The sequence below is a fragment of the Flavobacterium xinjiangense genome (genome assembly GCF_900142885.1).
Classification (GTDB): domain Bacteria; phylum Bacteroidota; class Bacteroidia; order Flavobacteriales; family Flavobacteriaceae; genus Flavobacterium; species Flavobacterium xinjiangense.
On record NZ_FRCL01000007.1, the window covers coordinates 173,015 to 230,685 of the forward strand.

Consider the following 57,671-nt stretch of genomic DNA (forward strand, 5'->3'; position numbering starts at 1 on the left):
TCTGCTTCTATTACAACTAGTGAAAAATAGTATGAATGTTAATAAAAACACCATTCGTTTAAAAAAACCACATATATGTTATCGTTTTTCGTATTATGAATTTTAATAGATTTATTAGCCCCGATAACATTGAAAATCCTTTTTTGAGGTTTTTACAGAAAAAAAGATTACTTCACTTTACTTTAATTTTAATAGGAGTTCAGTGAATTTCATTTGCAACGACTAGCGGGAAATAGCTCCTAAACAAACTTTCTGATTCCCATCATAACTCCGGTGTGAACGGCCTCGTGATAGATGTTAAAAGACATAGCGTCTTCGGCAGTTTTAATCGTAAAACCGGTCATGGTGGTGAATTCATGAAAATCCTGAAAGACTTTGTTCTCTAAATCAGCTTTGGTTTGATTGATTGTTTCAAAAAGCAACGATTGAATTTCATCTACGTCAGCCTGCGTTGCGTTTGGTTCCGGTTTAGTGCCTTTTTTATATTTTTCGACCATTTCATCTGAAATCATCATAGGCAAACCTGATAATTTATAAACCAACATTTGCTGAACCACCACAATATGCCCTATATTCCAAATTAAATTATTGTTGTAACCTTCAGGAATCACGTTTAGTTGCTCTAATGTATATCCTTCTAAAAACTTTGATAATGTATTTCTGCTTGTTTCGGTAATATTGAATGTTTGATGCATTTTTCTATTTTTTTGATAAAAATAATCATTTTCCGTGTCAAATGAATTTTCTTTGCATAAAGAAATCGCTATTTACATGGACATAATATACTACCTCGCTTCTTGCGACACCTGCAGAAAAATAATAAAATCATTACCTAAAGAACATGATTTTAAATTTCATGATATCAAACAAGATCCAATTACTGTTGCCGAAATAGAAAAAATGCGTGAGCTTTCCGGCAGTTACGAGGCGCTTTTCAGCAAAAAAGCACAATTGTACAAATCAATGGATTTAAAGAATAAATCATTAACCGAAGACGATTACAAAAAATACATTTTGGAACATTACACGTTTTTGAGTCGTCCAGTTTTTATCATCAAGGATAAAATTTACATCGGTAACACCCAGCAAAATATGTTGCAGGTAATGAAAGCGTTGGTATAATGTCCAAAAGAAATCTTGCACTAATTGGTGCCACAATTGTCTCCATAATTTACGGTGTCACGTTTACCATTGCCAAAGATGTCATGCCTTTTTACATTGACGCCTATGGTTTCATCTTGTTGCGCGTGGGCGGTTCGGTGATTTTGTTTTGGCTGGTTTGGCTTTTTATGCCAAAGGAGAAAATTGCACTCAATGATTTCCCTCGAATTATTGCGGCAGCTTTTTTTGGCGTGGCGTTTAATATGCTTACTTTTTTCAAAGGATTAAGCCTCACTTCTCCTATTAGTGCAGCAGTAATCATGGTTTCGACACCTATGATTGTGTTGACACTTTCGGCCCTTATCATGAAGGAACGTATGCAAAAACGAATGGTTTTTGGGATTATACTTGGTCTGATAGGAACTGCTTTTCTTATCCTGTATGGGAAATCCATTGGCAGCGCCACAAACGCCGGATTGGGAAATTTTCTGGTTTTGATCAATGCTATTTCCTATGGATTTTATCTAATTATCGTCAAGAAATTAATGGATAAATACAATGCGTTTACCTTTGTAAAATGGATTTATTTGTTCGGTTTTATTATGGTTTTGCCTTTTGGCTGGAGCCAATTTCAAACTGTGAACTGGGCTTTGGTTCCAATGGATATTTGCTGGAAAATCGGATTTGTAGTCGTTTTTTCGACTTTCCTGACGTATTTATTAAATTTGCTTTCGATGAAAGAATTAAAACCAACAACTGTTGCTGTTTTTATTTATTTACAACCGCTCTTTGCAACTATTTTTGCAATAAGCCTCGGGAAAGATGAATTGAGTTTGGTGAAAATTGGTTCCGCAGTTTTGATATTTGTGGGTGTTTATTTGGTGACACAGAAAAAGAGTATTCAGTAATCAGTGTTCAGTCATTAATTTAATCTTCTAATTTCAATCCATTTACAAGTCCAAACCCATTTATAAAAAAAGCACTAAATACTAAAAACGGACCACTGACCACTTTTTTATTATCTTTGACCTCTTTTAGAAAAATATATGATACAATCAATGACGGGTTTCGGTAAAGCCACTTTGCAATTACCAACCAAAAAAATCACGGTAGAAGTAAAATCCTTAAATAGTAAAGGTTTGGATTTGAATGTGAGAATGCCTTCGCTGTACCGCGAAATGGAATTGGGTTTACGCAACCAAATTGCACTTAAGCTGGAAAGAGGAAAAGTAGATTTTTCTATTTTTATTGAAAGCACTGCGGAACAAACTTCGACGAAAGTGAATGTGCCAATTGTAAAAGGTTATATTGATCAGTTGAGAGAAGTATACGCCGATGCTGATGAAACCGAATTGATGAAAATGGCGATTCGCATGCCGGATACCATGAAAATAGAACGTGATGAAATCGACGAAAACGACTGGGTACAAATCCAAACTGTTATCGAAGAAGCGTTACAAAACATCTTGACCTTTAGAAAAGATGAAGGAATGTCTTTAGAAAAAGAATTTCAATTGCGAATTGGCAATATTCGTCAATACATGACCGAAGCTTTGGCACTGGATCCAGAACGCGTTCAAGCGATAAAAGACCGTTTGCAAACTGCAATTGCTGAACTTAAAGTGAATGTAGACGAAAACCGTTTCGAGCAAGAATTGATTTATTATTTAGAGAAATTAGACATCACCGAGGAGAAAGTACGTTTGACTAATCACCTGGATTATTTCTTGGAAACCATCAACGGAACCGAAGCCAACGGTAGAAAGTTAGGTTTCATTACCCAAGAAATGGGACGCGAAATCAACACTATGGGTTCTAAATCGAATCACGCACAAATGCAAAAATTAGTCGTTCAGATGAAAGACGAATTGGAAAAAATCAAAGAACAGGTTTTAAACGTATTATAAGAAATAGTAAGTAAAGACGCGTGAATCGCGTCTTTTTGCATAAAAATTAGAAGTGATTGCGCGTCTAAAAAAAGAACAACAATGAGCACAGGAGGAAAATTAATAGTTTTTTCGGCACCTTCGGGATCTGGAAAAACGACCATCGTTAGACATTTATTAGGAAAAGAAGATCTGAATCTTGAATTTTCGATTTCGGCAGCTTCTCGTGAACCGCGAGGTGAAGAAGTAAACGGAAAAGATTATTATTTTATGTCTACCGAAGAATTTAAAAAACACATCAAGAACGAAGACTTTCTGGAATGGGAAGAAGTGTATCGTGATAATTTTTACGGAACTTTAAAAAGTGAAGTGGAACGCATCTGGGCCAAAGGAAAAAATGTCATTTTTGATATTGATGTCGCTGGCGGATTGCGAATTAAACATAAATTCCCAAATGAAACTTTGGCAGTTTTTGTAAAACCACCAAGCATTGACGAACTGAAAATCCGTTTGAAAAAACGCTCTACTGAAAGTGACGACAAAATCAATATGCGTATCGCCAAAGCTTCTGTAGAACTCGCTACTGCTCCACAATTTGATGTTGTTATAAAAAATTATGATTTAGACATTGCTTTGGAAGAAGCCTATCAATTGGTAAAGAATTTTGTTAAGGATTAAAAGATTGAAAAATTCAAAGTTATTTTTAATCTTTAAATCATTTAATTTTTAAATCTTTAAATTATATTAATGAAAATAGGATTGTATTTCGGAACGTTTAATCCCATTCATGTTGGGCATCTCATTATTGCCAATCACATGGCGGAGCATGCGGATTTAGACCAGATATGGATGGTGGTCACACCGCATAATCCTTTGAAGAAAAAAAATACTTTGCTTGATGATTATCATCGGTTGCAAATGGTGCATCTTGCCACAGAGGATTTTCCAAAAATCAAACCTTCGGATATTGAGTTCAAATTATCACAGCCTAATTATACGGTGAACACTTTGGTTCATTTACAGGAAAAATATCCCAATTACGAGTTCTCCCTAATAATGGGAGAAGACAATCTCAAGTCTTTGCACAAATGGAAAAATTACGAAGTGATTCTTGAAAATCATGAAATTTACGTTTACCCACGTATTTCTTCGGAAGCAGAAAATGCAACTTTCAAGAATCACCCAAAAATCCACATGATTGATGCTCCGGTTGTAGAAATATCATCAACATTTATTCGGGACAATATCAAGAAAGGGAAAAATGTGCAGCCGTTATTGCCTGCGAAAGTTTGGGAATATATTGACCATAACAACTTTTATAAGAAGTAATTTACCCCAAAACACTTTTTAATTCCAATTCAATTTTCTCAAAAATAACACTCAAATTATCATTTTTTCCCGATAATAAAAACACTTCTGTGCTAGGCATTTGTTTGCTATTCCACAACAATTGGATTCTTTTTTCTTCTATAAAATTCTTAGCGTTGATATTCCAGACAACAGCTATTCCGCTATTTTTAGAAAGCATCTCAATCATTTCATATTCGGATGGAATAATGTAGTTAGGAACCATAGAAGGTCTTTTTTTATTAAAAACATGCAACCAAAATAATTTGATATGCGGAATTTGAGCATTATGACTAAACCATTTATGGTCATTTAACCAATGTTCGACCGCATCTAAATCTTCAATCTTAATTTTTGATTTTAATTTGGAAGCATCGATAGTATTCGATCCAACAATCACTTGCTTAATTTCCCCGACCTTCTTCTGAATCGTGTCAAACGTGTCATATTGTTTGGTAACGATTGCAAAATCCAGCTTTTTAGAATCAACCAATTCAAAAAGTACATCATTTTCATGAAAGCTAAAATCAATGAATTCAAATTTTGAAAGTAGCGCACTTCCTAAGCTGCTCATCAAATGTTTAGAGATTCCTATAGAAATTAATCGATTGGCATTGAACGCTTTGGCACGAAAACCATTTTCCACATTTTCCAACCGATCTAGTGCTTCAATGATTAAATTATTAAGTAACTTAGCATATTCCGTTGGTTCCACGCCTTTAGACTTTCTATTGAAAAGTTTATAACCTACATGCGCCTCCAACATGGATATTTGCTGACTTACAGCCGGTTGACTAATAAATAATTCTTTGGCAGCAAGAGAAAAGTTTCCGTTTTTATAAACCGATTTAAAAGTTCTGTACCATTCCAGATTAACCATGATATAAATATATTTATCACAAACATAATTTAAATTATTTTTACTAATAGCATATTCGCCGTAAATTTGAACAAACAAAATTAGATATGAAGAAAATTGCATTATTTACCATTATAGCATTAACAGTGGGTTGCTTATCAGCAACGGCACAAAAAACAAAAAAAACTAAGATGAAAAAAGTATTATTCGTTCTAACTAGTCATGATAAACTAGGGAACACAGGAGAAAAAACAGGTTTTTGGATTGAAGAATTTGCTACTCCTTATTATGAGTTAGCAGATAAAGGAGTAATCATTACTATTGCATCACCTTTAGGAGGACAGCCACCAATTGATCCAAAAAGTTCAGATCCCTCTTCGGCTACTGAAGACACCAAAAGATTTGACAAAGATATTGAACTACAAGCTAAACTAAGTAAAACACACAAATTAGCTGACGTTAATCAAGCTGATTATGATGCCGTTTTTTATCCAGGAGGTCATGGACCGCTTTGGGATTTAGCCGAAGACAAAAAATCAATTGCTTTGATTGAAGCGTTTTATACCAATAAAAAACCAGTTGCTTTTGTATGTCATTCCCCTGGAGCGTTGAAAAATGTGAAAGTAAATGGCGAATATTTAGTAAAAGGTAAAAAAGTAACCGGATTCTCTAATGCCGAAGAAGAAGCTGTAGGTTTAACTAAAGTAGTTCCATTTTTATTGGAAGATGCATTACAAACAAACGGAGCAACTTATTCAAAAGTTGGTGACTGGCAACCTTACGCCGTTGAAGATGGTTTATTAATTACAGGTCAAAATCCAGCTTCATCTAAATTAGTTGCTGAAAAATTATTAAATCAATTGAATTCAAAAAAATAAAAGCATGTTAAATTTCGAATTATATAATCCTACCAATTTAGTTTTTGGGAAAGGACAGATTGAAAAATTATCAACATTAGTGCCACAAGGAGCGAAAATCCTTTTGGCATACGGTGGCGGAAGCATTTTTAAAAATGGAATCCATGAACAAGTAATTAACAATTTAAAAGGTTTTGAAATCGTGGAATTCAGCGGAATTGAAGCGAATCCTCATTTTGAAACATTAATGAAAGCCGTTGCGATTGTAAAAGAACAAAACATTGATTTTATTCTTGCTGTTGGTGGTGGATCAGTAATTGATGGTGTGAAATTTATTTCGGCGGCATCACATTTTGAAGGAAATCCAATTGATATACTTAAAAAGAGAATTTTATTTAAAGATGTAACTAAAGTAGTTCCTTTCGGGACCGTTTTAACTTTACCTGCCACAGGAACCGAAATGAATTCTGGTGCAGTAATTACAATTGAAGCTACTCAGGAAAAACTAGATTTTGGTGGAATGGCAATGTTTCCAAAATTCTCCATTTGTGATCCAACGGTGATTGCTTCTTTGCCGAAAAGACAATTGCAGAATGGCGTTGTAGATGCTTACACTCACGTTTTAGAGCAATATTTGACGTATCCGCATGAAGGGTATCTTCAAGACCGAATTGCAGAAGGAATATTACAAACTTTAATCCAAGTAGGCCCTGAAGTAGTAGAAAATCCTAAAGATTATGCGTTGGCTTCAAATTTTATGTGGAGCTGTACTATGGCTTTGAATGGATTAATCCAAAAAGGGGTTCCTTCAGATTGGGCAACACATATGATTGGCCATGAATTGACTGCATTGTACGGAATTGATCACGCCAGAACTTTGGCTGTTGTTGGTCCAAATTTATACCGAGTGATGTTTGAAACCAAAAAAGGAAAATTAGCACAGTACGGAAAACGTATATTTAATTTGACTGGAAGTGATGACGAAATTGCAAATGAAGCAATCAACAAAACAGTTGAATTCTTTCACACTATGGGAATGGACACCAAATTATCTGACTACACTAAAGACTACGAAAAAACTGCTGATTTTATTGTAAAACGTTTTGAAGAAAGAGAATGGAAAGCGTTAGGTGAAAAACAAAATATTACCTTAGAAAAAGTAAAAGAAATTGTTGAAATGAGTTATTAATTCACTTGATAAGAGGCTGATTTAGCAGCCAGAATACAAAAAATAAAAAAGGCGTTCTCATACTTGTTATGGGAGCGCCTTTTAAAATACTAAAACAAAACTAACTAATTCAATTCTCATTATATTTATTAAATAACCGATTTATAATTACTTATAACGCAAATAACATATGCATATTGTGTTAAATAATAAAAATAAAATGAATAATTGTAAATACTCATAATTCTCTATTATATAAACTACCGAAAATAGCGGTTTCTTGTTTCGATTTTATTTGTTTAATTAATAGATTTTTAAGTACTTTTGATTAAATTTAATAAAAAAGATGGCCGAAAGTATAAAATTCGCAGTGATTGGTGGTGGAAGTTGGGCGACAGCTATTGCAAAAATGTTATGTGTAAATCTTACTGAAATTTCTTGGTACATGCGTAATGACGCTGCTATCGAACACATTAAAACCTACAAACACAATCCAAATTACTTAAGTTCGGTTGAATTTGACACCAAAAAACTTAAGCTCACTAATGATATCAATGAGGCTATAGCCTATGCTGATTATATCATTTTTGCAATTCCATCTGCTTTCTTGGATGGTGAATTAGAAAAACTGACTGTTTCCCTAGAAAACAAAATCATTTTCTCCGCTATTAAAGGAATTGTTCCCGAAACAAGTTTGATTGTGGGCGAACATTTTCACGTAAAATACGATATTCCTTATTATAATATTGGTGTTATTACCGGGCCTTGCCACGCAGAAGAAGTAGCGATGGAACGATTATCTTATCTTACTATTGCTTGTGGTGATGAAGAAAAAGCAAAAGTTGTAGCAAAAAATCTATCTGGAAATTACATAAAAACTAAAATTACCGATGACATTATAGGAACTGAATATGCAGCTATGCTAAAAAACATTTATGCTATTGCAGCAGGAATGGCCCATGGATTAGGTTACGGAGATAATTTTCAGTCTGTTTTGATGAGTAACGGGATTAGAGAGATGAAAAAATTTATCAAAAAAGTCCATAAAATGAAACGTAACATCAATGATTCCGCTTATTTAGGCGATTTATTGGTTACCGGATACTCGGTATTTTCCAGAAATAGAATGTTTGGAAATATGATCGGCAAAGGCTATACCGTGAAAGCGGCAATGATGGAAATGAGTATGGTTGCCGAAGGATATTATGCCGTAAAAAGCGCTTATAAACTCAATCAGGGTTATGGTGCAAAAACACCAATTATAGATGCCGTTTACAACATTCTTTACGACGGACAAGACGCTAAGACTGTGTTCAAAAAACTAACAGACAAACTGGATTAACATAAGTAAATCATTTATAATTCCACAATAAAAAAGGCACTAATCTACATAAAGATAGTACCTTTTTTATAACATTATTTCTAATAATTTTGGTTTAAAACCAAAATTAATTTACCTCACAATAACTCCGTCAACAAATAAAATAGGCACTTCTTCTACAAAGTCCTCACTGATGGAATGCGATTTGAAAATGTACTTTTTATCGTATAATTTGTCTCCAATAAAGAAAGTCAACATGAATTCATTGTTGAGTGCCAAAACACTTTTTTCAATCATTTCGATTTTCATAACTGAAACGGCAGGCACCTCTACAAAAGCATGTCGTAAAAGTGATGTTTTTTTCATTTCGCCATCGATAGTGCCAAAAGCTTTGGAAACTACCATGACACTTTCTATTAAAAAATCACTGTCATTTACCAAGTAGGCATACCAAACTTTTTCCATAAAATCGTCGCTCCATTCTTGAACTGCAGCTAGGAAAACGTTTTCTACTTCGGGGATGATGATGTCTTTTTTCATACTTAGTCTTAAAGTTGAAAGTCTTAAAGTCTTAAAGTAAAAGTCTGATTGTACACAAAATGTGAGTCTCTTTAGACGTTGGACTTTAAGACTTTCGACTAATTTAAATGCTTGATTTGAATTGTTCTAAGAAACGAACGTCATTTTCGTAGAACATACGAATATCGCCAATTTGATACAACAACATGGCAATTCTTTCGATTCCCATCCCGAAGGCAAAACCGTTGTATTCGTCGGGATTGATTCCACAGTTTTTCAAAACATTTGGATCTACCATTCCACAACCCATGATTTCTAACCAACCGGTTCCTTTGGTGATTCTGTAATCGGTTTCTGTTTTCAGACCCCAATAAATATCAACCTCTGCACTTGGCTCCGTAAATGGAAAGTAAGACGGACGCAAACGGATTTTTGACTTCCCGAACATTTCCTTGGTGAAATAAAGTAAAGTTTGCTTTAAATCTGCAAAAGAAACGTCTTTATCGATGTACAGTCCTTCGACTTGGTGAAAAATACAATGTGAACGCGAAGAAACGGCTTCATTACGGAAAACTCTTCCCGGAGAAATCGTTCTAATAGGCGGTTTATTGTTTTCCATATAACGCACCTGCACTGATGAAGTGTGCGTACGCAACAAAATATCAGGATTAGTTTGAATAAAAAACGTGTCTTGCATATCACGTGCCGGATGATATTCCGGTAAGTTTAATGCGGTAAAATTATGCCAGTCATCTTCGATTTCGGGTCCTTCAGAAACATTGAAACCTATGTTTGAAAAGATATCTATAATTTGGTTTTTTACCAATGAAATAGGGTGACGGGAACCAATAGTAATCGGTTCAGAAGAACGCGTTAAATCGCCATAAAAACCTTTACTTTCTTCTTTACTTTCTAAAGATTCCTGTATGATTTTTACTTTTTCTTCGGCAGAAGTTTTTAACAGATTTATTACCTGTCCAAACTCTTTCTTCTGGTCGTTAGGAACATTCTTGAACTCCGCAAAAAGCTCTTTCAAAAGTCCTTTACTTCCTAAGAATTTTATTCTAAAGACTTCTAATTCTGCTGTATTTTGTGTTGAAAAAGCTTGTGCTTCGCCGATATATTCTTTTATCTTATCTATCATTTTCATTCAATAATTGAGAGTGCAAATTTAGGGAAAAGTTTTCAGTTTTCAGTCTCAGTTTTCAGTAGATTCGTTCTGAAAAGGGAGAGTGCGACTGCAAACTACGAAATTACTTCTCTTTCCAGGAAATAATTGACAATTGCTTCTTTCATTAAAACTGATTGCTCACCCGCTTTTAGTGGTGGCAATTCCTCTTTTACCTTATAATGTGGCCAACCGTCCTCGTCAAAAAATTCGAATTCATAGAACCCATAAGGTTCCAATAGCCTGCAAATTGCAATATGCATCAAGTTAAGTTTCTCGTCTTTTTTAAACTCATTGTGCACTTTTCCGAGTTCTTGCACCCCGATTAAGTAAATAATGGCGTCTAAATCTAAATCTTCTCCTTGAGAAAATTGATCGGAAAGTATCGTTACAAGCTGTTCCCAGCGTTCTTTTAGTTGTGTATCTCTTGACATTTTAATGAATTATGAATTATGAGTTATGAATTATTAAATCACCGATCATAAAATTAGTTGCGCAAAGATAAGAACTTGAAAATTGGCAATTGATAATCAACAATTCTTTTATATTTGTTCTTTCTTTTAATTATTGAATTGTTATGGGACTTTTGGATATTATTTTGGGTGTTTTATTGGCTTTCGCTTTGTATAAAGGAATTAGAAATGGTCTTTTTATTGAATTAGCATCGTTGATTTCGCTAATCCTCGGCATTTATGTTGCAATAAAATTTTCTTCATTTATGAAGGGAGTGCTCTCCGGATTTTTTCATTGGAATCCCAATACGATTCAGGTTGTTGCTTTTGTGCTAACTTTTATGTTAGTTGTTATTGGAATCTCGATATTGGCAAAAATTCTTACGCAAGTAAATGATTTAGCTTTTCTGGGCTGGCTCAACAAACTGGGAGGTGGATTATTTCGAGTGCTGAAAACCGTTCTGATAGTGAGTATTGTTTTTACCGTTTTCGAAAAAATAAACTACCATAACTACTTAGCCAAGAAAGAAACATTAGATAATTCCTTGTTTTATAATCCGATCCAAAAAACAGCCGGTTTCATTTTTCCTTCGATTAAGAATTGGTATCATGATTTGAAAAAAAAGTAATCTGTTGCACCAGGCAGTCAAAGTAGGAAGTCTGCAGATGAATAATAGAAAAATACTACAGATAAAAATCTGAAATCTGAATTATTTCACTTCCCTTATAAAGCTACCTTCTATCCAGCCTTCAGTACCATCTGATAACTGTACTTTTTTCCAATTATCTACTTTTTCCTGCACATAGACTTTTGTCCCCTCATGCAGTACTATAACCGCAGCACTCGCCTTTTGTGGCTCAGCTCTTACCTCCGCAATTTCGGCAAAAACAATCGCTGGCTTTTCCTTATCAAAATGGCTTTTTTCGAAAATAGCCGATGAAACACTGACAAGAATTAGAAAAATAAGGACAAACATTCCAAAAAAGAAAATTCTTTTTGACACCGTCGTTTCTGAAAAATAATAGCCGACAAAAAACAACAAAAAAGAAGTTGCCAATACCACCGAAATCCATGCCCAAGTATTATAATTGTATATTCCTGTAAAATCACGTAGTAACTTTCCAAAACCTACTTTTGGCACTACTTTGATTTCATCGATAGTTCTTTTTTGAGCAAATTTTAAGTTGTTTGCGGTTTCGCTATCATTTGGATTAAGTACTAATGCTTTTTCATAGTAGTAAATTGATGGCGCCACTTTATTCAATTTATAATAGCTATTTCCAAGATTAAAATACAATTCTGCCGATTGCTTATTCTCTTTCAATACGTTTTCATACGCTTCAACCGCCTGATCGTATTTTCCGTTTTTATACAATTCATTCCCTTTTTCAAAACCACTTTGGGCAAAGAAAACTTGGGTTGTCAATAATAATATATAAAGTATATGTTTCATTTTAATAGTATAAGTTGTCGATTGACCATTCTCGAATATCAAAGTGAGATTGCTTCGTTCCTCGCAATGACATTGGTGGTTCAAAATTATATCTGTTTTTCTAAGTCTGAAATAATCAAAACGGCTTTGTCAAAATCCTGCTGAATAGCAACACTCGAGGATGGTGCATATCTTGCCACTTCACAGTTTTCAGTCAACGTAATAAAATCACTTACGGCTTGCGGATTTGCCTTTTTAGACAACAGAAGTTCCTGAATGTTATCCTTACTCATTTCTGATGTTTCGATATGCAATTTGGCTTTAAGAAAATTATGCATCGCTTTTTCCAGCGCGATATAAAACAATTCTTTGTTGTTGATTTGCTTTTTGGCTTCCGATAAATATTTCTTGGCCAATTTATTATTCATTTTTATTCTATTCCCGGTAACATCTCCATCAATTGCTTCTTTCTTCTTTTTAACTAATACAATCACAGGGAGTATTAAAAAAGGTAAAAACATCAACCCTAAATACAAATTAGAACCAAAGAAATCTTCCTTGTCTATGTTCAACAACTTTGTTTTTAATTTAATGTATTTGAATTGTTCTAAGTTCGTTATTTTATTTTTATCCGAAGAATTCGACGCTACGGCAGCAGTTGGCCCATCGAGAACATTGATCATTATTTCCGGGGAACTTAGTGTTTTATATTTTCCTGAACCTAAGTCAAAGTAGGAAAAACGCAATGGTTTTATAGGATAATTTCCTTTGTACTGCGGAATAATGGTATAACTGTCCGAAACCTTTCCGACCATTCCTGAAAGTGGAGTGTCTACTTTTTCGTTGTGAACGGCATCATACATTTCGAGTGCATTGGGCACAATAGGTTTTGGCAAACTGAATAATTTCATATTCCCTTTTCCAGTCACGCTCACAACTAAATCAAGGCTTTCTCCATTTTTTAAATCCGTTTTTGTAGGCGTTACTTTAAAATTAAAATTTCCTACAGCACCAGAGAAATCTTCCGGTTTTCCTGCTTCGGGAAGTGCTTTGACAGTAATTATTTTCGATCCAGCGGAAACTCTTTTACTGCCGTCTTTTACCACAACCTGACCGTACATGTTTCTTTGATTGGTAGGCAACTGAACGTCAATATCTAGAGATAAAGGTTCGATCGCTAACTTTCCTGATTTTTGCGGATACAGTACCGTCTTCCTTAATACCACATAACGGTATTTTTCGCCCTTAAACATGCCTTCCTGGGCAACTAATTGTTTTATATCAATATTTTGACTCCAGAAATCATTGTATTTAGGTTTGTTTAATTCTCTCCAATTGGTAATCCCAATGTTGTAACTAAAATACAATTTATAAACTACCGTAATAGGTTCGTTGACATATGGATTTGTTTTAGAAACATCGGCCACCAGATAGAGGTTATCATCTGCCGAAATCTGGGTGTCGTTTGGATCCCTTGGTTGCGCTGTGGCTGCCGTAACGTTTATTCTAATCGGCGAAGTTCTATAAATTTGTCCATTGTATTCAATGGCCGCCTGCTTGATAATTAATGCTCCTTTTTGATTTGGAAGAAGAAAATAGGAATACACTTTCTCAAAGGAACTTCTACCATTAACCCATGACTGACTCACTTGCTGGCTTGGACCGGCAATAATTCTGAATCCATCAAAAGAGGGTTGGTTAAAATTATCCCCATCTACATTCATTATAAAATCGATACGAAGTCTTTCGTTTAGGCCTAGCGTGGTTTTGCTTACTCTAGCTTCAAATTGAACTTGAGCGCTAAGTGAGCTGCACACCATTAAAACAATCGCTGCTATAAATCTTTTCATTTTCAAATTATCTTAATTGAATTACCAATCCTTCTCAGTCTTGACTGGTTTTCCTTTTACTTTGTTGGCGTTTACTTTATCCTGAACTTTCTTCTCTTCCTTATTTACCGCGTCCAGAAGATTTTCCAGACGTTCTTTAGACATTCCTCCAGGCATTGGTTTTGGCTCACCATTTTCATTGGGTTTTGGATCTTTTTTGTCTTTATCCTTGTCCCCTTTATCGTCTTTCTTCTCTTTATCCTTGTTGTTCTTATCGTCCTTCTTGTCTTTATCTTTATCTTTCTTGTCGTCCTTTTTATCGTCTTTCTTATCTTTCTTGTCGTCTTTCTTATCATCCTTTGGGGGATTTTCTTTTAGCATTTTTTTTGCTAAAGCATAATTATAACGTGTTTCTTCATCTGTAGGATTGTTTCGCAATGCGTTTTTGTAGGCTTCCACCGCTTGGGTATAATCCTTTTCTTTCATGAAAACATTTCCTAAATTATGAAAGGCCCTGTGTTTTTGTGGTCTTGATTTGGCAGTCTTCAATGCTTTGGCGAAAGCAAATTTTGCTTCTGATGCTTGATTTTGCTTATAAATAGCATTTCCCAAATTATAGGTCGAAACGGTTTTATTCGGAAATTTCGAATTAGAAATTCTGTAATCTGCTTCCGCATCAACAAAATTATTCTCGGCATATTCCTCGTTTGCTTTAGGCAATATTTTGTCCTTCTGTTGTGCATTTGCAACAAAAGTAAAAAGCAATAAAAGATGTAAGATTAAGTTCTTCATTTTATTTTTTAAATGTAAGCGTCAAAATATAGTTTTGTTCTTGTTCCAATAATGGAGCGTCTTCCGTATACTTTGCTCTTTATATTTTATTTATTCTCGTTAAATAAATTTAATTTATTCACCCAACTTGTTTTTCTTTCCAAAAGGAAAATATCCAGGAATAACAAAACAAAAGCAAATGCTAAAAACCATTGAAATTGCGATTGAAAATCAGCCATTTCTGTAGCTTCAAATTCTGTTTTTTGGATTTTATCCAAAGTGTTTTTGATATATTCAAGCACTTCCTTGGTATTATTCCCATTTATGTAACCTCCTTTTGTGGCTTTTGCAATAGCAATTAAACCCGCCTCATTCAATTTAGTAATTACAACCTGATTATTGTTGTCTCTTTGAAAGCTTTCCACTATCCCATTTCTTTTCAATGGAATCGTTCCTCCTTTTTCAGTTCCAATACCTATCGTAATGATTTTCATTCCCAGCTTATTTGCCTCTTCCGCTGCAGATTCAGCTCCTTCAGAATGATCTTCTCCATCTGAAATCAAAATCAACAACTTGCTCGTTTTGCTTTTATCGTCAAAATAAGTCGAAGATAATTTTATGGCTTCATCAAGCGATGTTCCTTGCGAAGAAACCATTTCTGTATTCATACTTTGCAAAAACATTTTGGCAACACTGTAATCTGTCGTAATGGGCAAAACGGGAAAAGCACTTCCAGCATAAGCTACAATTCCTATTCTATCGCTTCCTAACTGATTGATAATTTGCGAAACAATCTGCTTGCTTTTGTCCAACCGATTTGGTGCAACATCCTCGGCCAGCATACTTTTGGAGACATCCATTGCAAAAACGATATCAATTCCTTCTCGTTTTACGGTTTCCATTTTAGTTCCAATTTTTGGATTCACTAATCCAAAAATAATTCCAACCAAAGCAAGAAGCAGCAATACCAACTTCAAAACAGGCTTAAAAACAGAACTCTCAGGACTCAGTTTTTTAACCATTTCCAAATCCCCGAATTCGCGTTGTTTTCTTCTTTTCCAATATAAATTAATTAGAAAAACCAACACCACGATGGGTAGTATAAAAAGTAAGTATAAATATTTTTTTTCGTCTAATTCCATTTTTTATCTTTTAGTCACAGTTTTTAGTTTGCAACTCTCATTATATAAAGCTTTTAAAAACCGTTTTTCGCAATCCTATTTCAAGTAACAATAAGAAACCTGCAAACCATACAAACGGTCTGAATTTTTCATCATAATCATAGAATTTTAGCTCTTCAATTTCTGTGGTTTCCAGTTTATTGATAGAAGCGTAAATCTCGGCCAATTTACTGTTGCTGGTTGCTCTAAAATATTTACCATCCGTTTTTCTGGCAATACTTTTCAATAATTGCTCGTCAATTTCCACTTTCATCATTTGGAATAAAAACTGTCCATTTGGTGCAACCGCGTATGGAAACATTGCCATTCCATTTGAACCAATTCCTATCGTATATACTTTAATTCCGTATTGTTTCGCGATGTCTGATGCTGTTTCAGGCTCGATAAACCCAGCGTTATTTACACCATCCGTTAAAAGAATAACTACTTTACTTTTGGCTTTACTGTCTTTTAATCGGTTTACGGCAGTTGCCAATCCCATTCCTATTCCTGTTCCGTCTTGTAGAACATTATCATATTTGATTCCGTTGATAGCATCAAGAATAACTGCTTTATCACTTGTCACCGGAGTTTTAGTGTAAGCTTCCGAAGCATAAACTACAAGTCCAATTCTATCGTTTGGTCTTTCTTCAACAAAATCAGCCGCTACTCTCTTCAGCGCTTCCATTCTGTTTGGCTTCAAATCTTTGGCAAGCATACTTCCGGAAACATCGACTGCCATTACAATATCAATTCCTTTAGTGGTTTTTGTTCTATTGCTCACATCAACCGTTCTTGGTCTGGCCATGGCAACAATCAAAGACGATAAAGCCAATACTCGAAACACATTCAAAATTGGTTTTAGCTTTACTAATAAAGAATCGGAATTCTTAAATCCTTGAATGGAACTGATCTTTAAAGTTGCCGATTGTTGGTTTTTTTTCCAAAATAACCAAACAACAGCCACTGGAATCAGAAGAAACAACCAAAAAAATTCTGGGTTTAAAAAAGTTATCTTATCCATTATTTACTTAATTGTTTTAATTCGACAGAGCTTAAAACTCGTTCTGATATTTGGTTTGCATAATCATCGCCTTCTTCATGGAAAATTATAATTTGCTGTAATCCGCCTTCTTGGCTAAACAATAGTGCTTCATAATATAATTTGGTACTGCTTTGAGTAGCACTGTTTATTTTCGAAAATGTTCCGTATGCTTTAAGTCCTTTAATTCCTTCTTTGGTTTCAAAATCTTCTTGCTTGACAATCATGTTTTTAGCTCCTTTCGATTCTAAGGATTGCAACGCTCCATCCATTGATTTTGCCAAATCAATCTCTCCTTCTTTTTTGTATTTTAAGGTAGAAATCATAATGTAGAAATTGTCCTGAATAGTCCCATAAGCAAAAGATTGCATTTCTTTAATCAAAGCCATTCCGTCTTTAGGCAATGTCTTGGTCAAATCTACTCTCTTAAGCACTTTTGGCGTTTCTATTATAATTCCAGGATTTCCGTATTCACTTTTTATCCATTCGCCTTCCAATAATTCCTTACTGGCATTACCAAAAATATTGTCTTTTACAAAATCAAATCCTTTGAGAACGATGAAAAAAGTTGTCGTTGCCACCAAGATAAAAGCAATAGAAGAAATGGTAAGAACAATACGTTTCTTTCTCTTTTTTCGCAGTTGAATTTGAATCTGCTTTTGCCTTTGTGCTTCATTCAACAAAGTATCTTCTTCGACTGGAACTTCAACCGGAATTGAACTATCTAATGTCAAAATTGCCTTTTGAATCTTATTTCGATCTTCGGTAATTTCAAAATCCAACGGTTTAGATTTAGCAAATTTCACTAAATCGGCCTGTTTCAATACTCGCTCCAGATTTTCGATTGTTTCCTGCGAAACCGTCATTTTCTTTTTGACAGAAGCCGCTTTAAGTCCTTGAATCAGTTCAGAAGTTGTGCTTTCCATCGCGGGAATTTCAATTGCTTCTTCGATATAATTTCTGGCAATATCCGTCAATTCGCTATAATAAGCTTTGACTTCCCCTTTTTGCCAAAGTTCTTTCTTCTCCAAATTATTCAGCAAACTGGTTGCTTTTTCAATTGGTGTTTTGAAAATTTCTTCTTCTAATTTTTTCTTTTGGTGTTTTTTGATGTACCAATAAATGAATGCTCCAATACCAATAATCAATGCTAAAATCAACAGGTATTTCCACCAATTCCCAATCGAATTGTCCGCTGGGGCGATGTTCTTAATATCAAACATTTTTTGTTTTAACGTATCAACTTTAACATTGGCAACCTCAACCAAAAGTGAATCCGTCATAAACGGTTTGCTGTTGATAAAAATCTTTATACTTGGAATAACATATCTACCGGAATCAAATTGGGTTAAGCCGTATTTTTTTACCAATTCATAACGGCCGTCCATTTTGACAGTGTCAATTGGATAAGACTGAATTACCTCTAGCGCCCCAAAGTTTTTCAATTTTGGAAAAATAACTTTAGACGAAGTGTCAACAGTCGTTTTTATGGACAGTTTAAATTCGGCACCAATTTTATTTTTAATCGTGTCAATACTTGTAACTACTTGCTTTTGCTGCGCAAAAACAAACGTTGTAAACAGTAAAAAAAGTAGGTAAAGTCTAATTTTCATTTTTTATCTAGTTAACCTTATCAGTCTTTAAAATCCTGATAAGGTTATGTTTTGTTTTATCTCGATTTAAAATAGCTCAATAATTTTGTCACATAACTTTCGTCAACTCTGGTATTTACTACGCCCGAACCTGATTTACTGAATGTTTCCTTAAAATAATTTACTTTTTCCTGATACAGTTTCTCGTAATTCATCCGCACTGATTTAGAACCCGTGTCCACCACTTGGATCTCACCGGTTTCGGCATCGAGCATGGAAACCATTCCTAAATTTGGCATTTTTTCTTCCCGAATATCATACACGCGAATACCAGTTATATCGTGTTTCTTTGAAGCAATTTTTAAAGTCTGTTCGTAATCTTCTGACATGAAATCAGAAATAATAAATACGATGGCTTTCTTTTTTTGGGTTCCCGATAAAAATTTCAACGCTTGGGCAACATCAGTTTTTTGACTTTTGGGTTGAAATTCAATCAGTTCTCGAATGATGCGCAACACATGCGATCTTCCTTTTTTAGGCGGAATATACAATTCGATTTCATCCGAAAATAAAATTAATCCTATTTTATCGTTATTTTGAGTAGCCGAAAATGCCATTGTGGCTGCGATTTCCGTAACAATATCTTTCTTGAATTGGTTTTTAGAACCAAAACTTTCAGAACCTGAAATATCCACCATCAACATCATTGTCAATTCACGTTCTTCCTCAAAAACTTTTACGTGGGCTTCATTATATCGTGCGGTCACATTCCAGTCAATGGCTCGAATATCATCGCCGTACTGATATTGACGTACTTCGCTGAATGTCATTCCCCGTCCTTTGAAAGAAGTATGGTATTCCCCTGAAAATATATGATCGCTCAATCTTCGGGTTTTGATTTCTATTTTTCGTACCTTTTTTAAAAGCTCTTTTGTATCCATTTTTAATTTGTTTAAAGTTTAAAAATTTAACGTTCCAAGTTCGCAACACAACAACTTGAAACTTTAAACATTAAACAAACTTTAAGGTACTTCGATCTCGTTTACGATTTTGTTTATGATATCAACTGAAGTAATGTTTTCCGCTTCCGCTTCATACGTAATTCCAATTCTGTGACGCAATACATCATGAACCACAGCACGAACATCTTCTGGAATTACATATCCACGACGTTTGATAAAAGCGTAACATTTTGCGGCATTCGCCAAATTGATACTTCCACGTGGAGAAGCTCCAAAACTGATTAACGGTTTCAAATCTGCTAATTTATATTTCTCTGGGTAACGTGTCGCAAAAATAATATCAAGAATGTATTTCTCTATTTTTTCATCCATGTAAACCTCACGAACCGCTTCTTGAGCGCGTAAAATTTGTTCTACAGAAACTACTGGATTTACTTTTTCGTAACTTCCTTTTAGATTTTGGCGAATTACTAAACGTTCGTCTTCCATTTTTGGATAGTCAATAACCGTTTTCAACATAAAACGATCGACTTGCGCTTCAGGCAATTGATATGTTCCTTCTTGTTCAATTGGATTCTGGGTTGCTAAAACTAAAAATGGTCGGTCTAGTTTGAAAGTAGTGTCGCCAATGGTCACTTGTTTTTCCTGCATCGCTTCTAAAAGTGCTGATTGTACCTTTGCTGGCGCACGGTTAATCTCATCAGCTAGGACGAAATTGGCAAAAATCGGTCCTTTTTTAATCGAAAATTCATTGGCTTTAATGTTGTAAATCATGGTACCCACAACATCGGCAGGCAATAAATCTGGTGTAAATTGTATTCTGCTGAAAGATCCATGAACAGCTTGTGAAAGGGTATTTATCGCCAGTGTTTTTGCTAATCCGGGAACTCCTTCTAACAAAATATGCCCTTGGCCTAAAAGTCCGATTAATAAACGCTCTACCATGTGCTTTTGACCCACAATAACTTTGTTCATTTCCATGGTGAGAAGGTCTATAAAAGCACTTTCTCTTTCAATTTTTTCATTGATTGCTCTAATGTCTAAAGTCGCTGTATTTTCTTCCATTTTCCTATTTTTAAAACCTTGAATTTAATGCCGTTGTTTTGATGGTGCAAATTGAATTTTTTTTTAGAAGTAAGATGTTAAAAAATGGTTAAAACTTCAACCAATACCCTAATTTTAAGGATGAATTATGATAGAATTTACCTATTTTTAAGAACTTTGAAAAATATACTTTGAAATCGAAGTTTTAAGAATTTCAATAAAAAATAAAAACCATGAGCAAAACAAAATTATCACCTATTATGGCAGGTGTCATGAATTGGGGAATTTGGGATAAAAATCTCAATACCAAAGAAATGGAAAATATGATTAATGTCTGTTTAGAAAACAAAATTACAACCTTCGATCATGCTGATATATATGGTGATTATACCACCGAATCTGATTTTGGAAAAGCGTTTGCTTCCAGCAAAATAGCCAGAGAAAAAATGCAGTTAATTTCTAAATGTGGGATTCAAATGGTGACGGAAAACCGTAAAAACACCATCAAACATTACGAGTATTCCAAAGATTACATTATTTCGTCTGCTGAAAACTCCTTAAAGAATTTACAAACAGACTATTTGGATGTATTTTTATTGCACAGACCAAGTCCTTTGATGCAAGCAGACGAAATTGCCGAAGCCGTTTTAAAATTAAAATCCGACGGGAAAATTATTGATTTCGGACTTTCTAATTTTACTTCTTCGCAAACAGAATTAATTCGTCAGAAAACGGAAATCAGTTACAACCAGATACAATTTTCGGCAACCAACTTCGAACCTATGATTGACGGTAGTTTTGATTATATGCAAATGCACAAAATCCGACCGATGAGTTGGAATCCATTGGGATGTGTTTTCAGAGAAGACATCCCACAAACCCATCGATTAAAAAAATTATTGGCGACATTGGTTTCAAAATACCATTTAGGTTCTGATACGATTTTACTTTCTTGGGTTTTAAAACATCCCGCAAAAGTTATTCCGATAGCAGGAACTGTAAATGTAGCCAGAATCCAATCGCTGATGAAAGCGGTCGAATTAAAACTGGAAAAAGAAGATTGGTTTGCGATTTGGTCAGAAAGCATGGGGAAAAATGTACCATAGAAAATGGTGGCAAGTGTTCAGTTCAGAGATTTTAGATTTAACAATAGAGAAAAGGATTTGTTGAACATATTCCTTTAAAAAAATAGAAATTATAAACTATGAATAAAATAGCCTTAGTTACCGGTGCAACTAGTGGAATTGGTCAAGCAACAGCACGAATATTAGCTAAAAACAATTATAAAATCATTCTTTGTGGCCGACGCAAAGACCGACTGGAAGAACTGAAAAATGAACTGTCCGAGTTTACGGAGGCATATACTTTATCATTTGATGTTCGCGATAAAAAGGCCGTTTTTGAAAGCATCGATTCTTTGCCTGAAGCATTTTCCAAAATTGATGTTTTGATTAATAATGCGGGAAATGCCCATGGTTTAGATTCGATACAAAATGGAGATTTAGAGGATTGGGACGCCATGATCGACATCAATGTGAAAGGGCTTTTATATGTTTCGAAAGCAATAATTCCGAAAATGATTGAGCAAAAATCTGGTCATATCATTAACATTGGTTCCATAGCGGGAAAGGAAGTGTATCCAAACGGAAACGTATATTGTGCTTCAAAACACGCCGTTGATGCCCTAAACCAAGCCATGCGAATGGACTTGAATCCTTATGGAATTCGCGTTGGTGCGATCCATCCGGGAATGGTAGAAACCGAGTTTAGCGAAGTACGTTTTAAAGGCGATATTGAGAGAGCGGCCAATGTTTATAAAGGTATCGAAGCCTTACAACCGGAGGATATTGCTGATATCATTCATTTTGTGGTTTCCCGACCATATCACGTAAATATTGCTGATCTTATTGTATATCCTACCGCACAGGCATCAGCAACTATTTTAAAAAGAAATAATTAAAATTGATTTTTAGATTATTGGATTTTTAGATTATTTAGGCAATCTAAAAATCCAACAATCGAAGAAATCTAAAAATCGAATAGTAATGATCAACAAACGTATTCTTATCAAAAACCTTCTCGCTCACAATGATGAGAGCAGTTTTTATGATAAAAAGCGTCAGTTGAATTTGCATACCCGAGAGGGAAAAGCCAAGTTTTTGAAACACATTTGTGCCTTGTCTAATTCGAATCCTGCGAACAATTCCTATATTGTTGTCGGGGTCGAAGATCATGATAATGCCATTGTAGGTGACGATTTTTTTGACGACAGTCGCATTCAGAATTTAGTGAATGCGTTTCTGGAAAACCCGCCTAAGATTCAATATGAAAATGTGCCTTTCCCAAACTTGCCTAAAGACAAAGTAATTGGACTTGTAACGATAAAGCCAAAAAGTAAAACTTCCTATTTCAAAAAAGGAATTCACACTATTCCTGCGCATTCCGTTTTTATACGACGAGGTAGCAATACAATGCCCGTGGAAGGAGAGATTGAAAAAAATTATCAAAACACGGAAACTGTTATTGGCATCGAAAATAATTCCAGAAACAGTATCGAATATACGCTTGATGGCGTTATTGATTTTATGAATTTCCGGCACAAAGACATGTCGCCAAAATACAAAGTCTTCAAGGAATTATTCGTGATTTGCTGGGCTGGAATTGCCAAAAAATCTCGTGATAAAACCTATTTATCCCGTGTTGATATTGAACTGATAAATGAACAAATCAAGCTTTTTTACTCGGCTCAGGACGTGGTCGAAATCATTTATGACGAAGATACTTTCACGATTATAGAATATGTCCCTTTAGGTTTGAATGACAAAACAAGTTATTATCCTTTAGAGAAACAAACCATTCATTTTCACGATAATGGTTATTACAAAATTGAGAGAGAAATGCTTTTTCAGCCTCCCGAATTCAACAAAAAAATGTTGTTTCATATTTACAATTCTAATATTGCTTTGCTGAAAAAACTCGAGAAAGGACTTTCGTTATCCGAGCGGGAACAAAAAGATTTAGAGAACTTACCTTCAACATTCATGATTTGTTACCTCAACGGCTTTGAAGATGCCAGACAAAAACTAATTGATGCCAAACTGCTTTTGAAACCGTTCAACCAAATCTATTTGTCCTTTAAAGAAGCGTTGCGGATTTTGAGAAAAATGAAATATGATGTACAATAAATGATGTAACTCCTATACCAATATTAAATCGCCTGTGTGTTTTTTACAAAAAATAACAAACAAACACTTTTTTAAATAGCCAGGTAACACAATACTTATTTTCTGCTATTTTTGTAAAAGAACAAATTGAGACTACAAGAAATGAGAACACTCGTCATAGGAGATATACATGGTGGTTTACATGCACTACACCAAATAATGGAAAGAGCAGCTGTTACCAAAAATGACACCTTGATTTTTTTGGGAGATTATGTAGATGGCTGGAGTCAATCCCCTCAGGTGATTGATTTTTTAATTGAATTAAATAAAACACACAACTGCGTTTTCATTCGGGGGAATCATGATGAATTACTGCGAACCTGGCTTGATGAAAGCAAAGACAATTTGTTATGGTACAAGCATGGCGGCGAAGCAACTGTTCTTGCTTACGCAAATGTAAGTGCGGCAACCAAACTTAAACATATTGAATTCCTGCATGCTTTAGAGGATTACCATCTGGACGATGCCAACCGTTTGTTTATACATGCTGGTTTTACCAATATGAACGGAATTGACTTTGAATATTTCCCCAAACTTTTTTACTGGGACAGAACGCTATGGGAAACTGCCTTGGCTTTAGATAAAAATATGAAAATTGATAATTTGTTATACCCCAAACGATTTACATTATATAAAGAGATTTATATAGGTCATACACCAGTCACCAGAATTGGAGAAACTATCCCGGTTCAAATGGCTTGCGTTTGGAATATTGATACTGGTGCTGCTTTTAAAGGTCCGTTAACTATTATGGATGTGGCCACAAAGGAATTCTGGCAGAGCGAACCTTTACCGTCTTTATACCCCAATGAAAAAGGTAGGAATTAATTTATTTAAACTATTTTTGCCTAAAATTATAAAAGTTCAAGAGTATGAAAAAGTTTATTACATTGTCATTATTATTGGCAGTTGGTTTCGTAAATGCCCAAGCTTTCAAAGGAAAAGGAGACGTTAAATTTGATGTTGGTACAAATATTCAAAATGGCGGGTCAGGAATTGGTATCTCTTCTGATTTTGGCCTTGGAGAAAACATGTCTTATGGTTTTGTTGCTTCTTACCTGCTATCTGCGAGTTCAGATGATTTAGGAAACAAACCAGAATTTGGAGACAGAATCGATGCTAAATTTAGATTCAATGCTAATTTAGGAAATGTTTTTCAACTTGATAAAAAAATGGATATTTATCCAGGTCTTGATTTAGGTTTAAGAAATTTTGGTGCACATTTAGGATTTCGTTATTTCTTCACAGAAGGTTTTGGTATTTTTACAGAAGCTGGAATTCCTATTGCAAGTTATAAAACGAACCCAATAGGTTTTGATAAACTAAACAATCAATTTGTGTTTAATATTGGAGCTTCTTTCAATTTGTAACATTGGTTAAATAAAAAAAGGCAATTTGAAAAATTCAAATTGCCTTTTTTAGTTTATACTTATTGTTATTTACAAATCAAATTTGATTCCTTGTGCCAATGGCAAACTCGTCGTATAATTGATTGTATTGGTTTGTCTTCTCATGTAGATTTTCCAAGCATCAGAACCGGATTCTCTTCCTCCTCCAGTTTCTTTTTCTCCACCAAAAGCGCCACCAATCTCAGCTCCGGACGTTCCAATGTTCACATTTGCAATTCCACAGTCAGAACCTACAACAGATAAGAAATGTTCTGCTTCTCTTAAATTGTTAGTCATAATCGCTGAAGACAATCCTTGAGCCACTCCGTTTTGAACATCAACAGCATTTTCAACAGTACCTGAATATTTTATTAAATATAAAACAGGAGCAAAGGTTTCGTGTTGTACGATTTCGAATGAGTTATCCGCTTCTGCAATAGCAGGTTTCACATAACAACCACTTTCGTACCCTTCACCAGAAAGAACGCCACCTTCTACAAGGAGTTGCCCACCTTCGGCAACGACTTTTGTTAAGGCATTATTGTACATTTCAACAGCATGAGTATCGATTAGCGGTCCAACATGATTGTTTTCGTCCAATGGATTTCCGATACGCAATTGTCCGTAAGCCGATACAACTGCGTCTTTTACTTTATCATAAATACTTTCGTGAATAATCAAACGACGCGTTGAAGTACAACGTTGTCCTGCTGTTCCTACGGCACCAAAAACGGCACCGATAACAGTCATTTTAATGTCAGCATCCGGAGTCACAATGATTGCATTGTTTCCACCCAATTCCAATAACGATCTTCCTAAACGTCCTGCAACTGCTTGCGCAACTATTTTCCCCATACGAGTTGATCCTGTAGCAGAAATTAAAGGTACACGTCTATCATTAGTCAACAATTCACCTACTTTATAATCACCGTTGATTAAACAAGAAATTCCTTCTGGAAGATTATTTTCTTTGATTACTTCGGCAATTATGTTTTGACAGGCAATTCCACAAAGTGGTGTTTTTTCAGAAGGTTTCCAAACGCAAACATCTCCACAAATCCAAGCTAATGCTGTATTCCACGCCCAAACTGCTACTGGAAAGTTGAATGCTGAAATAATTCCAACAATTCCCAATGGGTGATATTGCTCATACATTCTATGTCCTGGACGTTCTGAATGCATCGTTAATCCGTGTAATTGACGGGAAAGACCCACTGCAAAATCACAGATATCAATCATTTCCTGAACTTCTCCGTATCCTTCCTGCAATGATTTTCCCATTTCGTAGGAAACCAATTTACCTAAAGCTTCTTTGTTTTTACGTAATTTATCTCCAAACTGACGCACGATTTCACCACGTTGTGGCGCTGGCATCAATCTGAATGTTTTAAAAGCTTCGGTAGCGGTTTGCATTACTTTTTCGTAATCGGCAGCAGTAGTTGTTTTTACTGATGCGATTAATTGTCCGTCCACTGGCGAATGACTTTCAAGAATTTCTCCGTTTGAAAAATGGTTTACACCTGTTGAAGTTCCTTCGTTTATGGCTTTTACACCTAATTGCGCCAATGCTTCTTTCATTCCAAATTGATCTGCTATTGTTATCATTGTAACTTTTTTAATGAAATTTGTTATATTTTTTTGTAAAGATATTATATAAACCTGAAAAAATAACCATTGAATGCGATTTTTTATGTTTTGCGGGATTTTGCAAACAACACTGTAGAATAATCGAAAGTTTTTTAGTACATCAAGTGTTTAGCCCCGATAGAAGTGCAAAGCCCGGAAATCACGTTGGCTTACATTTTTTATAGCTACGAAGCGACCAAAGGAAGCTCTTGTAGCTATTTAAAAATGTTGCCAACGGAATGACGGCTTGTAACGCAAAGCGGGAATAGCTCCTAAATATTATTTTTTGGTTACAAATTTAGGATCGGCTTCCATTACGGTTCCGCAATTTTCGCAGGTTCGTAATTTTTCTGAATTGTAAAAATGTTCAAAATGTGGCAGAAAATCATTTTCAATATTATCAAGTTCAAAATAGACTTCGTATAATTTATGGTTGCAATTATCGCAAAACCACATTAATCCATCCTTGTGTCCTTTTCCGACACGTTTCCTTTCAATGACTAATCCTATTGAACCTTCGGAACGAACCGGAGAATGCGGGACTTTTCCCGGATGAAGGTACATATCACCCGCATGAAGTTCCATTTCTTTTCGCTGCCCTTCGTCCTGTACAAATACTTTTATAGAGCCTTCGAGTTGATAAAATAATTCTTCGGTTTCGTTATAATGATAGTCTTTTCGTGCGTTAGGACCTGCAACAACCATCACGATATAATCCTCGGATTCTGTATATAAATTTTTGTTCCCTACTGGTGGTTTAAGAAGATGACGGTTCTCATCTACCCATTTATTGAGGTTGAAAGGTTTTGCTATTGCCATGTTTTTTGTAATTTTAATTGTAAAGTTATGAAATAAAAAAATAGATGAAATCATTTAACCATATAAGAAATATAAGGTCATATAAGTTGCAATAAATAGGATGTTAAATTATCTTTTTTCTTTGATTAAATAGATATAGACCGGAAAATGGTCGCTAAAACCAATTTCGGTGGGTGAATGCCGCAAAGGATATCCTTTATATTGTCCGCTGGTTTGAATTAAAAAAGGTTTATTGTAAATTCCAGCTTTCCAATAGGAAAAGGAGGATTTATTTGGTTTTAATAACGATCCTGAAACCATAATTTGGTCGAAAATATCCCAAGCATCCCGAAAAGCGATTGTTCCCATACCTTTTTTGGCCATTTCTTCAAATGGATTGTATATGCCAAGTGGAAGGACATCTCCCTTTTTGGCTTTTGCGCCAAGCGCTATTTTTACACTCTTATTATAGGGTCCGTCATTCAGGTCACCAAGGGTAATCACTTTTGCATTTGGATTAATTCTTTGAAGGGAATCGATGATTTTCCTGTTTAAAGCTCCCGCTGCCTCTCTAAAAGGGCTTGTTTTTTTCTCCCCTCCGGAACGCGACGGCCAGTGATTAACAATGATATTGATTTCCTCACCATCCAGAAAACCAGTTACCAGAAGCTGATCTCTAGTATAAATTCGATGATTTTGAGTGCTTATTTGTAAAACATCATCTGTTATTTGTTCAGATTCCATTTTTGCCACTTCCTTTGATTTGGTGTCATTCCTATAAACATACAAAGGAATATTAGAAAAACTTGTAGGCTGAAACTGTCTCTTTTGATATAACAAAGCCACGTCTATCCCTCTTTTATCAGGCGAGTCAAAATGTATGATTCCGTAGTCTTTGTTAATCAGTTTTGGTTGTTTGATTAAATCTTCCAGAACACCCCTGTTTTCTATTTCGGAACCGCCAATAAATGTGGGAGAATCGGGATTTTCAGATGAACCAATTTCAGATAATACTCTTGCTAAGTTTTGCAGTTTATGACGGTATTTTTTAGAAGTCCAACGCTGCAATCCTGATGGTGTCCATTCCTCGTCATTAGTAACCGGGTCGTTTATTGTGTCAAATAAATTTTCAAAATTATAAAATGCTACCGTATGTATAACATAGTTTTTTTGCTGTGCATTGGAGTTTGCATTGAAAAAAAATAAAACAAACAGGAGAATCAAAGGTTTTATTCTCATAATTTTTTAATTATACTATTTGAAATTATACGCTATTTTTAAGTTGGCTATTTGTAAAAATACTTCATTTTGAGATGGAACTCTAAATTATTTTCTAATTGCTTATCTTTGTTTTATTCTTTAATTAGATTTCTATTTCTAAGATTTTGATATATTTATAAAAAAGCAACAAAAATGCATGTGACCCGATTTACTTTTATAAACAGCAATTTTGTTTTATATAAATTCCTATTTCTTATTTTTCTTTTTCAATCCTTCAACTGTCAAGCCAATAATACACCAATGATAACACCACCTATTTTACAAAAAGGAGATACAATAGCCATTTTGGCAACAGCCAGAAAAAACATAGATGACAATCTTAAACCTGCTATAGATTTACTACACAGCTGGGGTCTTGAAGTGGTTATAGGAAGTACAATTGGTTTAGATGACCATCAATTAGCGGGAACTGATGCCCAACGCGCTGCCGATTTTCAGCAACAACTGGACAATCCAAATATTAAAGCCATTTGGTGCGTCAAAGGAGGATATGGAACAGTCCGAATGATTGACTTATTGGATTTTACCAAATTCAAACAAAATCCAAAATGGATTATAGGCTTTAGCGACGTTACCGTTTTGCACAATCATTTGAACACTTTAGGTTTTAAATCCATTCATGGAATAATGCCAATAAGCATTCCCAAAGCATCTAAAGAAGCGATCGAATCATTACGTATTGCGATGTTTGGCGAAAAGCTAACCTATAAAATTGGTCCATTTGCCATGAATAAATTAGGAAAAGCGTCTGGCGAATTAGTCGGTGGTAATTTGTCCATTTTATACAGTTTATTTGGATCAAAATCCGCTATTGATTGCACCGACAAAATTTTATTCATTGAAGATTTAGATGAATATTTATATCATATTGACCGTATGATGATGAACTTGAAACGCAATGGTTGTTTGGAAAGCATAAAAGGAATTTTGGTCGGTTCTATGACCAAAATGAAAGACAACGATATTCCATGGGGAAAAAACGCCATTGAAATCATAGATGATGTCACAAAAGCATACAATATTCCTGTTTTGTATAATTTCCCCGCTGGTCATATTCAGGATAATAGAGCCCTAGTTTTAGGCAGTAAAGTAACGATTGATGTTAATGCAAATAGGAGTACTGTGACTTTTAGTGCCCCCTGATCTACAAAAGGCTTTTTTGATTGCGGAAATTTTTTTTTAACTGAATACTGCGACTGAACACTGAACACAATTCTTATGGCTGAACACAACGAACTTGGAAAACTTGGCGAAGAATTAGCGGTTGAGTACCTGCAAAAAGAGGGATATACTATACTGGAAACCAACTGGACTTTTCAAAAAGCGGAAATTGATATTCTTGCCAAGAAAGAAAATACACTTGCCGTCGTTGAAGTAAAAACCCGTTCGTCCCTCGAATTTGGTTTACCGCAAGATTTTGTAAAACCAAAAAAAATTCAACTTCTACTAAAAACAGTTGATGCCTATGTAAACGAACGAGATTTAGACATTGAAGTCCGTTTTGACATCATTGCCATCCATAAAGAAGGTAAATCACTTGTAATTGAGCACCTTATCGACGCTTTTTATCATTTTTAATGAAAATTTTCAATGTTATATTTGTAACAAATTGTTTTTTAATTATATTTGCACGGTTATTACACACAACTATATACTAACTGCAACTATTTTACAAAAAAACTAAACCTGTACAGCTATGAAAACTGTTTCATCAATTGTAGAAAACTACATCAAAACTAAGCCCTTCCTGCTTAATGCTTTATCGCTTGGAATCATCAATCTGACTTCATTATCCAGAAATATAATGACCGAATTAGAAAGTGAATTTGGCAAAGAAGTAAAGCAAGGTGCAGTCGTAATGGCATTAAAAAGATTAACCGAAGAATTAGATTTTAGACTAAATCATAAAATCAATAAAGTAATAAAAAACATTGGTGAAATCACTGTTCGCTCCGCATTGACCGACTTTACTTTCGCAGCATCAGAAACCGTTTTAAACAAACAAGCTGATTTAATTACTGATATCAACTCTTTCCCAGATATTTTTTATACCTCATCAAGAGGTGTTAACGAAACTAATATTGTGGTAAGCAATAGTGTAACTCATTTGGTTGACAAGCACTTTGCAACGGAGAAATTAATTCAAAAACTGGACAATCTTGCTTCAATCACCGTAAAATTACCAAAAGAAAATATCGTTGTTCCCGGAATTTACTATTTTATTTTCCAGCGATTGGCTTGGGAAGGAATCATCATCAATGAGGTGATTTCTACTTCAAATGAATTTACCATATTGGTAAGTGAAGACCAAGTGGATGTGGCTTTTAAAGTAATAAAAGACTTGAAGAATTAGAAAATTCCGGTAATCAACAAAGCTTCCAACAAAGCTTCCAGCCTTCAAAAGGCTGGAAGCTTTAAAAGGGAAGAAGTTTTTAAACTAAAAAAACACATTATGAATCCAATTCCTCTTGAAAACGGTAGATACTACCATATTTATAATAGAGGCAATAATGGAATAGATTTGTTTTATGAAATTGAGAACTATAAACACTTTTTGAGGTTATACGAGAAATACATTGACCCCGTAGCAGAAACTTATGCTTGGTGTTTGATGAAAAATCATTTTCACATTCTGGTTTACATCAAAGAAACCGAAGAAATTGATATTACAAAATTAGAATACTCTTCAACTGATAAACCAAAAATAGTTAACGCTTCAAAACAGTTTTCAAATTTATTCAACGCTTATACTTTAGCTATAAATAAACGATATAAAAGGACAGGTAGTTTATTTGAGAAAAACTTTAGGCGAAAAGTGGTTAATTCGGAAACTTATTTCCAAAAACTTGTTTTTTATATCCACAATAATCCAGTTCATCATAAGTTTACAGAACACATCATAGAATATCCTTGGACTTCTTATGGAACAGTTATCTCAAACAAGAAGACAAAATTACAAAGAGAAAAAGTAATAGAATCGTTTAATGATTTAGAAAATTTTAAATATTACCATACCATTAATCAAAATTTAGATGAAATTGAGGATTTAATTATAGAGTAAGTTTAAAAGAAAGCTTCCAGCTTTCAAAAGGCTGGAAGCTTTCTTTTAATCACCACCCAACATCTCCATGAATTCTAAAGCTGTCCTGGTATTCTTCACATTGTCAAAAGTCAACAGTAATCGCAAACCAGCTGGCGTTTGTTTTTCTTTCATTTTACAAATAGAACTGTGCGTTTGCACAAATTTTATTACTTGTTGAAAACGATTCGATTGGTAATAATCTGATTGTTGATCCGATACAAAATACCCAATCATCTTTCCTTGTTTCATCACCAATTTCTCGATTCCAATACGAGTTGCAATCCATTTGATACGAATACTATTCATTAACGCATTAGCTCGTGGCGGCATCGGACCAAAACGGTCAATCAATTTATTTTGAAAAACGATCAATTCTTCTTCATTTTTAACCGAACCTAATTCATTGTACAAACTCAATCGTTCCGAAACATTATTGATGTATTCATCTGAAAACAACAACTCAAAATCAGTGTCAATTTGGAGGTCTTTGACATATTCTTTGGTTTCCAAATTGTTTTCCTCCGGATACAAATCCTTGAATTCATTTTCTTTCAGTTCATCAATGGCTTCGTTCATGATTTTTTGGTAGGTATCAAATCCAATTTCGTTGATGAAACCACTTTGTTCTCCACCTAATAAATCTCCGGCACCACGAATCTCTAAATCTTTCATTGCAATATTAAAACCGCTTCCCAATTCGCTGAATTGTTCCAAAGCCTGAATTCGTTTTCTGGCATCATCCGTCATTGCAGAATAAGGCGGACAAATAAAATAGCAAAACGCTTTTTTATTGCTACGTCCTACTCGACCACGCATTTGATGCAAATCTGAAAGACCAAAATTATTCGCATTATTGATAAAAATCGTATTCGCATTAGGAACGTCCAAACCACTTTCGATGATGGTGGTTGCGACCAAAACATCAAATTCTCCGTTCATAAATGCCAGCATCAACTCTTCGAGTTTTTTCCCTTCCATCTGTCCGTGACCGATTCCTACTCTGGCATTAGGCACTAATCGCTGAATCATTCCGGCAACTTCCTTGATGTTTTCTATTCTATTATTGATGAAAAAAACCTGTCCATTTCGCTGAATTTCATACGAAATCGCATCTCGAATCATCTCTTCGCTAAATCCTACTACATTCGTTTCAATAGGATAACGATTGGGCGGAGGTGTTGTAATTACTGATAAATCGCGTGCCGCCATTAACGAAAACTGCAATGTTCTCGGAATTGGCGTTGCTGTTAAAGTCAACGTGTCTACATTGGCAGCAATGGTTTTGAGTTTGTCTTTTACGTTGACACCAAATTTTTGTTCCTCATCAACAATCAGCAATCCCAAATCTTTGAAAACCACATTTTTGTTGACCAATTGATGCGTTCCAATGACAATATCAAGTTTCCCTTCGGCCAATAATTTTAGGGTTTCTGCTTTTTGTTTGGCCGTTCTAAAACGGTTTAAATACCCCACAGAAACTGGCATGTCTTTCAATCGTTCTGTAAAAGTTCTATAATGTTGGTACGCTAAAATCGTGGTCGGAACCAATATCGCAACCTGCTTACTATTATCGACCGCCTTGAAAGCGGCACGAATGGCAACTTCAGTTTTCCCGAAACCTACATCTCCACAAACCAAGCGATCCATTGGACGGTCACTTTCCATATCAGCTTTTACTTCTGCCGTTGATTTGGTTTGGTCCGGTGTATCTTCGTAAATAAAGGAACTTTCAAGTTCGTTTTGCAAATAACTGTCAGGCGCAAACTGGAATCCTTTTTCAAGTCTTCTTTTGGCATACAACTGAATCAAATTGAATGCAATATGTTTGACGCGCGCCTTGGTTTTCTGTTTTAAAATCTTCCAGGCATTCGAACCCAATTTGTAAATTTTGGGTGGTGTTCCGTCTTTTCCGTTGTATTTCGAAATTTTGTGCAGCGAATGAATACTGACATACACAATATCATTATCGGCATAAACGAGCTTAATAGCTTCTTGCGTTTTGCCTTCTACTTGTATTTTTTGCAAACCTCCAAATCGCCCGATTCCGTGGTCAATATGCGTCACATAATCACCAACGGATAACGTCGTCAGTTCTTTTAAAGTGATGTTTTGCTTTTTCGAATAGCCGTTTTTGATGCTGAATTTATGGTAGCGTTCAAAAATCTGATGGTCGGTGTAACAGGTTATTTGGTTTTCCTCGTCGATAAATCCTTGGTACAAAGGCAAAACAACGGTATGATATTGTTTCCTGATATTCTCAGAATTTGCTTCATCCAAGGTTTCAAAAATATCATGAAATCTTTTGGCCTGGGCATCATTGGAACAAAACAAATAATTTTTGTAGCCATTGAAATGATTTTCATTCAGATTATTCAATAACAAATCAAATTGTTTGTTGAATGACGGTTGCGGTTGAATGTGGTATTCGAACTTTTTGGTGGTTCTAAAAATATGTTTTGAACTCAATTCCACAATCGAAAAATCCAACGCTCTTTTAATAAAACCAGCTTGGTTTAAGAACAATTGTTCCGGTGTGGAATGTTTTATGTCTTTAGATAACTTTTCAAAAGCTTCTTCGGCCTTCGCAAATTGTTTGTCTAATTGTGATAAAAGATATTCGGTGTTTTGAATGAAAATGACGGTTTTCTCCGATATGTAATCCAAGAAACTTTCTCTGTTTTCCTGAAAAACTTTGTTTTCCACATTTGGGATTATCGTAATTTTCTTTTGTTGCAAAATCGACAATTGCGTCGCTACATCAAAACTACGAATGCTTTCGACTTCGTCTCCAAAAAACTCAATTCGGTACGGATTATCATTCGAAAAAGAAAATACATCGACAATTCCTCCACGAACGGAAAATTCTCCGGGTTCCGTAATGAAATCTACTCTTTTAAACTCATATTCAAACAAAACTTCATTGATAAAATCGATCGAAATCTTGTCACCAACAGCAACTTTCAATGTGTTTTTATCCAATTCTTTTCGGGTTACCACTTTCTCGAATAATGCTTCGGGATAGGTGACAATAACTGCGGGTTTTTTGCGGGAATTGATTCTATTCAGGACTTCGGCGCGAAGTAAAACATTCGCATTATCAGTTTCTTCAATCTGATACGGACGACGGTAGGACCCTGGATAAAACAAAACATCCTGGTCACCAATCATTTGTTCCAAATCGTTCAAATAGTACGCGGCTTCTTCTTTATCATTAAAAACAATTAAAAAAGGAAGTTCTGATTTCTTGAAAATAGAACGAATGACAAAAGAAATTGCCGATCCCAATAATCCATCAAGATGCATTTTTACTTGATTATTCTCTTGCAAACGAGCAACAATCTGTTGCGTTTTTGGAGAATCATCGTAGGTATTATATAAAGCTTTTTTACTCAACGCGTGGTAGATTTGGGTCGGTTGGTGTATTCGGAATTGCTCTGGAAGTATCCATCATTTTCATTAATTCCGATTCCCCTTCTTCGACAGGAATTTTACTTTTTTCTACAATTTTGTCCATTTGTCTTTGCAAGGAAACTAATTCCGCATTGATTTCTGAAACTAAAACAATTACTTTTTGATCCGGAATCTTATCCAGATTAAGGAATAAATCCAACAATCTCACCTTGGTGATTAAAGTGGAAACCCTACTTTTTATCTGAGGTTTGTTGAACTGTGAAGGAATGTTTTCATTAAGAGCCATTACTTTTTTAGACAATGCTTTTGATTTTTTTTGAAACGCTCCGATTGTTTTTTTAGGTTTAACGGCTAATTCCGCAAAAAACACTCGCAATTCGTTCCAGCTGGCTACTGTAGCCTCAGAAGTTGAATTAATAGGCGTGTCATAAAAAACCCAGCCTTTGTTTATATTTGAAAAAATGAGTTCGTTTTTTTTAGCCTGTTTTTCATTTTCTGCTAATCGTTTTTGATTGTCATTTTTGCACGCAGACAAAATGATAATCAGAAAAAAGAAGCATGATAATTTATATTTCATAAGTTAATATATTAACGTACAAAGTTACAAAGTAAATTCACAATAACGAATTACCAAATTAGTAATAACTTAGTAAACTACTGGAGATTTGCATCTCTCAAAAAAGCTCTGAATTTAATTTATATCTCATTTGCGTTTTTCAAATAACAATCTACTATTTCAGAAGATATTTTGATGCTTTAAATTATAAATATTAATAATTTCATTAGATTATGAATATCATTTTAAGAATTTAATAATATTTTTATCCAAAATTATGTTATTTACGAAAACGTTATCTTTGAATTTTTAAAACAGATAAAATGAGTACTAAAATATTGATTATAGGCGCTTGCGGACAAATTGGAACGGAGCTTACCCATAAACTTCGACAACTATATGGAACCGATAATGTAATTGCTTCCGATATTCGAAAACTGAATACTGATGTGGTTAATTCCGGTCCTTTTGAAGTAGTGAATGCATTAGATTTTAATCAGATTGAGCATCTTGTCGAAGTTCATCAAATTGATGAGATTTATTTAATGGCGGCATTATTATCAGCGACAGCCGAGAAAAACCCTGCTTTTGCTTGGGATTTGAATATGAATTCGTTGTTTCATGTTTTGAATTTGGCGAAAGCCAAAAAAATAAAAAAGATATTCTGGCCATCGAGCATTGCTGTTTTTGGTCCTACAACCCCTAAAGAAAATACCCCGCAATATACCATCATCGAACCTTCAACAGTTTACGGAATCAGTAAACAAGCCGGCGAAAGATGGTGCGAATATTACCATAATATCTTTGGCGTAGATGTTCGCAGCGTACGTTATCCGGGATTAATCAGCTGGTCTTCGCCTCCGGGTGGCGGAACAACTGATTATGCGGTAGATATTTATCACAAGGCTTTAAGTGACGGAAAATACGAATGTTTTTTATCCTCCGAAACCAAAATGCCAATGATGTACATGGACGATGCCATTGCCGCAACGATACAAATTATGCAAGCTCCAGCCGAGCAAATAAAAATTCGTTCTGCTTATAATCTAGCCGCAATGAGTTTTACCCCGACAGAAATTGCTGCTGAAATCAAAAAACACATTCCTGAATTTACTATTTCTTACGAACCTGACTTCCGTCAAAAAATAGCCGACAGCTGGCCAGCGAGTATCGATGATGCATACGCCAGGGAAGATTGGAATTGGAAACACAAATTTGATTTGGAAAGCATGACAGTAGATATGTTGGAGCATTTGAAATAGACTTTTGTCTTTGATTTAAAATTTCTGATTTTAAAATTGTGGTGATGAACCCGATTTTAAAATCAGACATTTTTTTGTTTATAGAACAGCTCTTCTTTGATGTTATTGTTAAGCTGAAAAAAGTGAAATCATTCACTTTACCTCTTTCAAAAAGCCCATATTTGATACTTAACAAACCTAGAATTTAAAAACTTATTCCTTATTATTTTTCTTACTTTTGATTCGTTTTCAAAAAAACCGTAAACCAAAAGTAATTATATGTCAAATTCCTTTCAACCAATTGAAGAAAATAAGAGAACTGCTATTGTCGATATTCTAAGAGGCTGGGCGCTATTGGGAGTTGTCATTGGAAACTATTCAGATTTTTTCCATATCGGATTACCATCTTCTGCACAAGACAACAGTGTTTTATCTCACATGCTTGCGGCAGTAAATGAAATCTTTTTTGCAGCCAAATCTTGGACATTATTGACGATCTTATTTGGTTATGGTTTTGCGGTTCTCCTAAATAATGTGGCTAGTAAAGGAAAAAATCCTGTTTGCTTTTTTGGCTGGAGAATGACCCTACTGTTTATGTTTGCATTTATTGACTCCGCTTTTTGGCTGGGTGATATTTTGAAAGATTATGCTTTTTTGGGTCTTATACTGCTGCTATTTTATAAAAGTTCAGCAAAAACAATACTAATAACCTGCTTACTTCTTTTTTTAATGATTCCATTTATTGCTGCCTACATAAACAATATACATATGGTTTATCCTGAAATTTCTACTAGTCCTGAGTATCTGAAATTGTTTTATTCGGGCAACTGGTTTGATTTCTTTGAATTTAATTTATTAGCGAGTTATTATGAACAAATAATTGTACTAGGATATGCAATTACGGCACATGTAGTAATGTTTGCCTGTATGCTTTTAGGGTTTTATGCTCAAAAAATCAATTTTTTTAATCGTTTACATGAATTGAAAAAACAATTAAAAACCACACTTTTTATAAGTCTGTTTACTGCGCTGTCTTTAGGTGTGTTTTTAAAATTTGCAATGGTAAACAAACTTACGTTTTTTAGCTATTTTAATCCTTTTTACTGGTTAATTCTAAGCACGATGCTGTTTATCGCAACTGGTATTTGCCTACTGCATTGCAGTAGTAAACTAAAAACAATTTTCAATTATTTCAGGGTTTCCGGAAAAATGACATTGACGAATTATATGGCGCAAAATATACTTGCTGCATTTATTTTTTCGGGTATTGGCTTGAATATATCCAATAGTATGCCCTATTGGTTTTATTTTTCTTTAGCCATTTCAGTATTCATTATTCAGTTATTTATAAGCAAATGGTGGCTTTCAAAATACAATTACGGCCCTGTTGAATGGCTGTGGAGAGTCTTGAGTTATGGCAAATTATTTCCGCTTAAAAAGACAGAAAAAAACAACCTCCCTATTATAACAATTTCAAATGAAAATCAAAAAAAGGAATCCGCTTTAGAAACAATAAAATATTAATTCTATTAATAGCCGACAGCTGGCCCGCGAGTATCGATGATAATCCTGCCAGAAAAGATTGGAACTGAAAACATAAATTTGATTTGGAATCCATGACCGTGGATATGTTGGAGCATTTGAAAAAGACTTTTTTCTATAATTTAGAATGTATGATTTTAAAATTAAGGTGATGAACCCGATTTTAAAATGAGACATTCTAAGTTAAACAAATAAAATTCTTGTATCTCCTATTTATTCCAAAAAAAAATCAATAAGAAAACTACTAACTATCTGATTAACAAATAATATCATGTGAAATTCAATTGTAATATTAAAAAAAATCTTACTTTTGAGTTGTTAGAATTTTAAATAAAAAAGAAACACATTTCATCCCTTTAATTTTAAACCATAATTCCTCGCTATGAAAAAAATTCTTCTCTCCTTCACTCTAATAATTCTTTCTTTTTGTGCAATTGCTCAAAAAAATAATAAAATTGAAATAGGTACCGTTGATAGCGTTTATTCAAAAATATTAAAGGAACAGCGAAAGATCTTGATCCATATTCCCAATAGTGATCAAAGCGGTATTTTTTCTAAACAACGCTATCCTGTTATTTATATATTAGATGGCGATGCTCATTTTAATTCAATTGTTGGAATGATTGAACAACTAAGTGCAATAGGCGGCAATACTAATTTTCCTGAAATGATTGTTATAGGTATCCCAAATACGGACAGAACGAGAGATCTAACCCCAACACATATTAACTCTGCTCTACCTATGATGGATAGCATTGCTGCTAAAAATACTGGTGGAGGTGAAAAATTCATTTCTTTTATAGAAAAAGAATTAATGCCTCATATTGATTCATTATATCCAACTACACCCTACCGAATGTTAATTGGACATTCTTTAGGAGGTTTGACTGTTATAAATACTTTAATTCATCACACCAATTTATTCAACGCTTATGTAGCCATTGACCCAAGTATGTGGTGGGACAATAAAAAACTTTTAATGGAAACTAAAAACGCCTTAGCTATCAATAAATACCCGAATGTTTCCTTGTTTTTAGGAATTGCCAATACTATGGAAAAAGGAATGGATATCACAAAAGTCAAAAAGGACAAATCTGATATCACAAAACATATTCGATCCATTTTGGAGTTGGATAACTATATGAGTCCAAATAAGCAAAACCAATTAAAATACCAGTCCAAATATTATAACGATGATGACCACAACTCTGTAACATTAATTACCGAATACGATGCGCTTCGTTTTATTTTTGATTACTATAAATTAAAGCTAACCATGTCTGACTATATGAATATTAATAAGGTATTACTATCTAAAATTGAAACGCATTATAGCGACCTGTCAAAGAAATTTGGGTACGAGGTAAAAGTTCCAGAAGGTCTTATAAATACTCTTGGATATCAAGCATTAGGCGTAAAGCATTTTGAAGAAGCTGAATCTTTATTTAAATTAAATGTCGCTAATTATCCTGAAAGTTTTAATGTTTATGATTCTCTTGGAGATTTTTATGATGCTAAAAAGGATAAAGCAAACGCAATTAATCTTTACAAAAAAGCGCTATCAATTAAAGAGTTTCCCGAAACAAGAAAAAAGCTAGACAATCTTCAAGTGAATTAAGAAAAAACAAAACATAAAAAAAGCCCTTTTCAGGGCTTTTTAAAATTACTTTATTTCGTAAAAATTATTGGCTTGTTTCACATCGGCCATTAAACCACTTGGGTCGATGGTGATTTTCTTGATAGTTGTTTTCGGTTTAGAAATAGCAAACTCATACGTAGGATGTGCCCAAGTCCAATCCTTTAAAACCGTTCTTTTTACAGCCGGGTTAGGATTTTCTTTTTCGAAACTCATCATGCGCAATGGAACGTAGAAACTTTCTGTTGTTCCATCCGTATATTCTACAGTCAAATCAATTGGCATCGGCATTCTGCCTATTCTTTCTAGTGTAACGACCGTTTTTTCGGCATTCTCTTTCACATCTTTGATTCCATAATCAATTGTGTTTGCCGTTTCGGCCCAATCCAACAAATACCAATCTAAATTTGCTCCAGAAACTCTTTCGGCCGTTCTCTTGATGTCATTTGGCGTAGGATGTTTGAATTTGAAATCATGGTAATATTTCTTTATCGTTTTGGCCAAATTATCCTGTCCAATCACGTAACCCAATTGTGACAAGAAAATACTACCTTTTACATAAGATGAAATGCTATAAGGTCTGTTTTCATCGTAACGATCTCCATGAGTAGTTTGTGGTTGTTCTTTTCCCGAATCCACTAACGAATAATAAGCCTTATAATTTCCTTTGAATGGGTTTTCTTCTTTTTTAACTGCCATTTCGTTCAATACAAAATCTTCTACATAAGTAGTAAATCCTTCGTCCATCCAAGGATGTTTTGATTCATTTGAAGCTAAAATATGCTGGAACCAAGAATGTCCCAACTCATGTGTTGCGGTTCCTAAAATTCCTTCAAGAGTTCCATTTCCTAACATCAACGTACACATGGCATATTCCATTCCGCCATCGCCACCTTGTATAAAAGAGTACTGTTTGTATGGATAATCCCCGATTTTCTTATTGTAAAAATCCATTACATTAACCATCAAAGGCTCCAGTTTTTTCCAGTTTTCTGCAGTCTTAGGATTGTTTTTATACAAGAAATGCAAATCAACATTATTAGGTCCTTTTACCACGTCGTGCGTATAATTTTTATCAGCAGCCCAAGTAAAATCATGCACCATCGGTGCTACAAAATGCCAAGTCAATGTTTTCGTTTTCTTTGGATAAACAACCGTAACTCCAGCATCTTGATATCCTTTCCCAATTCCATTTTGGTTTTTCAAATAACCAGAACCGCCTAAAGTATAGTCCTTATCAATAGTAATATTTACGTCAAAATTTCCCCAAACACCATGAAACTCTCTGGCAATATAAGGATCTGCGTGCCAACCTTCGAAATCAAATTCGGCCATTTTAGGGTACCATTGCGACATAGACAATTCCACACCTTCTAAATTATTTCTACCCGAACGACGAATTTGTACCGGAACCTGACCATCAAAATCTAAGGTGAAAGTAGTTTTTGAATTGGGAAGAATTGGTTTTGCCAAAGTCACTTCGAGAATCGTCCCTACCGTTTTTGCAGCAGCACTAACTCCGTCTTGTTTGAAATTAGTGATATTCAAAAAACCAATTTCATTTGGTTTCAAATTTTTGATTCGGCTTTCTTTTACTTCTTTACCATCCACTTTTATTTTGTTGACCATTCTGGCGTCCGGATCTTTAATCGTTTGGATCCTGGCATCCATTTCGCTTCCGGGTTGGAACGCATTTGGATACAAATGATAAAATACTTTTTTCAAAGTATCGGTAGAATTATTGGTGTAAACCAATTCCTGTTTTCCTTTGTATTGGTAATTCTTGACGTTCATATTTACGTCCATTTTATAATCAACGTGTTGTTGCCAATACCCAGTGCTTTGAGCAGACGCAGTGCAAAAATTAAGTGTAATAAAAGACAGTAAAAAGAGTTTTCTCATCATTTTTGTAATAAAAAATGGAAGAACAGCTGCCCTTCCATTGGATTAGTAAATTTATTGCTTTAAATATTTTTAGATAATGCCTCTGCAAGAATCAGCGCATTGTAAGCATTGATCATTTTTCCTGATTTTGACGTATCAGCTGCCGATTTTTTATCATTATTCTCCCCTAATTCTACTGACGCTGGCAGTGGTGTTCCAGAATCCATTAGAATTTGTTTTACTTGCTTCGCTGATAATTTAGGATAATAGGAACGAACCAATGCTGCAACTCCAGCTGCATTTGGCGAAGCCATAGATGTTCCTTGTTCGTACTTGTATTTGTTATTTGGAACCGAGGCATAAATTTCCATTCCTGGAGCATACACATCTACATTGATTGAACCGTAATTAGAAAATGGTGCCACCACCGTTTGGCCGTACATATTATTTAATGCTCCAACTGTCAAAACATTACTGGCAAACTCTTTTTTGTTGTCTTCTGAATCATTTGGAAAATTGATGTTTTTTTCTAAATCAATATCATTCCCATCGTTTCCAGATGCATGTACAAACAAAACATCTTTCTTTTCAGCATATTTAATAGCATCAAAAACCCATTGCTTGTGTGGAGAATAGCTTTTTCCAAAACTTCCGTTGATTACTTTCGCGCCGTTATCTACCGCATAACGAATAGCCAAAGCAATATCTTTATCGTATTCATCACCATTAGGAACAGCTCTTACTGCCATAATTTCAACATTGTTTGCCACTCCGTCACCGCCAACATTGTTATTTCTTACTTGAGCAATAATTCCCGCAACGTGAGTTCCGTGCAAGGCTTCTTCTTTATCCGGTCCGTAAACTATGTTGTTACCGTATTTAGTGTCGTTTATATCATCCGGGTTATCGCCAACTGATTTTCTACCGTTAAATTCTCTGTTTAAATTATAATTTAATTGGTCGTAAACATACTTTCTGTATTCTTCGATATCAGCGCTGAATTTTGGTCCTGACTGCCCAATAACGCGAGTCATAATCATTTTGCTTTTATTCAACTCTTCATTAGTAGTTACAATTGCATTCAATTCTTCAAGCGTATAATCGTCTTTCTTTAAATAGGTCTGTATTACTTTATTGGTATTCAAAAGAAAGTCTACTTGTTGTTTCCCTTCCAATGCTTCTTTGTACTTCTTTTCATAATCCGCTTTAGCATTTTTATATGCCACTGAACCATCATCCGCTTTTTTCAGAATACGGGTCATCTCTAAATTTTCAAATCCTGAATCACCAAGGAAATTCCAACCGTGAATATCATCGATAAAACCATTTTTGTCATCGTCAATTCCGTTTCCTGCGATTTCTTTGGCATTGGTCCAAATCACTGATTTTAAATCTTGGTGATCAATATCAACTCCTGAATCCACAATTCCCACGATAACTTTTACCCCTTTTTTATTTTTCAACAATTCGGCATACGCTTTATCAACGCTCATTCCCGGAATGGTATCTTTTACTAAATCTAAATGACTCCAACGTTTTAAATCAGCATCGCTTATAGGAGCAACTTTCTTGATAATTGAAGGATAACTTACTGTTGTAGGCGCAGAAGTTTTGGAAACTTGCTTTTGAGCGGTACACCCCACTAATGCAAAAAAAGCAACGGCAGAATAATATATCGGTTTAATCGTGTTCATTTATAAATTTTTAAAATTAAATGTGGGCCTAAATTATGCCTTTTTACAACAGAATATAGATGGATTAACACTCTGTTAAGATTTGACGAATGTAAAAAAATAAATGAAAGTGTTTTCCAAATTGGTTAAAATAAAAATGGAAGGACAAATTGCCCTTCCATTTATAAATATTTGAAACTATTATTTAGACATTTTATCTGCCATAAGTAAAGCATTGTAAGCATTCACTATTTTTCCTGATTTAGATAAAGTAGTAAAAGAACGTGTGTCAGCAGGTTTTCCTCCAACAATCACATCTGTTGTAATCGCTACCCCTGAATCCATCAAAATGTGTTTTACTTGTTGGGCAGATAATTTTGGATAATACGAACGGATTAATGCTGCAACTCCAGCAACATTTGGCGAAGCCATAGATGTTCCTTGCAAATATTTGTAAGAATCATTTGGTGTTGTAGCATAAATTTTTACTCCTGGTGCAAAAACGTCTACATTAACTTTTCCAATATTAGAAAATCGTGCCACTACTTTATTTCCGTATTCAAAGTTTAATGCGCCAATCGTGATTACATTGTCAGCAAACTCCGTTACTTTATCTTCAGAATCGTTAGGGAAATTATTTTCAGTATCGATATCTTTTGCGTCATTACCGGCTGCATGAACAATTAACACATCTTTTTTCTCAGCGTATTTGATAGCATCATAAACCCATTGTTTATGTGGTGAAAAGCTTTTTCCAAAACTTCCGTTAATTACTTTCGCACCATTGTCAACAGCATAACGAATACCAAGCGCTATATCTTTATCGTATTCATCTCCGTCCGGCACCGCACGAACGGTTAAGATTTCAACATTATTCGCTATTCCGTCTCCACCTAATGTGTTATTTCTAGTTTGAGCGACAATTCCGGCAACGTGCGTTCCATGAAGAATTTCATTCTTGTCTGGACCCATAACGTTGTTGTTTCCGTATTTTGTGTCTTTTATATCTTCCGGATTATCACCCACAACTTTTCTATAGTCGGTTTTTAGGTTGTCCCCTTTTAGAAGCGCATTAAAACCATCTAATTGTTTTTGTACCGCAACTTTCAGGTCAGCAATAGGCAAATTATAAGAAAGCATTTGTTGCATCGCAGTTTTGCTTTTTTGCATTTCTGGCTCTTGTGAAACAATTGCTTTTACCTCATCAATGGTGTAAACTGACTTCCCAAAATGTTTTACCAAAGTGGCATCACTTTCATTTAGGGTTGCAATCATTTGTTCCGTACGCGCTTTCCCTGTTGTAGCATCAGCAATTTTTTTATCATTTAACGCTTTTGCCGCTTGATATGTTACTTCGTCAACTAGATTCTTATTTTTGATGATTCTTTCGTATTCCAAATTCTCTTTGGTGATATCTCCAAGGAAATTCCAACCGTGAATGTCATCGATATATCCGTTTTTATCATCGTCAATTCCGTTTCCTGCAATTTCTTTTTTATTGGTCCAAACCACAGATTTCAAATCTTGATGTTCGATATCTACTCCAGAATCTACAATTCCCACGATAACTTTTACCCCATTTTTATTTTTCAATAATTCGGCGTAAGCTTTATCAACACTCATTCCTGGAATGGTATCTTTTACGATATCTAAATGACTCCAACGTTTCATGTCATTTTCGTTTATAGGGGCAACTTTTTTAACGTTTAAAGGTGCGCTAATGGCAATAAGTCCCGCGTTAGAAGTAGAAACTTGTTTTGTAGCGCCACATCCCGCTAAGATTAATAGTGCAAATGCAGATAAATAAATTGGTTTAATGCTATTCATTGATTGTTGTATTAAATTTTAAATATTTGTCTAAAATAAATTATTTTGTTACAAAAATATTTAAGTTTAACACAATTTTAAAAAATGGCATCACACGTAAATCGTTCTTTCAATCGAACTCCTTTTTCCGTTTTCTCTACGGTAATAATTTCGTTGTGGGCGTCGTGTTCCAAAAACAAGTAGTGATTATTATCTGCAGCGGCATTTAGAAACTTTGCTTTTTCTGGCATAGTCAATAATGGTCTGGTGTCATATCCCATTACATAAGGAATAGGAACGTGTCCGGCTGTTGCCAATAAATCAGCACAAAATATAATCGTTTTATCCTGATATTGAATTTGTGGAATCATTTGCTTTTCGGTATGCCCATCGGCAAAGAAAATACCAAAACCCAGTTCTGATTTCTCTAGAAAATCGCCTTCCGGTCTTTTGATTAAATGCAACTGACCGCTTTCCTGCATCGGTAAAATATTCTCTGAAAGAAAGGATGCTTTTTCCCTTGGATTTGGCTTTGTAGCCCACTCCCAGTGGTTGTTATTACTCCAGAACTTCGCGTTTTTAAATGCCGGTTCGTAGCCCGTTTTGTCCTTGTTCCACTGTATGCTTCCACCACAGTGGTCAAAATGCAAATGCGTCATAAAAACATCGGTAATATCATCACGATGAAAACCGTATTTAGCCAACGATTTATCCATGGAATGCGTTCCCCAAAGCGAGTAATAGCCAAAAAACTTCTCGGATTGTTTGTTTCCCATTCCGGTATCAATCAAAATCAATTTATCAGCATCTTCAATCAATAAACAGCGTGCAGCAATGTCAATTAAATTATTTTCATCAGCTGGATTTGTTTTATTCCAAATGGTTTTTGGCACAACACCAAACATAGCGCCACCATCAAGTTTAAAATTTCCGGTTTCTATAGGGTATAGTTTCATGTTCTTTTATGTTTTTTGAGAGGTTCCAAAGTTAAGGAATCCAAATGCTTTTAGGCGTTTCAAATAGCTTTTTTCTATTTTTGCATTGGTTATAAAAATGTTATCAATTATGGAAAAAGCATTTTATACACTATCTTTGTGCTTAATTTAGACAAAATCAATATAAGCTATGATAAAAGTTTCTGACACTGCAAGAAAAAAAATCATCGATCTAATGAAAGATGATGGTTTTGATGCTGCAATCGACTATGTAAGAGTGGGTGTAAAAAGCGGCGGATGTTCTGGATTGTCTTATGATTTAAAATTTGATAAAACAAAAAGCGAAGACGATAAAATTTTTGTAGACAATGATATCACTATTGCTGTTGAAAAAAAATCTTTTCTGTACTTAGCCGGAACAATATTAGAATTCTCGGGAGGAATTAATGGGAAAGGATTTGTTTTCAATAATCCAAACGCCAATAGAACATGTGGTTGCGGGGAATCATTTTCACTATAACCAAATAAAAAAAGATTTAAACCATTAAGAAGTTAAGCTAATTAAGCCTTAATAATCTTAATGTCTTAATGGTTTTAAAAAATAAAAATATGTCAAAATATACAGAAGACGACTTAAAAATCGAACTCGAAACTAAAGAATACGAATACGGATTTTACACCGAATTAGAATCGGAAACGTTTCCAATTGGTTTAAATGAAGATATCGTTCGCGCTATTTCGCAAAAAAAAGGAGAACCTCAATGGATGACCGACTGGCGTCTTGAGGCTTTTCGTGCTTGGGAGCTAATGACAGAGCCGGAATGGGCTAATGTGCATTATACGAAACCTGATTTTCAGGCGATTTCTTATTATTCAGCTCCAAAAGCGGTAGATCCCAATAAAACATTGGACGATGTCGATCCGGAACTTTTAGAAATGTACAAAAAGTTAGGAATCTCTGTCGATGAGCAAAAGATGATGAACAATGTAGCTATGGATATCGTAGTCGATTCCGTTTCAGTAGCGACAACATTCAAGAAAACATTAGGCGAAAAAGGAATTATCTTTATGAGTATTTCTGAAGCCATCAAAGAGCATCCAGAATTAGTTCGTAAATATTTAGGAACGGTTGTACCACAAAAAGATAATTTTTATGCGGCGCTAAATTCAGCAGTTTTCTCTGATGGATCTTTCTGTTATATTCCAAAAGGCGTTCGTTGCCCTATGGAACTTTCAACTTATTTCAGAATCAATCAGGCAGGAACAGGACAATTCGAAAGAACATTATTAGTTGCCGATGAAGGCAGTTATGTCTCCTATTTGGAGGGCTGTACTGCTCCAAGTCGTGATGAAAATCAATTGCACGCTGCAGTAGTAGAATTAATCGCATTAGACGATGCCGAAATAAAATATTCAACAGTACAAAACTGGTATCCCGGAAATAAAGAAGGCAAAGGTGGAGTTTTCAATTTTGTGACTAAAAGAGGAATCTGCGAGAAAAACGCAAAAATTTCTTGGACTCAAGTTGAAACAGGTTCTGCTATAACTTGGAAATATCCTTCTGTTATTTTAAAAGGAGATAATTCAACAGGAGAATTTTATTCGATTGCTGTAACCAATAATTTTCAACAAGCCGATACAGGAACAAAAATGATCCATTTAGGTAAAAACTCTAAATCGACCATTATTTCTAAAGGGATTTCTGCTGGAAAATCACAAAATAGTTACCGTGGTTTGGTTAAAATTGGACCAAATGCAGATAACGCCAGAAACTTTTCACAATGTGACTCGTTATTAATGGGAAACAATTGTGGAGCACACACCTTCCCTTACATCGAAAGTAAAAATCCATCTGCAAAAATCGAACATGAGGCTACGACAAGTAAAATTGGCGAAGACCAAGTTTTCTATTGCAACCAACGTGGAATCCCAACTGAAAAAGCTATTGCCTTAATCGTAAACGGTTTCAGTAAAGATGTATTGAATAAGTTACCAATGGAATTTGCCGTAGAAGCACAAAAATTATTAGAAATTTCTCTTGAGGGAAGCGTTGGATAATTTGAATATGGGAAACAAGAAAGTTATTATTGTCGGTTCTTCCAGAAGCAATGGAAATACTTCAAAAATAGTTGATATAATTTCCACACAAATAAATGCCGATGTTATCGATTTAAGAGATTATTCGATTTCCTATTATGATTATGAAAGCGAAAATAGAGCCGATGATTTTTTGCCTTTAATAGCTTCAATTATTGAAAAATATGACACGTTGGTTTTCGCGACACCCGTTTACTGGTATACCATGAGTGGGATAATGAAAGTGTTTTTTGATCGCTTTTCTGATTTAATTAGAATCGAAAAAGAAATAGGTCGAAAATTAAGAGGTAAAAATATGTTTGTGATTTCAAATTCTGATGATGATACATTAGATTATGATTTTCACTTACCCTTTCGATTATCTGCGGAATATTTAGGAATGAAATATTTAGGAGAAAAGCATTTATCCTATCAAACAATAAAAGACCAAGAATACATCAATAGTATTTTAGAATAAAAGAGAATTTAAATCCTTTTAAAATTAAAGAAACAAATGTTAAGTATAAAAAATTTACACGCCTCAATTGGGGACAAAGAAATATTAAAAGGAATCAACCTTGAGGTAAAAGCGGGAGAAATTCACGCGATAATGGGACCAAACGGTGCCGGAAAAAGTACATTGGCTTCTATCATTGCAGGAAACGAAAACTACGAAGTAACCGCAGGCGAAATCTCTTTAGACGGAGAAGACCTTTCTGAATTGGCGCCAGAAGAAAGAGCGCACAAAGGAGTGTTCTTGTCATTTCAATATCCGGTGGAAATTCCAGGAGTTTCGGTAACGAACTTCATGAGAACTGCCATCAACGAAACTCGTAAAGCAAACGGTCTGGAAGAAATGCCGGCTAAAGATATGCTAAAAGTGATTCGTGAAAAATCAGAGTTACTGGAAATCGACAGAAAATTTCTTTCTCGTTCTCTAAACGAAGGTTTTTCTGGTGGGGAGAAAAAACGTAACGAAATTTTCCAAATGGCAATGTTAGAACCAAAATTGGCAATTCTTGATGAAACCGATTCTGGACTTGATATTGATGCATTACGAATTGTTGCAAACGGGGTTAACAAACTAAAAAGCGACAAAAATGCAATCGTAGTTATCACGCACTACCAAAGATTATTGGATTATATCGTTCCTGATTTTGTTCACGTGTTATACAACGGAAAAATTGTGAAATCCGGTGGAAAAGAATTAGCGCACGAACTAGAAGAAAAAGGATACGACTGGATTAAACAAGAACAAGAAGCGTAAAATTAGTTTGCAGTTTACAGTTTGCAGTTTGCAGTTTGCAAAACTCATAACTTATAACTCATAACTTATAACTACCAAAAATGGATTTAAAAGAAAAATTACTATCGTCTTTTATGGCTTTTGAAGAGCGCATCGATGTTCACTCTGAACTTCATGATGTAAGAACTTCAGCCATAAAAAACTTTGAAAATAAAGGTTTCCCAACCAAAAAAGACGAAGCTTGGAAATACACTTCGCTAAACGCGATCTTAAAAAATGACTTTACCGTTTTTCCAAAGGAAGAAAATGCAGTCGAATTCAACCACGTAAAAAAATATTTTTTACACGAAGTAGACACATATAAAGTAGTGTTTATAGATGGTGTTTTCAGTTCGCATTTATCCTCAACAACACACGACGGAATCGATGTTTGCTTGATGTCATCGGCATTGAACAAACCAAAATACAAAATGATTATTGATACTTACTTTAATCAAATTGCCAGCAAAGACGAAAGTTTGACTTCTTTGAATACGGCTTTCGCCAATGAAGGAGCGTATATCCACATTCCAAAAAGTAAAGTGGCAGATAAACCTATTGAGATTATGTATTTCTCGACAGGAAACGAAGCAGCGCTTTTGGTTCAACCAAGAAACTTGGTGATTGTTGGTGAGAATTCTCATGTTCAAATTATTGAGCGTCATCAAAGTTTAACCGAAAATCCGGTGTTAACGAATTCCGTTACCGAAATCTACGCTCAAAAACGTGCTATCGTTGATTATTACAAAATTCAAAACGATACGCTTGAAGCTAATTTAATTGACAATACCTACGTTTCGCAAAAACAAGAAAGTCACGTTTCAGTACATACCTTTTCTTTTGGAGGAAACTTAACGAGAAACAACTTGAATTTTTATCACTTTGGTGAACGATTGACAAGCACGTTGAACGGAATCACAATTATTGGCGAAAAACAACACGTAGATCATTATACTCTAGTGAAACATTCGACTCCAAATTGCGAAAGTTTCCAGGACTACAAAGGAATCTATTCCGATCGTTCTACAGGCGTTTTCAACGGAAAAGTGTATGTGGAAAAAGAAGCTCAAAAAACGAATGCGTTCCAGAAAAGTAATAATATTTTATTGAGCGACAAAGCGACAATAAACGCAAAACCTCAATTGGAAATTTTTGCCGATGATGTAAAATGTTCTCACGGTTGTACCGTTGGGCAATTAGACGAAACGGCAATGTTCTACATGCAACAACGCGGAATTCCTAAAAAAGAAGCCAAAGCGTTATTGATGTATGCGTTCTCGAATGCTGTTATCGAAAGCATCAAAATCCCAGAATTAAAACAACGAATCACCAAAATTATCGCCACGAAATTAGGGGTGAAAATAGGATTTGATTTGTAGTTTTTAGAAAAAACCGTTTTGTTTAAATAAACAAAACGGTTTTTATTTTCTAGCAAAATCTAATAATTGTGAGATATCGTGATTATCCGCTTCTCTTAAAGCAATAATATAATTTCGTCTATTTTCATCTGCATCTAAACGATTTTTAAATCCCCAACTAAAAACCTCCTTCTCAAAAATACTTTCTATAATAATATCAGCCATAATTCTGGAGTGACGGCCATTTCCGTTTGGAAAACAATGAATTTTCACGATTCGATGTTTAAATCGAATAGCTATTTCATCTGGACAATACGTTTTATTTTCAATCCAATACTTTGTATCATCTAATAAATAACGAAGTTCCATCTCAATATTAATCCAAGAAACACCAATTTTTTTCTCTGACTTCCTAAAATCTCCTGCCCATTTCCAGACTCCTCCAAACATTTTTTCGTGAACTTGTTTTACGAACTTTTCGCTTAATATAGTTTCAACCTTAAATTTACTTCTGATTGTCCATTCGATTGCTTTTTCAATATTAAATTGTTCAAACTCATCTAATTCTCGCATTGAAGCTATGGACTTTATCATCAGTCCATTCTTTTCTTCCTCTCCTAAAGGTGTTTGACCTTGCTGATATTCTAAATTCAATCCCATAGACTTCTACGCATTTCCTGTTTAATTTCTAATGCCAAGTCAGCAATGGCCTTTTGAATTACAGTTTCATCGTTTCCCTGATTTTCCAATTGCATGGTTTGATGCGTTCTCATTACAATTCTGACAGCCAATTCTTTTGCCTTATCATCAACATAGTTGTTAAAAGAGCCTTTATTGGGTACAAAACCATAGACTAATTGCATATCTAAAACCCTTGCTACTTCTTTTAAGGATTTTATCGAAATGGAACAATTGGCTTCACTTTCCTCTATCTTCCGCACACCTTGTTTACTTATACCTAGTTTGTTTCCTAATTGCTCCAATGTCATGTTTAACCCTTTTCTTATGGAAAAAACCCAACCTTTATCAGAAACTGAATTTTTCTTTGAATCTAATAACAAACTGGATTTCTGGTCCAATTGCTCCAGTATTATCTGTCTATTTGTTCTCATTATAAATTTATTTTTAAACCACAAGTAAACCATTTTGATTACTTAATAATATAAAAGTAAGCAAATATGTTTACTAAAACGCAAAAAAAGTAAACTTATAAATATACTTAAATAAAATAATGCTTTGTATGATCATATAAATCGAGGATTAGGAAGCATTTTAGTTCGTTTTCTTCAAACTCCCAATTACCCCTTTCAACATTTCATTAAAGTCAAATTCAGGACCTTCTAAACCCAATCTTACTACTACTAAATCAAGTGATGGGATTATAAACACCATTTGTCCTTGAAAACCGCTGCAGTGATACATATCTTTTGGTACATCACGGAAATTTCCGCCGGCATTGAGCCAAAAATGTCCGCCATATCTTCCGTTGGAAGTATTCGTGGGAGTTGTGGTGTATTTTATCCAACTTTCGTCCAAAATTTGTTCGCCGTTCCAATTGCCTTTATGCAAATACAACAATCCAAATTTTGACCAATCCCGTGTTGTAGCCCAACCGTAGGATGAACCTACATAATTCCCCGCCATATCCATTTCGACAATCATCGAGTTCATTCCTATTTTATCAATCAAAGCGGAATACCAGAAATCTAAATATTCCTGATGCGTTTTGAACTGCTTCCGCAAAATCCCGGAAAGCAAATTAGTAGTTCCCGAAGAATAATTCCAACGCATATTGGGTTTAATTTCTGATGGTTTCTCCAGTTGTGTCCGAGTCATATCTTCGGATTGGAAAAGCATTTTAGTAGCATCACAAATAGTCGTGTAATCCTCCACCCATTGTAAACCCGAATTCATGTGTAATAAATCACTTGTTGTAATCAATTTACGTTTATCATTCGCCCATTCTGGAATTGGAGCAGGATCATCAATATTAAATTTCCCTTGTTTTTCCAAAATTCCAAACATTGTGGCTGTAATACTTTTAGTCATGGACCACCCTAGTAGTTTACTGTTTTTATCGAAACCAGTATCGTACTTTTCGGCAATGATTTTGTCTTTATAAATTACTAATAGGGAACGCGTTCTTTTTTTGATTTGCCCCTTTGTATCAAATGCATAGGCCACAGCCGCATTCAATTTAGTATAATCAACGTTGCTAAAAATGGTGTCTTTAGGTTCCTTATTTCCATACGGAAAAGGTAAGTTGTTGTTCAATCTTGTTCTTTTAGGAACTTCATACGGTTTTGTTACATCAAAATCATCGTTGATTAAAGTCGCACCCAAACCTTCGCGGTAAATCGCTTTTCGCTCTTTCAAACCATAAACCGAAGCAACGGCAAATTTACCCATGTCTTCAATTTTGTTTTTTGCCAAATCAATCATATCGATATCATTGTCCCCTTTCTCAATCATTTCTTGGGAACGACTATCAATAAAATGCCCAGAAGCAATACTTTTGGCTGAAAAACCAGAAATTAAATCCAGTTTTGGATAGGTAGTGAACCCAAAATAAAAGATTCCGATAAAAGAGGCAAAACCAACGAACTTGAACAATTTTTTCATAGAGAATTAATTTCAAGCAATTTAATAAAAAAGAATCACATTTTTGAAACAGTATGGAAACCTGTAAAATGCTTTACTGTAAAAAAAAACTATACAAACCATTAAGAAATTAAGAATTACAGCTTACTTTTTCTTAATTTCTTAATGGTTAAATTTAGGAAGATATGTTGTTTCACTAAATATCCCATTTAAACGAAAAAATTAAGTGAGGTAGTTGTCCTTTATATTTCTCAATACCTTTATAGTAATTCGTTTTATTAACAACTGTTTGCTAAAAATTAATTCCAATTTCACTACTTTTGTATTTAGAAAAATTCTAAATAATGAAAAGCCAATAACAAATTGGATTATCAAAAAAAATGTTGCTTGTTGGCGTTCTATCACCAATAAACAACATTAAAAATAAGCAGATAAATGTTAGACATAAATAAAATTAGAGCCGACTTCCCCATTCTTTCCAAGAAAGTAAACGGAAAACCGTTAGTTTATTTCGACAACGGAGCCACTTCGCAAAAACCACAAGTTGTTATTGATGCAATTTCCAAATATTATCAGGAGATTAATGCGAATATTCATCGTGGCGTTCATACGCTAAGTCAATTGGCAACGGATGCTTATGAGGCTTCCCGTGGTAAAATTCAAAATCATATCAATGCCAAATTTGCTCACGAAGTGCTTTTTACTTCGGGAACAACGCACGGAATTAATTTGGTTACCAATGGATTTGCTTCGATTTTAAAACCAGGCGATGAAGTTTTAGTTTCGGCATTGGAACACCACAGTAATATTGTGCCGTGGCAAATGTTATGTGAGAAAACGGGTGCGATTTTGCGCGTAATTCCAATGAATCAGGAAGGCGAATTGATTATGTCAGAATATGATAAATTACTTTCTGATAAAACTAAAGTTGTTACTGTAAATCACATTTCGAACGCACTTGGAACAGTCAATCCTATAAAATATATGATTGATGAAGCACACAAATTTGGTGCCGCCGTTTTGATTGATGGAGCGCAAGCAGTTCCGCATTTGAAACCAGATGTTCAGGAATTGGATTGTGATTTTTATGCTTTTTCAGGACATAAAATGTGTGGCCCAACAGGAACTGGAATTTTATACGGAAAAGAAGCGTGGTTGAATAAATTACCGCCATATCAAGGTGGAGGCGAAATGATCAAAGAAGTGACTTTCGAGAAAACAACTTATGCTGAATTGCCTCATAAATTTGAAGCCGGAACCCCAAATATTGCCGGAGGAATTGTTCTGGGAACCGCCGTTGATTATATGAACGAAATTGGTTTTGAAAACATTCAAAACCAAGAACTAGAATTATTGCGGTATGGAACCCAACGATTATTGGAAATTGAAGGTTTGAAGATTTTTGGTACTGCCAAAGAAAAAACTTCCGTAATTTCGTTTAATATTGAAGGAATTCATCCCTATGATATTGGTACGATAATTGACAAATTAGGAATAGCCGTAAGAACGGGACACCATTGTGCGCAGCCAATCATGAATTTCTTTTGTATTCCGGGAACAATAAGAGCATCATTTGCTTTTTATAATACCAAAGAAGAAATTGATGTTATGGTCGAAGCAGTGAAAAAAGCACAACTCATGTTATCTTAAAAATGTGAAAAAAGCACAACTCATGTTATTTTAAAAATACAAAATTATGAAAATACTTTCTTTATTGTTCTTGACTATTTTTCTTGGAAAAGGTTGCGATAGCGCCAAAGCTCAAGACATTCAATCTGCTGTTATTGAATACACCGCCAATACCAGAGGTTTCTATCAAAAAATAACGGTCAAAAATCAAATGGTCACTGTTTCAAAAGACAGAAACGGAACTGACAAACCGGTGGCTACGAAAATTTCGGATGCTGATTGGAATGAATTAGTGAGTTGTTTCAAGACAGTAAAATTAGATAGTTTGGCAAAATTAAAAGCACCGACTAAAAAACGTTTTTATGATGGCGCGGCAATTGCCAATGTGAAAATTACCTATAAAGATAAAACATATGAATCTGCTAGTTTTGATGATGGTTTCCCACCAAAAGAAATTAAGAAATTCATAAATAAAATAACGGCATTAGCTAAAAAAGAATAATACTGAAATAAATTCAGCACGCTATGAAAATTAAAGATATACAAGAAGAAATAGTTGATGAATTTTCGATGTTTGATGACTGGATGGAACGCTATGAATACATCATCGAATTAGGCAAAAACCTTCCTTTGATCAAAGAAGAATTCAAAACAGAAAATAATCTGATTAAAGGCTGCCAATCGAAAGTGTGGTTGCAAGGCGAACAAAATGACGATACAATTGTTTTCACTGCTGATAGCGATGCCATTTTAACCAAAGGGATTATTGCCATATTGATCCGTACTTTTTCAAATCAAAGCGCCAAAGATATTTTGGATGCCGATATGGATTTTATTGACAAAATTGGTCTGAAAGAACATTTATCGCCTACCCGCGCCAATGGATTGGTTTCGATGATAAAAAATATTAAAATGTATGCTTTGGCATTCAACTCACAAAATTAAATAAAATGGAACAAGAAATAGACACAACTGAATTAGGAGAATCAATCGTAAAAATATTAAAGACTATTTACGATCCAGAGATTCCTGTAGATATTTACGAACTAGGACTGATTTATGACGTGATGGTCAATACAGATTATGAAGTAAAAATCCTGATGACTCTTACTTCTCCAAACTGCCCTGTAGCGGAAAGTTTGCCAAGAGAAGTAGAAGAAAAAGTAAAATCAATAGAGAATGTAAAAGATGCCGAAGTAGAGATTACTTTTGATCCGCCTTGGAGTAAAGATTTAATGAGCGAAGAAGCAAAATTAGAATTGGGAATGCTTTAGAAAGTATTCAGTTTGCAGTCGCAGTTTTCAGTTTTACACTGCGACTGCGACTGCGACTGCGACTGTAAACTAAAAAAAAATGGAAGAAATAATAAATAAAGTAGCGAATAGTGTTTTGGAAGTTTTCGATCTCGAAGATTATTATCCAAAGGGAATTCGTGCGCAAATTGATATCTCACAATGGCTTTTGGAAGGATTTTTATTGAAAGAAAAAGACTTTAGAGAGCATTTAAAAAATCACGAGTGGTCACAATACCAAGACCAATATGTTGCTATTAATTGCAGTACCGATGCTATTGTTCCGGCTTGGGCTTCTATTTTGGTTGCTATTCAATTAGCTCCGTTTGCTAAGAAAATCATCAACGGAACTTTAGAAGATTTGGATGCTTCTCTTTACGAGGAATTATTGCCTAAAATTGATTACTCAGTTTATGAAAACAAGCCTGTTATCATAAAAGGATGTTCCAGAAAACCAGTTCCTATGCGTGCCTATGTTTTGGCTGCTCATTATTTACAGCCCCTAGCCAGAAGCATCATGTACGGAGAGGCTTGTTCTGCGGTTCCATTATACAAAGCGTCTAAAAAAGGGTAACTTATCCTTTTATTTCATACTTTTAATTAAAAATAAAAGTCATGAAAAAAACTGTACTTTCATTCGTTTTTCTTTTGGTCTTAGTTTCTGCAAGTGCACAGGAAACTTCAAATGACACCATCAAACTTTGGACAAAAAAAGGAAATATTTCTTTGCTTTTTAATCAGACTGCTTTCAACAATAAATGGCTTGGCGGTGGAACTTCAAACCTTGCCGGGAATTTTGGTCTGAATTATGATTTCAATTATAAAAAAGGAGATGT

Annotated in this window: 57 protein-coding genes (1 of these 57 cut by a window edge); 32 read left to right on the top strand and 25 right to left on the bottom strand. The window is 34.7% G+C overall.

Going from position 1 to position 57,671, the window contains the following annotated elements:
• Positions 1-239 precede the first annotated feature (239 nt).
• Positions 240-695: a DinB family protein gene (locus BUC23_RS10370; protein WP_073209174.1), complete on the bottom strand. Its 456-nt coding sequence runs from the start codon at positions 693-695 to the stop codon at positions 240-242.
• Positions 696-771: 76 nt separating this feature from the next.
• Here BUC23_RS10370 and BUC23_RS10375 point away from each other — a divergent pair, with 76 nt between their 5' ends.
• From BUC23_RS10375 to nadD, 5 genes are all read left to right on the top strand, one after another.
• Positions 772-1,122, top strand: a complete 351-nt coding sequence (locus BUC23_RS10375) for an arsenate reductase family protein (protein ID WP_073209176.1) — start codon at positions 772-774, stop codon at positions 1,120-1,122.
• Positions 1,122-2,009, top strand: a complete 888-nt coding sequence (locus tag BUC23_RS10380) for a DMT family transporter (RefSeq protein WP_073209178.1) — start codon at positions 1,122-1,124, stop codon at positions 2,007-2,009. The genes BUC23_RS10375 and BUC23_RS10380 overlap by 1 nt, the downstream gene beginning before the upstream one ends.
• 138 nt (positions 2,010-2,147) lie before the next feature.
• Positions 2,148-3,008, top strand: coding sequence for a YicC/YloC family endoribonuclease (locus tag BUC23_RS10385; protein ID WP_073209180.1), 861 nt, complete (start codon positions 2,148-2,150; stop codon positions 3,006-3,008).
• 81 nt (positions 3,009-3,089) lie between these two features.
• Positions 3,090-3,665 (top strand): guanylate kinase, encoded by a 576-nt coding sequence (gmk, locus tag BUC23_RS10390; protein WP_073209182.1) that lies wholly within the window; start codon positions 3,090-3,092, stop codon positions 3,663-3,665.
• Between the two features lie 69 nt (positions 3,666-3,734).
• Positions 3,735-4,316: a nicotinate (nicotinamide) nucleotide adenylyltransferase gene (gene nadD, locus BUC23_RS10395; protein ID WP_073209184.1), complete on the top strand. Its 582-nt coding sequence runs from the start codon at positions 3,735-3,737 to the stop codon at positions 4,314-4,316.
• A gap of 1 nt (position 4,317) precedes the next feature.
• On the opposite strand, the gene BUC23_RS10400 is transcribed toward nadD, so the two are convergent.
• Positions 4,318-5,214, bottom strand: a complete 897-nt coding sequence (locus tag BUC23_RS10400) for a LysR family transcriptional regulator (protein ID WP_073209258.1) — start codon at positions 5,212-5,214, stop codon at positions 4,318-4,320.
• Between the two features lie 86 nt (positions 5,215-5,300).
• On the opposite strand from BUC23_RS10400, the gene BUC23_RS10405 reads away from it, so the two are divergent.
• From BUC23_RS10405 to BUC23_RS10415, 3 genes are all read left to right on the top strand, one after another.
• Positions 5,301-6,071, top strand: a complete 771-nt coding sequence (locus BUC23_RS10405; protein WP_073209186.1) for a type 1 glutamine amidotransferase domain-containing protein — start codon at positions 5,301-5,303, stop codon at positions 6,069-6,071.
• Positions 6,072-6,075: 4 nt separating this feature from the next.
• Positions 6,076-7,239 (top strand): iron-containing alcohol dehydrogenase, encoded by a 1,164-nt coding sequence (locus BUC23_RS10410; RefSeq protein WP_073209188.1) that lies wholly within the window; start codon positions 6,076-6,078, stop codon positions 7,237-7,239.
• A 325-nt stretch (positions 7,240-7,564) separates the two neighbouring features.
• Complete coding sequence (locus BUC23_RS10415) at positions 7,565-8,560, top strand: NAD(P)H-dependent glycerol-3-phosphate dehydrogenase (RefSeq protein WP_073209190.1); 996 nt, start codon at positions 7,565-7,567, stop codon at positions 8,558-8,560.
• A 111-nt stretch (positions 8,561-8,671) separates the two neighbouring features.
• On the opposite strand, the gene BUC23_RS10420 is transcribed toward BUC23_RS10415, so the two are convergent.
• The 3 genes from BUC23_RS10420 to BUC23_RS10430 all read right to left on the bottom strand — a co-directional run bounded on the left by BUC23_RS10420 (position 8,672) and on the right by BUC23_RS10430 (position 10,660).
• The gene (locus tag BUC23_RS10420) at positions 8,672-9,079 is read right to left on the bottom strand and encodes a hypothetical protein (protein ID WP_073209192.1); all 408 of its coding nucleotides are present in this window, start codon (positions 9,077-9,079) and stop codon (positions 8,672-8,674) included.
• A gap of 103 nt (positions 9,080-9,182) precedes the next feature.
• Entirely contained in the window at positions 9,183-10,202 is a 1,020-nt protein-coding gene (gene pheS, locus BUC23_RS10425; RefSeq protein ID WP_073209259.1) for a phenylalanine--tRNA ligase subunit alpha, read from the bottom strand.
• Positions 10,203-10,303: 101 nt separating this feature from the next.
• On the bottom strand, positions 10,304-10,660 hold the full coding sequence (locus BUC23_RS10430) for a hypothetical protein (RefSeq protein ID WP_073209194.1): 357 nt from the start codon (positions 10,658-10,660) through the stop codon (positions 10,304-10,306).
• 143 nt (positions 10,661-10,803) lie between these two features.
• Between BUC23_RS10430 and BUC23_RS10435 the strand changes: the two genes are divergently transcribed.
• Entirely contained in the window at positions 10,804-11,307 is a 504-nt protein-coding gene (locus BUC23_RS10435; RefSeq protein WP_073209196.1) for a CvpA family protein, read from the top strand.
• Between the two features lie 81 nt (positions 11,308-11,388).
• Here the strand turns inward: BUC23_RS10435 and BUC23_RS10440 are convergent, their stop codons facing one another.
• The 8 genes from BUC23_RS10440 to BUC23_RS10475 all read right to left on the bottom strand — a co-directional run bounded on the left by BUC23_RS10440 (position 11,389) and on the right by BUC23_RS10475 (position 20,532).
• Positions 11,389-12,132, bottom strand: a complete 744-nt coding sequence (locus BUC23_RS10440; RefSeq protein WP_073209197.1) for a tetratricopeptide repeat protein — start codon at positions 12,130-12,132, stop codon at positions 11,389-11,391.
• Positions 12,133-12,218: 86 nt separating this feature from the next.
• The gene (locus BUC23_RS10445; RefSeq protein WP_073209199.1) at positions 12,219-13,961 is read right to left on the bottom strand and encodes a BatD family protein; all 1,743 of its coding nucleotides are present in this window, start codon (positions 13,959-13,961) and stop codon (positions 12,219-12,221) included.
• 21 nt (positions 13,962-13,982) lie between these two features.
• The gene (locus tag BUC23_RS10450; RefSeq protein WP_073209201.1) at positions 13,983-14,732 is read right to left on the bottom strand and encodes a tetratricopeptide repeat protein; all 750 of its coding nucleotides are present in this window, start codon (positions 14,730-14,732) and stop codon (positions 13,983-13,985) included.
• Positions 14,733-14,818: 86 nt separating this feature from the next.
• Positions 14,819-15,853: a vWA domain-containing protein gene (locus BUC23_RS10455; RefSeq protein ID WP_073209203.1), complete on the bottom strand. Its 1,035-nt coding sequence runs from the start codon at positions 15,851-15,853 to the stop codon at positions 14,819-14,821.
• A 40-nt stretch (positions 15,854-15,893) separates the two neighbouring features.
• Positions 15,894-16,895 (bottom strand): vWA domain-containing protein, encoded by a 1,002-nt coding sequence (locus tag BUC23_RS10460; protein ID WP_073209204.1) that lies wholly within the window; start codon positions 16,893-16,895, stop codon positions 15,894-15,896.
• Positions 16,895-18,526, bottom strand: coding sequence for a hypothetical protein (locus BUC23_RS10465; protein ID WP_073209206.1), 1,632 nt, complete (start codon positions 18,524-18,526; stop codon positions 16,895-16,897). The genes BUC23_RS10460 and BUC23_RS10465 overlap by 1 nt, the downstream gene beginning before the upstream one ends.
• Before the next feature lie 56 nt (positions 18,527-18,582).
• Positions 18,583-19,446 carry a DUF58 domain-containing protein gene (locus tag BUC23_RS10470; protein WP_073209207.1) on the bottom strand — a complete coding sequence of 288 codons (864 nt, stop codon included), beginning with the start codon at positions 19,444-19,446 and terminating at the stop codon, positions 18,583-18,585.
• Positions 19,447-19,527: 81 nt separating this feature from the next.
• On the bottom strand, positions 19,528-20,532 hold the full coding sequence (locus BUC23_RS10475) for an AAA family ATPase (protein ID WP_073209209.1): 1,005 nt from the start codon (positions 20,530-20,532) through the stop codon (positions 19,528-19,530).
• A gap of 212 nt (positions 20,533-20,744) precedes the next feature.
• Here BUC23_RS10475 and BUC23_RS10480 point away from each other — a divergent pair, with 212 nt between their 5' ends.
• From BUC23_RS10480 to BUC23_RS10500, 5 genes are all read left to right on the top strand, one after another.
• On the top strand, positions 20,745-21,617 hold the full coding sequence (locus tag BUC23_RS10480; RefSeq protein ID WP_073209210.1) for an aldo/keto reductase: 873 nt from the start codon (positions 20,745-20,747) through the stop codon (positions 21,615-21,617).
• Between the two features lie 98 nt (positions 21,618-21,715).
• Entirely contained in the window at positions 21,716-22,471 is a 756-nt protein-coding gene (locus BUC23_RS10485; RefSeq protein ID WP_073209212.1) for an SDR family NAD(P)-dependent oxidoreductase, read from the top strand.
• Positions 22,472-22,556: 85 nt separating this feature from the next.
• Entirely contained in the window at positions 22,557-23,696 is a 1,140-nt protein-coding gene (locus BUC23_RS10490) for an ATP-binding protein (protein WP_073209213.1), read from the top strand.
• 141 nt (positions 23,697-23,837) lie between these two features.
• A complete protein-coding gene (locus tag BUC23_RS10495; protein WP_073209215.1) occupies positions 23,838-24,563 on the top strand; it encodes a metallophosphoesterase in 726 nt (241 codons plus the stop codon).
• 44 nt (positions 24,564-24,607) lie between these two features.
• Positions 24,608-25,105, top strand: coding sequence for a DUF6646 family protein (locus BUC23_RS10500; protein ID WP_073209216.1), 498 nt, complete (start codon positions 24,608-24,610; stop codon positions 25,103-25,105).
• 69 nt (positions 25,106-25,174) lie between these two features.
• Here BUC23_RS10500 and amaB read toward each other — a convergent pair whose 3' ends face one another.
• The 3 genes from amaB to BUC23_RS10515 all read right to left on the bottom strand — a co-directional run bounded on the left by amaB (position 25,175) and on the right by BUC23_RS10515 (position 28,786).
• The gene (gene amaB / locus BUC23_RS10505) at positions 25,175-26,728 is read right to left on the bottom strand and encodes an L-piperidine-6-carboxylate dehydrogenase (protein ID WP_073209217.1); all 1,554 of its coding nucleotides are present in this window, start codon (positions 26,726-26,728) and stop codon (positions 25,175-25,177) included.
• A 300-nt stretch (positions 26,729-27,028) separates the two neighbouring features.
• Positions 27,029-27,568 carry a 3-hydroxyanthranilate 3,4-dioxygenase gene (locus BUC23_RS10510; protein ID WP_073209260.1) on the bottom strand — a complete coding sequence of 180 codons (540 nt, stop codon included), beginning with the start codon at positions 27,566-27,568 and terminating at the stop codon, positions 27,029-27,031.
• 108 nt (positions 27,569-27,676) lie between these two features.
• Entirely contained in the window at positions 27,677-28,786 is a 1,110-nt protein-coding gene (locus tag BUC23_RS10515) for an endonuclease/exonuclease/phosphatase family protein (RefSeq protein WP_073209218.1), read from the bottom strand.
• 282 nt (positions 28,787-29,068) lie between these two features.
• On the opposite strand from BUC23_RS10515, the gene BUC23_RS10520 reads away from it, so the two are divergent.
• From BUC23_RS10520 to BUC23_RS10535, 4 genes are all read left to right on the top strand, one after another.
• Positions 29,069-29,971 (top strand): S66 peptidase family protein, encoded by a 903-nt coding sequence (locus BUC23_RS10520; protein ID WP_244153796.1) that lies wholly within the window; start codon positions 29,069-29,071, stop codon positions 29,969-29,971.
• Positions 29,972-30,046: 75 nt separating this feature from the next.
• Complete coding sequence (locus BUC23_RS10525) at positions 30,047-30,406, top strand: YraN family protein (RefSeq protein WP_073209220.1); 360 nt, start codon at positions 30,047-30,049, stop codon at positions 30,404-30,406.
• Between the two features lie 118 nt (positions 30,407-30,524).
• Complete coding sequence (locus tag BUC23_RS10530) at positions 30,525-31,181, top strand: aspartate kinase (RefSeq protein WP_073209221.1); 657 nt, start codon at positions 30,525-30,527, stop codon at positions 31,179-31,181.
• A gap of 99 nt (positions 31,182-31,280) precedes the next feature.
• Positions 31,281-31,889, top strand: coding sequence for a transposase (locus BUC23_RS10535; protein WP_073209222.1), 609 nt, complete (start codon positions 31,281-31,283; stop codon positions 31,887-31,889).
• Positions 31,890-31,934: 45 nt separating this feature from the next.
• Here the strand turns inward: BUC23_RS10535 and mfd are convergent, their stop codons facing one another.
• Both mfd and BUC23_RS10545 read right to left on the bottom strand, forming a co-directional pair.
• On the bottom strand, positions 31,935-35,303 hold the full coding sequence (mfd, locus tag BUC23_RS10540; protein ID WP_073209223.1) for a transcription-repair coupling factor: 3,369 nt from the start codon (positions 35,301-35,303) through the stop codon (positions 31,935-31,937).
• A complete protein-coding gene (locus tag BUC23_RS10545) occupies positions 35,296-35,898 on the bottom strand; it encodes a hypothetical protein (RefSeq protein ID WP_073209224.1) in 603 nt (200 codons plus the stop codon). Before BUC23_RS10545 ends, mfd begins: the two co-directional genes overlap by 8 nt.
• A gap of 302 nt (positions 35,899-36,200) precedes the next feature.
• Here BUC23_RS10545 and BUC23_RS10550 point away from each other — a divergent pair, with 302 nt between their 5' ends.
• The 3 genes from BUC23_RS10550 to BUC23_RS10560 all read left to right on the top strand — a co-directional run bounded on the left by BUC23_RS10550 (position 36,201) and on the right by BUC23_RS10560 (position 40,278).
• The gene (locus BUC23_RS10550; RefSeq protein ID WP_073209225.1) at positions 36,201-37,139 is read left to right on the top strand and encodes an L-threonine 3-dehydrogenase; all 939 of its coding nucleotides are present in this window, start codon (positions 36,201-36,203) and stop codon (positions 37,137-37,139) included.
• Positions 37,140-37,397: 258 nt separating this feature from the next.
• Positions 37,398-38,642 (top strand): DUF418 domain-containing protein, encoded by a 1,245-nt coding sequence (locus tag BUC23_RS10555; RefSeq protein WP_073209226.1) that lies wholly within the window; start codon positions 37,398-37,400, stop codon positions 38,640-38,642.
• 400 nt (positions 38,643-39,042) lie between these two features.
• Entirely contained in the window at positions 39,043-40,278 is a 1,236-nt protein-coding gene (locus BUC23_RS10560) for an alpha/beta hydrolase-fold protein (RefSeq protein WP_073209227.1), read from the top strand.
• A gap of 45 nt (positions 40,279-40,323) precedes the next feature.
• Here BUC23_RS10560 and BUC23_RS10565 read toward each other — a convergent pair whose 3' ends face one another.
• The 4 genes from BUC23_RS10565 to BUC23_RS10580 form a co-directional block, all read right to left on the bottom strand.
• Positions 40,324-42,198 (bottom strand): M1 family metallopeptidase, encoded by a 1,875-nt coding sequence (locus BUC23_RS10565; protein ID WP_073209228.1) that lies wholly within the window; start codon positions 42,196-42,198, stop codon positions 40,324-40,326.
• Between the two features lie 62 nt (positions 42,199-42,260).
• A complete protein-coding gene (locus tag BUC23_RS10570) occupies positions 42,261-43,874 on the bottom strand; it encodes a S8 family peptidase (RefSeq protein ID WP_073209229.1) in 1,614 nt (537 codons plus the stop codon).
• Between the two features lie 180 nt (positions 43,875-44,054).
• Positions 44,055-45,680 (bottom strand): S8 family peptidase, encoded by a 1,626-nt coding sequence (locus BUC23_RS10575; RefSeq protein ID WP_073209230.1) that lies wholly within the window; start codon positions 45,678-45,680, stop codon positions 44,055-44,057.
• Positions 45,681-45,757: 77 nt separating this feature from the next.
• On the bottom strand, positions 45,758-46,615 hold the full coding sequence (locus BUC23_RS10580) for an MBL fold metallo-hydrolase (RefSeq protein WP_073209231.1): 858 nt from the start codon (positions 46,613-46,615) through the stop codon (positions 45,758-45,760).
• Between the two features lie 169 nt (positions 46,616-46,784).
• Between BUC23_RS10580 and BUC23_RS10585 the strand changes: the two genes are divergently transcribed.
• The 5 genes from BUC23_RS10585 (at position 46,785) to sufD (ending at position 51,334) form a co-directional block, all read left to right on the top strand.
• Positions 46,785-47,114: a HesB/IscA family protein gene (locus tag BUC23_RS10585; protein WP_039108447.1), complete on the top strand. Its 330-nt coding sequence runs from the start codon at positions 46,785-46,787 to the stop codon at positions 47,112-47,114.
• An 89-nt stretch (positions 47,115-47,203) separates the two neighbouring features.
• The gene (sufB, locus tag BUC23_RS10590) at positions 47,204-48,652 is read left to right on the top strand and encodes a Fe-S cluster assembly protein SufB (RefSeq protein WP_073209261.1); all 1,449 of its coding nucleotides are present in this window, start codon (positions 47,204-47,206) and stop codon (positions 48,650-48,652) included.
• 7 nt (positions 48,653-48,659) lie between these two features.
• Positions 48,660-49,148: a flavodoxin family protein gene (locus BUC23_RS10595; RefSeq protein ID WP_073209232.1), complete on the top strand. Its 489-nt coding sequence runs from the start codon at positions 48,660-48,662 to the stop codon at positions 49,146-49,148.
• 36 nt (positions 49,149-49,184) lie between these two features.
• Positions 49,185-49,937, top strand: a complete 753-nt coding sequence (sufC, locus tag BUC23_RS10600) for a Fe-S cluster assembly ATPase SufC (RefSeq protein WP_073209233.1) — start codon at positions 49,185-49,187, stop codon at positions 49,935-49,937.
• An 80-nt stretch (positions 49,938-50,017) separates the two neighbouring features.
• The gene (gene sufD, locus BUC23_RS10605; RefSeq protein ID WP_073209234.1) at positions 50,018-51,334 is read left to right on the top strand and encodes a Fe-S cluster assembly protein SufD; all 1,317 of its coding nucleotides are present in this window, start codon (positions 50,018-50,020) and stop codon (positions 51,332-51,334) included.
• Positions 51,335-51,376: 42 nt separating this feature from the next.
• Here the strand turns inward: sufD and BUC23_RS10610 are convergent, their stop codons facing one another.
• The 3 genes from BUC23_RS10610 to BUC23_RS10620 all read right to left on the bottom strand — a co-directional run bounded on the left by BUC23_RS10610 (position 51,377) and on the right by BUC23_RS10620 (position 53,935).
• Positions 51,377-51,973, bottom strand: coding sequence for a mobile mystery protein B (locus BUC23_RS10610; protein WP_073209235.1), 597 nt, complete (start codon positions 51,971-51,973; stop codon positions 51,377-51,379).
• Positions 51,964-52,425: a helix-turn-helix domain-containing protein gene (locus tag BUC23_RS10615; RefSeq protein WP_073209262.1), complete on the bottom strand. Its 462-nt coding sequence runs from the start codon at positions 52,423-52,425 to the stop codon at positions 51,964-51,966. The genes BUC23_RS10610 and BUC23_RS10615 overlap by 10 nt, the downstream gene beginning before the upstream one ends.
• Before the next feature lie 160 nt (positions 52,426-52,585).
• Positions 52,586-53,935 carry a serine hydrolase domain-containing protein gene (locus tag BUC23_RS10620; RefSeq protein WP_073209236.1) on the bottom strand — a complete coding sequence of 450 codons (1,350 nt, stop codon included), beginning with the start codon at positions 53,933-53,935 and terminating at the stop codon, positions 52,586-52,588.
• Between the two features lie 414 nt (positions 53,936-54,349).
• Here BUC23_RS10620 and BUC23_RS10625 point away from each other — a divergent pair, with 414 nt between their 5' ends.
• The 6 genes from BUC23_RS10625 to BUC23_RS10650 all read left to right on the top strand — a co-directional run.
• Entirely contained in the window at positions 54,350-55,564 is a 1,215-nt protein-coding gene (locus BUC23_RS10625) for an aminotransferase class V-fold PLP-dependent enzyme (RefSeq protein WP_073209237.1), read from the top strand.
• A 46-nt stretch (positions 55,565-55,610) separates the two neighbouring features.
• Positions 55,611-56,045, top strand: coding sequence for a hypothetical protein (locus BUC23_RS10630; RefSeq protein ID WP_073209238.1), 435 nt, complete (start codon positions 55,611-55,613; stop codon positions 56,043-56,045).
• Between the two features lie 23 nt (positions 56,046-56,068).
• Positions 56,069-56,488 carry a SufE family protein gene (locus BUC23_RS10635; protein WP_073209239.1) on the top strand — a complete coding sequence of 140 codons (420 nt, stop codon included), beginning with the start codon at positions 56,069-56,071 and terminating at the stop codon, positions 56,486-56,488.
• Positions 56,489-56,493: 5 nt separating this feature from the next.
• Entirely contained in the window at positions 56,494-56,817 is a 324-nt protein-coding gene (locus BUC23_RS10640) for an SUF system Fe-S cluster assembly protein (RefSeq protein WP_073209240.1), read from the top strand.
• 79 nt (positions 56,818-56,896) lie between these two features.
• The gene (locus BUC23_RS10645; RefSeq protein WP_073209241.1) at positions 56,897-57,409 is read left to right on the top strand and encodes a DUF2480 family protein; all 513 of its coding nucleotides are present in this window, start codon (positions 56,897-56,899) and stop codon (positions 57,407-57,409) included.
• A 41-nt stretch (positions 57,410-57,450) separates the two neighbouring features.
• A protein-coding gene (locus tag BUC23_RS10650) for a DUF3078 domain-containing protein (RefSeq protein WP_073209242.1) crosses the window boundary here: on the top strand, positions 57,451-57,671 show its start. It continues 625 nt past the right edge of the window; the window shows 221 of its 846 coding nt (coding positions 1-221); it begins with the start codon at positions 57,451-57,453; the stop codon falls past the right edge of the window.

What these genes read in the sequence shown, in the direction of transcription:
- BUC23_RS10580 (WP_073209231.1), bottom strand. Translation starts at nt 46,615, where the DNA reads ATGAAACTATACCCTATAGAAACCGGAAATTTTAAACTTGATGGTGGC.
- BUC23_RS10525 (WP_073209220.1), top strand. Translation starts at nt 30,047, where the DNA reads ATGGCTGAACACAACGAACTTGGAAAACTTGGCGAAGAATTAGCGGTT.
- BUC23_RS10535 (WP_073209222.1), top strand. Translation starts at nt 31,281, where the DNA reads ATGAATCCAATTCCTCTTGAAAACGGTAGATACTACCATATTTATAAT.
- BUC23_RS10460 (WP_073209204.1), bottom strand. Translation starts at nt 16,895, where the DNA reads ATGGATAAGATAACTTTTTTAAACCCAGAATTTTTTTGGTTGTTTCTT.
- BUC23_RS10440 (WP_073209197.1), bottom strand. Translation starts at nt 12,132, where the DNA reads ATGAAACATATACTTTATATATTATTATTGACAACCCAAGTTTTCTTT.
- BUC23_RS10625 (WP_073209237.1), top strand. Translation starts at nt 54,350, where the DNA reads ATGTTAGACATAAATAAAATTAGAGCCGACTTCCCCATTCTTTCCAAG.
- BUC23_RS10465 (WP_073209206.1), bottom strand. Translation starts at nt 18,526, where the DNA reads ATGAAAATTAGACTTTACCTACTTTTTTTACTGTTTACAACGTTTGTT.
- BUC23_RS10500 (WP_073209216.1), top strand. Translation starts at nt 24,608, where the DNA reads ATGAAAAAGTTTATTACATTGTCATTATTATTGGCAGTTGGTTTCGTA.
- BUC23_RS10480 (WP_073209210.1), top strand. Translation starts at nt 20,745, where the DNA reads ATGAGCAAAACAAAATTATCACCTATTATGGCAGGTGTCATGAATTGG.
- BUC23_RS10585 (WP_039108447.1), top strand. Translation starts at nt 46,785, where the DNA reads ATGATAAAAGTTTCTGACACTGCAAGAAAAAAAATCATCGATCTAATG.
- BUC23_RS10560 (WP_073209227.1), top strand. Translation starts at nt 39,043, where the DNA reads ATGAAAAAAATTCTTCTCTCCTTCACTCTAATAATTCTTTCTTTTTGT.
- BUC23_RS10595 (WP_073209232.1), top strand. Translation starts at nt 48,660, where the DNA reads ATGGGAAACAAGAAAGTTATTATTGTCGGTTCTTCCAGAAGCAATGGA.
- BUC23_RS10475 (WP_073209209.1), bottom strand. Translation starts at nt 20,532, where the DNA reads ATGGAAGAAAATACAGCGACTTTAGACATTAGAGCAATCAATGAAAAA.
- BUC23_RS10455 (WP_073209203.1), bottom strand. Translation starts at nt 15,853, where the DNA reads ATGGAATTAGACGAAAAAAAATATTTATACTTACTTTTTATACTACCC.
- sufB (WP_073209261.1), top strand. Translation starts at nt 47,204, where the DNA reads ATGTCAAAATATACAGAAGACGACTTAAAAATCGAACTCGAAACTAAA.
- pheS (WP_073209259.1), bottom strand. Translation starts at nt 10,202, where the DNA reads ATGATAGATAAGATAAAAGAATATATCGGCGAAGCACAAGCTTTTTCA.
- BUC23_RS10385 (WP_073209180.1), top strand. Translation starts at nt 2,148, where the DNA reads ATGATACAATCAATGACGGGTTTCGGTAAAGCCACTTTGCAATTACCA.
- BUC23_RS10450 (WP_073209201.1), bottom strand. Translation starts at nt 14,732, where the DNA reads ATGAAGAACTTAATCTTACATCTTTTATTGCTTTTTACTTTTGTTGCA.
- BUC23_RS10615 (WP_073209262.1), bottom strand. Translation starts at nt 52,425, where the DNA reads ATGAGAACAAATAGACAGATAATACTGGAGCAATTGGACCAGAAATCC.
- BUC23_RS10515 (WP_073209218.1), bottom strand. Translation starts at nt 28,786, where the DNA reads ATGAGAATAAAACCTTTGATTCTCCTGTTTGTTTTATTTTTTTTCAAT.
- BUC23_RS10490 (WP_073209213.1), top strand. Translation starts at nt 22,557, where the DNA reads ATGATCAACAAACGTATTCTTATCAAAAACCTTCTCGCTCACAATGAT.
- BUC23_RS10445 (WP_073209199.1), bottom strand. Translation starts at nt 13,961, where the DNA reads ATGAAAAGATTTATAGCAGCGATTGTTTTAATGGTGTGCAGCTCACTT.
- BUC23_RS10495 (WP_073209215.1), top strand. Translation starts at nt 23,838, where the DNA reads ATGAGAACACTCGTCATAGGAGATATACATGGTGGTTTACATGCACTA.
- BUC23_RS10380 (WP_073209178.1), top strand. Translation starts at nt 1,122, where the DNA reads ATGTCCAAAAGAAATCTTGCACTAATTGGTGCCACAATTGTCTCCATA.
- BUC23_RS10420 (WP_073209192.1), bottom strand. Translation starts at nt 9,079, where the DNA reads ATGAAAAAAGACATCATCATCCCCGAAGTAGAAAACGTTTTCCTAGCT.
- BUC23_RS10375 (WP_073209176.1), top strand. Translation starts at nt 772, where the DNA reads ATGGACATAATATACTACCTCGCTTCTTGCGACACCTGCAGAAAAATA.
- gmk (WP_073209182.1), top strand. Translation starts at nt 3,090, where the DNA reads ATGAGCACAGGAGGAAAATTAATAGTTTTTTCGGCACCTTCGGGATCT.
- BUC23_RS10630 (WP_073209238.1), top strand. Translation starts at nt 55,611, where the DNA reads ATGAAAATACTTTCTTTATTGTTCTTGACTATTTTTCTTGGAAAAGGT.
- BUC23_RS10430 (WP_073209194.1), bottom strand. Translation starts at nt 10,660, where the DNA reads ATGTCAAGAGATACACAACTAAAAGAACGCTGGGAACAGCTTGTAACG.
- sufD (WP_073209234.1), top strand. Translation starts at nt 50,018, where the DNA reads ATGGATTTAAAAGAAAAATTACTATCGTCTTTTATGGCTTTTGAAGAG.
- BUC23_RS10485 (WP_073209212.1), top strand. Translation starts at nt 21,716, where the DNA reads ATGAATAAAATAGCCTTAGTTACCGGTGCAACTAGTGGAATTGGTCAA.
- BUC23_RS10640 (WP_073209240.1), top strand. Translation starts at nt 56,494, where the DNA reads ATGGAACAAGAAATAGACACAACTGAATTAGGAGAATCAATCGTAAAA.
- BUC23_RS10370 (WP_073209174.1), bottom strand. Translation starts at nt 695, where the DNA reads ATGCATCAAACATTCAATATTACCGAAACAAGCAGAAATACATTATCA.
- BUC23_RS10470 (WP_073209207.1), bottom strand. Translation starts at nt 19,446, where the DNA reads ATGGATACAAAAGAGCTTTTAAAAAAGGTACGAAAAATAGAAATCAAA.
- BUC23_RS10510 (WP_073209260.1), bottom strand. Translation starts at nt 27,568, where the DNA reads ATGGCAATAGCAAAACCTTTCAACCTCAATAAATGGGTAGATGAGAAC.
- BUC23_RS10415 (WP_073209190.1), top strand. Translation starts at nt 7,565, where the DNA reads ATGGCCGAAAGTATAAAATTCGCAGTGATTGGTGGTGGAAGTTGGGCG.
- BUC23_RS10555 (WP_073209226.1), top strand. Translation starts at nt 37,398, where the DNA reads ATGTCAAATTCCTTTCAACCAATTGAAGAAAATAAGAGAACTGCTATT.
- BUC23_RS10565 (WP_073209228.1), bottom strand. Translation starts at nt 42,198, where the DNA reads ATGAGAAAACTCTTTTTACTGTCTTTTATTACACTTAATTTTTGCACT.
- BUC23_RS10435 (WP_073209196.1), top strand. Translation starts at nt 10,804, where the DNA reads ATGGGACTTTTGGATATTATTTTGGGTGTTTTATTGGCTTTCGCTTTG.
- nadD (WP_073209184.1), top strand. Translation starts at nt 3,735, where the DNA reads ATGAAAATAGGATTGTATTTCGGAACGTTTAATCCCATTCATGTTGGG.
- BUC23_RS10530 (WP_073209221.1), top strand. Translation starts at nt 30,525, where the DNA reads ATGAAAACTGTTTCATCAATTGTAGAAAACTACATCAAAACTAAGCCC.
- BUC23_RS10610 (WP_073209235.1), bottom strand. Translation starts at nt 51,973, where the DNA reads ATGGGATTGAATTTAGAATATCAGCAAGGTCAAACACCTTTAGGAGAG.
- amaB (WP_073209217.1), bottom strand. Translation starts at nt 26,728, where the DNA reads ATGATAACAATAGCAGATCAATTTGGAATGAAAGAAGCATTGGCGCAA.
- BUC23_RS10410 (WP_073209188.1), top strand. Translation starts at nt 6,076, where the DNA reads ATGTTAAATTTCGAATTATATAATCCTACCAATTTAGTTTTTGGGAAA.
- BUC23_RS10550 (WP_073209225.1), top strand. Translation starts at nt 36,201, where the DNA reads ATGAGTACTAAAATATTGATTATAGGCGCTTGCGGACAAATTGGAACG.
- BUC23_RS10405 (WP_073209186.1), top strand. Translation starts at nt 5,301, where the DNA reads ATGAAGAAAATTGCATTATTTACCATTATAGCATTAACAGTGGGTTGC.
- BUC23_RS10400 (WP_073209258.1), bottom strand. Translation starts at nt 5,214, where the DNA reads ATGGTTAATCTGGAATGGTACAGAACTTTTAAATCGGTTTATAAAAAC.
- BUC23_RS10620 (WP_073209236.1), bottom strand. Translation starts at nt 53,935, where the DNA reads ATGAAAAAATTGTTCAAGTTCGTTGGTTTTGCCTCTTTTATCGGAATC.
- BUC23_RS10520 (WP_244153796.1), top strand. Translation starts at nt 29,069, where the DNA reads ATGATAACACCACCTATTTTACAAAAAGGAGATACAATAGCCATTTTG.
- BUC23_RS10545 (WP_073209224.1), bottom strand. Translation starts at nt 35,898, where the DNA reads ATGAAATATAAATTATCATGCTTCTTTTTTCTGATTATCATTTTGTCT.
- BUC23_RS10575 (WP_073209230.1), bottom strand. Translation starts at nt 45,680, where the DNA reads ATGAATAGCATTAAACCAATTTATTTATCTGCATTTGCACTATTAATC.
- BUC23_RS10635 (WP_073209239.1), top strand. Translation starts at nt 56,069, where the DNA reads ATGAAAATTAAAGATATACAAGAAGAAATAGTTGATGAATTTTCGATG.
- BUC23_RS10570 (WP_073209229.1), bottom strand. Translation starts at nt 43,874, where the DNA reads ATGAACACGATTAAACCGATATATTATTCTGCCGTTGCTTTTTTTGCA.
- sufC (WP_073209233.1), top strand. Translation starts at nt 49,185, where the DNA reads ATGTTAAGTATAAAAAATTTACACGCCTCAATTGGGGACAAAGAAATA.
- BUC23_RS10645 (WP_073209241.1), top strand. Translation starts at nt 56,897, where the DNA reads ATGGAAGAAATAATAAATAAAGTAGCGAATAGTGTTTTGGAAGTTTTC.